Genomic DNA, 49,638 nt, shown 5'->3' with positions numbered 1-49,638 from the left:
AACTCTCATAAAAAGTTTGGAAACGATCAATTGATCGTTAAGCTCATTGAATTGATTTGCTAGCTATTGCTTGCATGTATTTTGCTTCTTGAAAGAAGCGCCCTACACATTTGGTTCGTTTGCTTGCATTGTTCAGTTTTCAAAGGTCTACCGTGCTGTTTCAGCAACTTTTTAATCATATCAGAGTGACAAGTGTTTGTCAACTCTTTTTTGATTTTTTTCGCAAGAGTTAGAAACTCGAGAAGCGAAATATTTCAAAGTTGTTTGTCAGCGACTTGATTAGTTTATCAAGTTTATTGTTATTTGTCAACTACTTTTTAAAAGAAATTTTCTTGCTGTATCAGCATTTTGTTTCTCTCGTAATTTGACGACTTCGTTATAGTAACATCTGTTTCGCGATTCGTCAACTGCTTTTTTCAACTTTTTTCTGAAAAATTGAAAATCGATAAATCATCGGAACAACGTGTTTTAATATACCACCCTTATGAAGCAGCGTCAACAGTTTTTTTCTTTTTCTGATAAGCTGTATTTAGATAAATGAATGATTTCATGTCATCTTGCTTTGGAAAATAAAAAAGAAACTGAAATCTCATCGAAAAGCACTAACAGCAATGAACTCCGCTGCTGCATGTTACAAGTGAAATCCCACGAGGAACTCCCTTGCACTCAGATGCTTTATTAGAAGATGACTTTCTCAGTTTCTTTTTCTGTGATCTGCCGCTTATTTATCTCTAGTTAAAAAGCGGATCAAATTTTCTTCATCCCGATAGATGATCGTTTCTTCCTTTAGGTATTCAAACTTCAATTCTTTCAAATCAGGTTGAATGATCATTTTTTCGTAACCGTTGAAAATGTCACGAATATAATTTTTGTATGCTTGTTTCTTTTTTAGCCGTTTATTCATTTTGCACCGTCCTTATCATTGCCATCTTATCAAGAGTCGCCTTCAGAAACAAGCCTTTTGTGGTTATCAGGTCGATAAAAATAAACAAAAAAAGTTTCCGATCCGGCTCCTAAGCAGCAGATCAGAAACTTTTCATTCATTTTATTTTGGTGCGATATAAGTAACATTATTGGAGCGGGCAATACTGTTTGGAATCACGCGGTAAGAAACGGTTGTTGGTCCTACAACATTTCCTTCTGATACCAAGATACCATCAGGACCCACAGCTTCGACAAACGCTACGTGTCCATAAATTGGACTTGATCCTGCGACTCCCGGATGGAAACTAATTGCGTAACCTTTTCTAGGCTGTCTGCTTGTACGATAACCTAAACGCGCACCTCTTTGACCCCATTCTCCGCCATTACCCATAAAATCATCTACAAATCCGCCAAGCTGACGAATACGGTTATACACATACCATGTACATTGACCGACAGGATATGATCCGGACGTGTTGTAGTTGCGTCCATTATAAACTGGGAAAGTCATCTTATTTCGATAGTATGCTGGAATCTCTGATCTTGATTGGATGATCATACCAGTCGCTTCCGATGTTGGTTCATCAAAACGGGTAAGGTTATACACCGCAATGAGTGAGTTCAGCTTATTATTGTAAGATGTATCGGTAGCGTATTTTCCAGTCAATTCTTGTGTCGCCTGCAAATAGTTCTTAGCTTCCGAACGCCAAACACCTTTATAGAAGTTAGGATTTCCGCTAATACCGCCGCGAATCAGACGAACATAGTCAGTCAGTGATTCTTTATAGTTTGGATAATTTCGGAAAGCTGCGTTGATTTGATACAACTCGCCATTTCCTCTATCTTCAAATGTTGGCATCGTCACAAATCCGCCTCGGAAAGAGCCTTTGATCCCAAAGAGATTGAAATGCGGCATCATCGATAACGTACTTTGACCAGAGCCGCTTTCCAAAATAGCTTGAGCAATCATGACCGACGCAAAGACATCGTATTTAAGCCCTAATTCTTGAGCGTCTTTTGCGATTTTTTCAATAAAACGTTCTGTGACCTTATTCACACGAAAATCCATACTTGCAGCATAAGTATCGATCAGTTCTTTCCCATATTCGGTCAAATCCCAATCTTTCATAACATGGACTGCATACTCTGGATTCTTTCTTTCTTCAGAAAGAGAAAATTCTTCCGTATCTTCTTCTGAAATTTCTCCGGTTTCTAAATCATAACCTTGCAATGAGAAGATTCGAACACCAGGAATTTCTTCCTTTTCCTCATCTTCTATTGTTTGTTGGACTTCTTCTAAGGCCGATTCATCTGCCAGCAGATATTTTCCAGCGCCTAGATAGACAGCAACTTCATCGGCTTTGCCGTCCTTCTCCCAGAAAAGGAGATCGCCAGGTTCGGCTTCTTCAAGCGTTCTCTTCTCACCGGCTTTTGCCATTTCCTCATAAGTATCGCCGAGTTCGTGACCGAAAACTTTTTGATAAATATAGTTTGGCAAATGCAGATTATCAAATGCTTCTGGCCCTTTTGCTCCTTCTTCATAAGGAAGGCTCAACTGCTTCAATGACTCAGAAACAATGGCAGCTTGCCGTTTGTCACTATAAGAAGACAATAATGGCAGTTCAAATCCGTTCAAATCCGAATCAGTTAAACTATCAGTTACTAAATTATCATCTAACGGTGTGGATTCATCAGAAACTGGACCTTGCACTACCGGTCGTGAAGTTTGTGTACCTGTTGAGTCTGCAGGTTTTTCTTCTTTCGATGCTGCAGGTTTGGATTCGTTTTTCTCTGGTTTTGGTTCACTAGGTTTCGGCTTTTCTGTTTCTGGCTTGCTTGTTTCTGGTTTTGGATCAGGTTTTTGTTCCGGCTGCTCAGGTTTTGGTTGCTCCGCCTTTTTTAACTGATTGATCGCGTTTTGCAATTCAGCGACACTTTGTGCAACCTCTTCAACAGAAGCATTAGGATTTTCGCTGACAGTTCGAGCTTTCGTCAAACTGTTTTGCAAAACAGCAAAAGATTTTTTTGTATAATCTTGTGCTTGGTAAGACGCAGCTTTTGTGATCCATTGCTGTAACTGAGACTTGTCTGCACGTAAAACTAATCCAGCCAATGCATTATTGATAGCAGCAACAGCTCCTGATACTTGTTCATTGGTGGCCGCTGCATCATTTAATACAGCTTCAGCTGTTACTTGTGCTGACCTTACTGCTTCAAACGAAGCGGGCGTGTAGGTCTGCTCGTTAGCTATAGCTTGGCTTAATTTTTGGTATAATTGCGTCAATTCACTTTTGTCTACAGTAACCTCAACAACTTCCGAACTACTGGATTCCTCTTCTGCAGGCGCACTTTCAGAAACGCTTTCACTTGTTTCTTGTGTTGTCACTTGTTCTTGAGCTGTCTCTGATTCAGCAGCTTCCGCCACTCCAGCATAAGCCGGTACACCTTGAGAAAGCATCATCGCAGCAACGCTTAAGAGCGTCAAAGCTCGTCTAAAACACAAAATATTTCTCCTTTTCATGTAACCCCCCCTAAATAAGCTTGTATTTAATCAACCACTTATTAATTTATTCTACCATAAATAGATACTATCTATTAAGCAATAACCCTTGGTTTAAGAAAACAACGACTATAAAAAAAATCTACTTTCAAAAAAACAAAACAATAAATATTGTTTTGTTTTTTCTACTAATAGATACGTTTTTTATGGCATAATTATTTGATAGGCTTTTCTTTTTCCGTCCGGAATCGGAAATTCTACCATTCCGCGATAGGTAAAACCAGCGCCGAGAATCGCTTTTTGCATCTTTATGTTTTCCGGATGAGTATCGACTCGAATATCGTTATACCCTGATTTCTGTGCACTTTCCGCTAATAAATGCAAGAAACGTTTTGCGTAACCTTTGCCTGTGGCTTTAGCGGCAAGAGCAAAACGATGGATCGAGCGATACTCACCGTCACTTTCACTCCAGTGACCATCTTTGATTGCAGTATAAACATCATCCACTCCGCTTACTAAGGCGGCTGTCCCGTAAATCTCGCCATCCACCATCAATAAATAACTTTCCCGTTTATCTATGTCAGTCAATAATTGATTTTCTTGAGGGCCATAGCCGTTTTGCCATTGAGGCAATCCTTGTTTTTTTAACGAAATGATTCCATCTTCAACGATTGATAGGATCACTGGAAGATCATTTTTATCTGCTTTTTTCAATTCGAGCATTTCTTCACCTGCTTTGCTTGTATCCCGAGTTTCTATTTTTTGTTTTATACGTTGATCGTCTTTAACTTTCCGCGAAACTCATCGATTGAAGTATAGCCTTTTTCATCCATGATCGCTGTCAATTCAGCAGTCAACCGTTCAAAAATCGCCGGACCTTCTTTATGAAGCTCGGTTCCTACTTGCAGCATCGTCGCGCCGCACAACAGGTGTTCAAAAGCATCTTGTCCCGAACGAATCCCGCCGGTACCAATGATTTTTATTGATGGATTCAAACGAGTATAAAACGCACGGACATTCGCTAACGCTGTTGGTTTGACATATTCGCCGCCGATTCCGCCAAAGCCGTCTTTTGGTTTGATCACTACTGACTCTGTCATTGGATCGATATACAAACCGTTACCGATACTATTAATGGAATTTACATAGGTCAACGGAAACTGATTCAATATTTCTGCCATCTCATCAAAATGAGCCATATCAAAATAAGGAGGCAGTTTCACGCCTAATGGTTTTGTGAAAAATTGGAAAACTTCTGTCAGAATCGTTTTAGTTAACGGAAAATCATAAGCGACTTGTGGTTTTCCGGGCACGTTCGGACACGAAAGATTTAGTTCTGTGATGCCGTTAAAATTGCTCTTTTGAATCACCCAAAGCATCTCCAGGTTTTCTTCTACGCTCATACCGGCAACTGAAAAAAAGAGGGGTCTTGTCTGTTTTTCTTGATAAGACAAAGCGTAATCCAAATAATAATCGAGACCTTTGTTAGGCAGTCCCATAGAATTGATGCTTCCTAATGGCACATCAAAATAACGCGGTTCGGGATTTCCGGCGCGGGATTCCAGTGTTGCGCTTTTCGTAATAAAAGCACCGGCTTTTGAAGCCGCCAGCTCGTCAAGTTCTTCGTGTGTCATGCAATGGACACCAGAAGCGTTCATAAAAGGATTTTCAAATGTATGGTCAAAAAAAGATGTTGTCAGCATGGATAATCTCCTTAGTTTTTTTCTAGAATACTGTTTTTTTGCCAATAAATCAACCAGAGAACGAACAATAATTCAGAATAAAATTATTTTGTTAGCAAATAACCGTGTTTTCTTGTAGAGGCATCGACAAACTGATCTTTTAACAAAAAATAAAAAGTTGATAGAAAACAGTAATCGCTTTCGTATAATGAAATAAAGGAGTGAATGATTTGGATGAAAGAGTGTTGATCCGCCAACTAAAGGATAAAGATTTCCAAGGGTTGGAGTCTCTGATCGAATTCTACGGCGCAAGCATCCTGCGAACCGTCCACGGTATCTTGAATCAGGGAACTGAAAAAAATCACTGGCCGGATCTGGAAAATGAGATCTTTTACGAAATCTGGCAGAAGATCCATCAATACGATGAGAAGAAAAGCAGTTTTGCAACGTGGGTATTGATGATCGCCCGCAGCCGCTGTATCGATAAAAAAAGACAGCTGAAAAAGGAACAAACACAACAGCCTTTGGAGATGATCAATCAAACGCTCATAGAAGATCCGTTAGCCAAAGAGGACTTTCTCTATTTGATCGATGTATTGAACGAAACGGATCAAAAGATATTCGTATTGCATTATTTTTACCAGCTGACACCGCAAGAGATCGCCTCGTCTGTCGGTTTAGAAACCAGTGCAATCTACAATCACTTGTCACGAGGTCGAACAAAATTGAAAAAGGTATTGCAGGAAAGGATGATGGGACGTGAGATTTAAAGATATCATTTACCGAGAAAACGAAAAATACCACTATGAGCTTTCTCCTGAAGAAAAAACCGAATTATTTGAACGCAGCAAATTTTACATTTTCTTTCAAGATCTGCTACAGGATGTCAAAAAAGAGCTTGCTGAAGATGAAGAAATCCACGGCTTTTTGCCAATGAATATCGCAGAAAACCTCGCAGCTACTAATCAAGGAATCAATGGAATTGGACACGCACGGACTGAAAAAGCGAAAAAGTACGTCAAAGATTTCAGCGACACTCGAGGCAATCGTTTACTCATATTCACCGATCGGCGGATGATTTATCTGATCATTCTTGATTATCTTGAGGAAGGAAACTACTATAGCTATCCTTATAAGGATATCCACTCCATCTATTTAGAACGTGGACAAGTGTCTTATCGAGATCCAAAAGGCTTTAAAAAACTGGAAGAAACTTGGTACGCGGTTGATTTTCAATCGGGTATCCATGTCTTCGCGGAAATGTTCACTGAAAAAGATGCTGAAGTGTTCAAGGAAAATTGGCGAGCAATCCCTGAATTCAACAAGATCCCTCAATCGAAGCGGATCTATCGCAGCAAACTCTTCGATCGGATCGTCAATAATTGGAAATTAGCAGGAAAGTTTATGTATTTCATGAGCGCTTGTATGGTTCTTATTGCACTTTTGCTTATACTAGGTGTAATGTTCGGAATCGGACCATTGAAGGGCTTTTATTACAAGCCGCTTATGACTGGTCAAATCCTCTGCTCTCTAAATGAATTTTGGAGGCACTGAATCAACCAAGGCTCTCGTTTCCCTGATTTTTCACGGTTGCGAGAGCCTTGATCGATTGCCGAAAGCTTCATCGTTAAAAATGGGTCAGCTTTTCCTGCCTTTACTTTGATCTACAGGATATTTGATGGCGTTCTTTTTTAGTTTTTCTTCTATGATCTGGTCGATATCAAAGCCGAGGTTGTCGGCCATCATATAGGAATAGATCAGCACATCCGCCAATTCTTCCTTTAGGCGCTCAGGCTCTTCCTTTGCTTCTGTCGAAGTTCGCCATTGAAACAGCTCTAAAAGCTCATTTGCTTCTAAAGATATAGAGATGGCCAGATCCTTTTCGTCGTGGAATTGCCGCCAATCCCGCTCATCTCTGAAATGATTGATTTTATCCATACTATTCATTGATACTCATCTCTTTTCTAAATAATTGCAGCCTCCCCGTAAAAACAGCACTTGCGGGTGTCCAACTGGTATTATCCCATGTTTTGCTCTATTTGTCTTATCCACGAGCAAAATAGCGCTGCCGCTTTCAGATATGTTTTAACTGAATCATATCTACACCAATATACATAGAAATACCGTCTTTTTTATCCATAGTACGATATTCGTCCTTGTTCTCGCTTTCGAAAAAAGTATGTATAATATAGAAAACAAGAACATCCAGCTTCGCTTCTATATTGACAAAAGATATTGAAAAATAAAGGGGGTACTATCAATGAAAAAGACTGCAGTTGTCCTATCTCTCGCCGGGGTGATCATTCTCACACTCACCGGATGGTCTGTCTACAATTTTCTAGGCAAAGGAATCGATAATAGTAGTCGATTTGGAAAAGATATTTACCAAGTTGGGAAAACAGAGGGGTTCAATGATCTTAAGGAAGTCGAAAATGCTGCTGATGAGATCGTAATTGCTGAAAAAACTTATGAGAACGCTTCAACTGTCCTTTATACTAAATATGGAGGAGAAGAACGGATAGCTATCGCTTATACTTTATCCGATTTTAAAGTTGATAAAGTTATTCACGGCGATCACCTGAAAACAGGCGAAACATTCACGATCCTTGAAAACGAGGCTTATAACAAGAAGCAAAAAGTCACCTACCATATCGCCGGTTACAACATGATGCGGCAAGGGACCAAGTATCTCTTGTTTTTAGAGCAATCAGAAACAGATCCTTATTATCTTGTCGTAGGTGTCAATTTCGGTAAAGTTGATTTAGAAAGAAGCGAAACTGATCCCCCTAAAGGTTTGCAAGAATCAACGAAGGGATCTGCCCAAGTCATCTTGGAAGCCCACGAACAACACGAAAAGATTCGTGAATCCGCAAAGAAAAAATATGCGGAATTTATCGAATAAAAGTGATCCTAACACCTAGAAATACAAATGGATTTTCACCGTTTTGTGTTAGATCGTATTTGATAAAAAAGTGTCAAATATGGTAGGCTTATACATTTTATTGCTAGGTATCTGTTTAGTTTTCATGTAAAGCCTCTTTGCCACACCTTTCAATTAAGAAGCTCCCTAGTACCATACACCAGTAAACAAAAAACACGAGAAAGACATATATCTCTTATATATCTTTCTCGAGGCTGTTTTTTATTCTGCTTGCGACTATTTATTAAAAATCTTAGGACCTTTACGCATGTTTTTCCGATCGTTTTTTGGCGTGGCCATTTGTTTTGCTTTTCCGCCGCCTTGTTTCTTTTTGATAAGTTCTTTCATCTTTTCTTTTTGATCCATGTTGGGTTTGCCTCCTTTTTTCGCTGATGCCTTTGATTCACTAGGTAACGATAACTAAGGTCGATATATTAGATTAGCGGTTTAACAAGCAGAGCATAGAGAACTCTTTTCTCAAAAAATACTAAAATCTATAATGTGATCCAATATCTTTGCTTTACTATACCGTTTACCAGCACTTCATTTTCCAAGATTCCGCCATTGTTTATGATACTCTTCGCTGAACCGACATTCTCTTTATCGCATACCACGAGGACTTTGTCTATACCAAGTTTTCTGTATTCCTCTAACGCCATACAGAACATCTCTGTCGTAAAGCCTTTTCTGCGCTCAGACGGACGAACACCATCCATCATGTCGATGAGCTGTTCATTATATTTTTCTTTCAATTTTATCAACGTCAACATTTCGCATCTCTACTAAACAGCTTTATTCTGTTTGTATATGATCAAAATATCCCTCTTTGATCAGCAGCTCCAATACTTTTGCTTCACGTTCGATCATATAGAAATTTTTGGGTCCGTGCTCTTTATTGCGATTTGCGGCGATCGCCTGCTCAGGAGCAATAAATTCTAATGTGAAGCTTTCGTCAGCTTCGTAGTCATCCAATTTTTGCGAGAGGATTTGATCCTCTGCTTGGCATAGATAATAATAATTATCTTGAATGAATATGCCCTCTAATTCACCCTTGTGGATACGATGGACATAACCGTATTCCTTGATCGAAGAAGGGATGACACGAAGTCCTGATTCTTCCGCTGTTTCTCTGATCAGCGTATCGATCTGGGTTTCATCCGCTTCGATACCGCCGCCGGGAAATTTATAATAATCATATTTAAGACTATGGATCATCGCGACTTTGTTATCACGGATAATGATACTCCTTACCGACGGACGGATAAACGCTTTATCGTTTGGATCATAATCTTTTGGGTCTATGTTGAACAGCAACCTCATATATTCTACCTCCTACCTTGTTGCTCCAATATGTTTAGGATCAACCAAATTCAAGGATATCAATAGGATAACCTTAGCAATCAAGCATTCAAATATTTTAAAACGAAAATCTGTTGAACTCGTCCGTTGTCTTTTGATTTCAACTACACGCTTACTGATGAATCCATTTATTCAGATCATTTTGCCAGCTTGCATCCACTTCTATCCACGATATCACTACTGATTAGTTAACTCTTCCAAATTTTTCAAATCAATATAGTCTGATTCTCTCAATTCATATCCACTATGAAAATTTAATTGGGCACTCACTGAAAGACAAGGGATCACGCGGTCTTCGAATTGATGGGTAGTGAACCATTCCGCTTCAAAAAAATAAAAGCCGCCCTCTAAATCCGCTTGCTGTGCACTGCCGTCAGCAGCCAGAATCAGCGGATGGATATCTAAATACCCTAGCTCATCATGCCAAAGTTCCATCCGCGCCGGCATCCAGTCTACTACTTTTTTATAGCCCATTTCATAAAGAGCCGTTAGTAATTTGTCTGTTTCTGCACCGTCAAAATCAATATCGATGTCTCGATGTTCTCTATTTTGTTTTCCTGTCAAAATATCTACGCCCCAACCGCCATCTACCCAGTAACGGATATTTAAGCTGTCTAATTTATCTAGTACCGCAAACATCTTTTCTTTCGAAACAAGTCTTTTCACTTTTTCACCTGCTTATTTTTACTCTGGTCAACTAAGAGTAAAAGATTTTTTCTTGTAAAGCAAGATGGAAAAGCGAAAATGCTGCATAGATTATGTTTTTATCTCTAATGATGTGAGTGTGATTAAATTTTTAGAAAAACAGGACTTTACGCAAAAAAACGCCTTTATCAACTTTTTCTAAAAGTTGATAAAGACGTTCAAAGTTATCTTTCTCATTTTGGATGGGTATCCGAAACCCCAAAAATCGGCTTGAAATACATACCAAACGAGTACAAAACATTGCTAAATCAGCATTGATCTTTATCTAATCCCAAGTGCGATTCTTGCATAACGACTCATTTTATCGGTGGTCCAAGCAGGATACCAATTAGCTACTGTGCTATCCAGTTAATTATATGCTTTAGCAAAGAACTTTCCTTGTGCCATTCTTTTTATGACAGTATACCACTGGAATTACATTGAGTACAGACATATCTGTTATTTTAGCAGACTCCCAGAAGGACAACTGACAAATCAAGCATTAAAGCTGATCCACAATGTTAAGTGCCACCACTCTGGCAATACCTGCTTAAAAAAAGGCTCAGCTGTTTCCTATATGATTATTATTAGTCAGCAGACTGCAGTTTCTTTCTGCTTACTGGCTTGTTTAGCAGGAGTGCATAGACAGCAAGAACAATTATCAGAATGTTTCTGACAGTAGACAGTGAACTGACAGTTGCTACGCTGATCCCTACTGTAAAGAACAGGATAAACAGGAATAATTGGTGTGATTGCTTTCCTGTCATAATGCGCCACCTGCTTTCATTTCAGTGTAATACTGCTTGAAGTCAGCTCTAGCACGTTGCAGACGCTTTCTGATACAACTGTTGCTTAACTTTTCAGCAGGGAATACCTGTTTTAATCTGTCCAGCAGCTCATTGCCGTGTAAATCTTGCATCCAGATACACAGCATTGCTGCACTGGCTTTGGTCTTGTCACTGATCTGACTGTAGGCAATGAGTGCCGCTTCCACAGAGTTAAAGCTATCAGACTCTGGCTGTACTGCATACATTTCTGTAATTACTTCTGATATACTAACAGTAGCGCTGGTTGGCACGTGTTTCTTGCTGTTCAAATGTATGATTGCATTAGTCCTTTTGTGCAGGAGTATTGCAGATACATACGTGTAAAAGGAAGCCCTGCTGTTCTGCTTATAGCTGTTCATTGCTTCTAACAGTGAGTCATCAAATAGAGCGTGTAAGTCTGCTAAAGTAATCTCTTGTGGCGTGTTCTTGCGTAGCCAGTGTATTTTTGCTGCTTTGAAGCTCTTTACCTTCTGCAGTATATTGAACGCTGCAAATTCTACTGCTGCTGTTCTACGTTCACAATACTGTTGATAATCAATTACTAATTGTTCCACTGTTTTCTCTTGTGCTACTGTTTCTGCTGTTGCTGTCATTGTTGCTTTTCCTTCTTCCATAGTTGAGATAGCAGCAAAAGCATGGTATAGTATCGGTATACCGTTAGTAAAACATTACCATGTTTTGCTGTTAGTCAGTGTTTGCGGCACTGACTTTTCTTTTAATTAATCACAGGGTTTTAAAGACCCTATCAATTACATTCAACAGTATAGGGTACGGCAAGCCCCCTGTCAATAGAAAGAAGGTAAAAAAATGCAATTACATGAAAAACTACGCCAATTAAGGAAAGACAGTGGCTATAGTCAAGTTGCGCTGTCTAAACTATTGGAATTAAACTCAAGAACTGTTAGACGGTATGAGTCAGCAGATATTGAACCATCTAAAGCACAACTGCAGGTATTAGCAGACTTCTACAATGTACCTCTAGGCTACCTGTTATCAACTGACAACACAGTGCTGGACTACGCAAAAAGCATTGCAGACAGTTTGACAGAAACTGACAGAATGAAACTGCTAGAATACCTGCAGAAAAAGTAAGAGTCCTTCAACAGTTGCCACAGGATCATTACAGCACTATCAGAAGGCAGTTAGCTTGTTGAACAGATAAACAAAGCACCACAATGCCCCGCTGCTACACAGGTATTGTTGCTCTGGCAATAGGAGCACTGATCTGGACCCTTACCAGAGTCATTCAACTTATTACCTATTCCTGCACACTGTTAATCCAGCACAATCAATTTTAAAGCCCAAAATGCCCATAGCTATGCAGGAAAATAAAGCTATAACTGTTCATAGTATAATTACCTGGTGTACTGGTGTATCTCTGTAAGCTACCTGTAATATGCGCAGAATTAAAAGGGATTGACTCTGGCTTAACTGGAGCAATGCAGACTGCCAGAAAATCAAAAATTTGTTATGTATTTTTTCAGACACCGCTGCTACTTTCAGCAAGGGTCAGTTTGGCAAGTAGGGTTACTACTTTACAGCTACTATTGCCACCTGTAGACTGTGTAGACTGATTGAAACTCCTGCTGTACAGTGCCCTCCCAGAAATTGTAAAATTTACTGTGCATTTTTTTCAATGGTCTGGAGCGGTAAAAAAAGATACCCACTCCCCCTGTGGCGGGTCTGTTATGCAATGCCGTTCTGTTCAAACAGATCAACAGTAAAATCATTGTAAAGATTACTGAATTAAGTGTATAATAAAGCTGAGTTAAAGCAGTTTATAACTATTTAAATAACATTTAAATGCTTTTAGAGCAGTTACAAAGCAAGAAAATTTCACAAAGAACAGCAGATACTAACTGCTGATTTAACAGGGTTTATCATTGGATAACAGTGTAGACCAATTAGTTTGCACAATCTTTTCTGCTGAAACCCTTATGGCGCTTACAAGTTGTGTTAACATACCTTATGTAAACTAGCAGATATTACAGAATAATATAACGTTAAGGCTGTTGCATGGACTCTTGCAGTAGTCTTTTTCTGTATGCCTGCAGTAACTGGATAGCCAGTGGCAGTGAACAGCGCCATACTGGTTAAATGCAGGCTTCCAGTTTTTCAAAAAGGGGATACGCACAGTGAACGCCTGCTTGAGGTTTGCAGACTGTATAACCTGTTTACCTTCCTGTTTGTTCATGTTTACCCTCCTATTTGTCCCTATTTATTCCTGTATATTCCCTGTTAATGAACAGTAGACTACTACTACTATCCCCTACTTTTTTATTTGCCACTCAGTGTAAAATCTGCGCTTCTGAATAGGCTATTCTAGCAGTGACTGCTGTTCTATACAGAAACGCTGTAAAGGCTGGTGTAGCAATGTTTTTAGACTCTGGCAAAAGCTGTAACAGACAGTAGCACGCTGTATGATATATTTTACATTTGCTTTACATTGCACAAAAAAAAGAACCCCACTGTCAAGAAGACAGTGAGGCAAAAGGGAAAGGTATTAATTTAATGAAAGTGCTGCAGTATCTCAGTAGAAAAGAAATAAAAGACCTGAGAAACTACAGCAATGGAATGTATAGAGAAGTTAAACTACACTCCACAGGCAGTCCTACCTATAGAGCATGGTAAGACTGTCTAACAATGCAGTTTATTACAGAAATTTTTCTCTGCGTGATCTTGAACGTGCTTCTCGTTGCTGTCTAGCTGTAATCTCTGGAGTTATCGCCTTTGCAATTTCTCTGTCATTAAGAAATACATGAGTATGAACAATCAAAGACCCTTGATTGTAGTTATTGCTACTACTGTTGCCATCATTATCTCTGTCAATCATGCCAGCCACTGCAGAAGCAAAAGGTTTCATTTTACTTTTGTTAGAAAGTGGCACTACAGCCTCATCGCCTGCTTCGCCCACGCCAATCACAGAAGGACCATTGAAAATACCGCCATTAGCGTGCCATCCAACGTCAAAGCCGCTTGGATAGCTGATACGCTTTCCAAAAAACGTCTTACTGCTCCATTTCAAATCTAAGTGTGGCAACGCCGGCATTTGAATGCTAGGAAACTTCAACTTGATATTAAACATACGTTTTATGCTGTCAATCACGTTGCTAACAATGTCCTTAGCACCATTAATTGCATTGCTGATTGTACTTTTAATGCCATTCCAGACACTGCTAGTAGTGCTCTTAATACCGTTCCATACGCCTGTTACTTTTGATTTCACAGAATTAACAGCATTTGTGACACCACTTTTAATGCCGTTCCAAACATTGCTTACTGTGGACTTGATACCATTCCACACACTGCTGGTTACAGACTTAATGCTGTTCCAAACACTTGACACTACTGATTTTACCGCATTAATTGCAGCTGATATTGCAGACTTGATTGCACTCCATACTGCACTAATCACTGCCTTAATGCCGTTCCATACACTGCTGGACACTGATTTAATGGTATTCCATGTAGCGCTGATTACAGAACTAATTGCACTGACAGCCGTGGAAACTCCAGCTTTAATTGCGTTCCACGCCGTCAAAATAGCACCCTTGATTGCATTCCATGCTGCGCTTGCTGCGTTTTTAATAGCTTGCCAGATTGCAGTTAGGCCTGCGCTAATAGCTCCCCAGTTTTGCCATAGCGCAACTCCAATAGCAATTAATGCACCAACAGCCACTACTACTAAGCCCACTGGACTTGCCATGAACGCAATAGCGGAAGTTACTGAATTTATGATAGTGACCATTGTAATGAGTGCCTTAATTGTCAACACAGCACCAACAAAGCCTGCTATAATTGGTGTTGCTGCTTTCAGCACGTCAAAGAAGGTTTGAAAGCCACTTATAATGTCATCAATAGAGATACTTTTAAGCGTGTCAATGATAGAACTGATAATGTTACTGATTGTGTCAAAAGTAGCAGTATCCTTGAATGAGTCCCACAGTTGCTGGAATGCGTCAATTACTTTGGGAATTGCTTGTGCTACTACGTCAAATGCTTTGGTCACGCCATCAGAAAAGCCATTAATAAGGCTCACTAGATTACCCTTGCCAAAGCTGTCAATAATCTTATTAATACCGTCAACGACATTGGCCTTCAATGCCCCAAAAGCGCCCTCAAACGTTTTTGTACTGGTAGCAGCTTCTTTGGCTACATCTGACATACCTAAGCCCATTAATGCAGTGTTGAACTCATCAGCAGTGATCTGCCCCGCCGCCATTGCGTCCCTGAAGTTACCTGTATATGCTCCAGCCTTCTTCATTGCATCCATTAGTGGACCCGCTGCACCAGGAATTGCATCAGAAAGCTGGTTCCAGTTTTCAGTGGTGAGTTTACCAGCCCCAGCTGTCTGAGTCAGTACCATTGCCACACTTTTGAACGTGTCTGCGTTCCCGCCGGCAACTGCATTTAGATTACCTGCCGCTTGCGTTAACCCTACGTAGTCTTTTACGCCATTACTAGCCAACTGTGCTGTAGTGTTTGCTACGTCATTGAGATTATAAACAGTGTTGTCAGCGTAACTTTTCACTGCCTTTTCTGCTTTTGACAATTCTTTGCCCTGTATTCCAGCAAACTGCATTGTTTGCGCAAACTTGTCCATGCCATCAGAAGCTGCCAGTGCTTCTTGAACTGATCCAGCCACCCCCGACACTGCTGCATTGACAGCTTTTAATGCAAGTCCCACAGTAGTAAACTGTACAACCTTTTTCGCCAATGTGCCAAAACCGCTGGACATTTTAGCCATTGGAGTGTTTAAGCCTTGCAATTTTTGTGCCATTGCACCCAGTGCAGAAGACATTGGTTTTGCCATGCCTTTTGTAGCGCCGCTCACTTCTGCCATTGCCTTTTTGACTCCTGTTATATCAACGTCAACTTTAAAGCTGATTGAACTAACTGCCATTCATTTCACATCCTTTTCCTGTTTTTAATGCATTAAAAACAGCAAGCATTGATTTGCCTGCTGTCATTGTCTTATTCTTATTTCACTAGCATTTCATGTACAGCCTCTGACAGCTCCTCAGTGCTGTAGCATTGCATTTCTGCTGTGACCTCTTCTAGTGTCACGTCTGGGAAAGTGTCAAGCAGTCCAACTGTTACAAACAGCATTGCTTTCTTTCTTTTCCACTGCCACGTGTGACGTATACTTGCAATTTCATGTACTAGATCAATGTCTAACTGCTCTTTAGCTGTTTCTACAGCATTAAAGCTGATACGCATTTTTGCTGGTTCATTACGGAAATACAGCATTACTTTCAATTTCCGCTACTGTAAAATTCACGCATTCTTTTAGCGTGTAGCGCTTCTTCTGTTGCTTCTGCAGCTGCTTGCAGCTGTTTATCTGCAAGGCTTTTGCGTACAGGAATGCTATCTTTGAAGTGAAATGTCACGTGAACAGTTTCACCATTGATCTTGACTGTTTCAGAACTGTCAATACTAATAGACTGCCCATAGCCGTTTTTAACTGTTTTCAGAACAGCCTTAAAGCGTTCTAACAGTGATACCAGATCACCTGTCACAACTGGCAATAAGTCATCAAGCTCACTGGTATTTCCAGCTGTTTCATATTCTTGCTCTAACTGCTCCATTGTTTCTTTAGCGTGTGTTAGTGCTGTTTTCAGCTGCGGATACACTTCCTTTAAGCCAGCGACAGTTGAGGCTGTGTGCCATTCACACAAGTAAGCGGCTTCAAGTTCCAGCTGCTCCACAGTCTTAGCAGATTTTTTGAAAGAAAAAAAGTCAGTCAGCTTTTTAAGAACATCATCAAAGCTGCTGCTACTGTCCGCTGGAGAAATTCCCTGTTCAATTTCAGCTTTCTGCTGGGCAATTTCAGTTAATTTAGTTTGGTACTTACGGTAATTAGTTTCTATTGTGGACAGTTTCTTGTCAATTTCAGCAACTACCTTACTGTCTGGACGCAGCGACTCTAAGTCTAGCTGTTCTGCTAGTGGTTTCTTCTTGAAAAGCGGCATTATTTCACGTCCTTGCTTTCAGGGTTATCAAATTCTGTTGGATCAAGTTGTAATTTAGCTGCCGCTTGTTTAGCAGTTTCTACGGAAAACTGATCCATGCCACCGGCCACACTTTCTGTAAAAGTAGTAACGGTGTTGGGATATTCATATTCTTTTAGCATTTGCAATGCTGTTTCTATATCTGCCAATTCTTTTTCCAATTTTGCATAGTTAGTAGCGGCCGTTTCATGAATTAGATGGTAAGGTTCCACAGTTTTAAATTCTGACCATGCCTCTGAATTGCGGATATGCAACAGCTCTTTCAAACTGTGTAACGTGAAGTATTGATACATTTCATCTTTGCTGCCAACAGCTGGAGCTTTTATCCGCTTTTCTAATGGCAAAGACTGATAAGCTACCCAGCCTGCAGTATTGACATCTGGAGCCGATAAAAAGGTTTGCTCAATGCGTTTAGCTGTTTCTTTCTCTTCAACTTGCTTTTGAGCACGCTCCTTAAAGTATTTTTCTAGTTGCTGTAGTGCATTGCTTTTGTTTACCATATTATTGTTATCTCCTTTTATTCTCTGATTGATTTCTGAATAATTCTATTAATATACGTATCTAAATGTTTTCCGCTAATCCCTATAAAGCAGTTAGCGACTATTTCTTTTTTCAGCTGATCCACGTTCAAATAGCGTGAATAGCTGTCATATTCTGCCTGTGTCTTTGCTGTGGCAGATAGGCTTATTTGAGTATTCCATGCTGTAATGAATCTGTTTATGCGCTTTTCTGTATCTCGCAGAACAGACATAAGATGTCTGACAATCATTTCATTGTCCATATACGGCAGTGTTTTTAATGCTGGTGTTGGTGGCGTAAACCTGTAGCCGTTGCGGCGTGCTTGAAGTCTGGCCTCATGTAGCTCCTCACCTGTTAACGGCCGTTCATATGGAAACAGCTCATTGATTTTAGTAGTGATTTCTGCTAATGCTCCACCAGCAGCAACCTTTGCCATATTGGCTCTGTCATTAAACTTAGTCAAGCTACTATCATTGAAACATTCAAAAATATCAGCAAACATGTCTGTTTCTGTACTCTTAATGATCTCCAGTAGCTGATCTGCCTTTTCCGCGCCTTCTGCTATCAGCTTTTGCTTTGAACTATCATTAACAGTCATTCTGCACGTTTCCTGTTGTTATTAATAATCTGAGTCATTCTGTAAAGATCCAGTTTCTTTGCCTTTGCATACCGCTCAACTGAAACACAGTTGCCCCATCTTTTTTTCCATCTGAAGAACTCCTCGCAGATTTCTTTATCAGATTGCGCTGGGATAATATACGGCTCTACAAAAGTGTTAAAGATTTCCTTGGCTTCATCTGCGCCTGCTTTACGCATTTTACTGATCCTGCCCTTTTTCATTTTCTGGAAATGCCTGCAATGCTGCAGTTACCGTTGTCTTTGCAATGCGCTTTGCCGCCGCATAACGTGTGATAGTGACAAGATTGCCATATTCATGTTTCAGTTTATAGAACTCTGCTGCAATCTCGGCACGTGTCTGCTTAGGAACAATGTGTGGCGCAATGAGATCTGTAAAAATTTGCTCTTTCATATCTGGTACATTTTTCATACTAGTGTTTTCTCCTTTTTGTATAGGTTAATTTACGCAGTTTTACTATCAGATAAAACTGGCCAGTTGCAACTATTTCTTTTTTACGGCTATTAGCTATAAAAATTGGTAAACATACAACGGTTATCATGCATTTTTATACTGTTTTCATGCTTTTTTATATCTGTTAGCACGCTGATAATCAGTACGCCAAAATATTATTTACAAGAAAATTACTCTTGCTGTTCTTTGCTAGTTTATATATTGCAATCACTGCCGCTTTATAAAAGCGCTGTTGATTGAAAGTTATATGGTCGCTAATGCTCCCAACTGTCGCTTACGCTCCAGTGTGTGGAAAATTAAAAGAGTAAATACTTCTAAAACAGTCATACAGCAAGACTGAATTACTGCTATATATATATATACTGTACTGCTGTTTATGCTTTTCAAATTCTGTTTAGTTTTTCATATATTATGCGTTGGCAGCTTGCTGACAGCGCAAGGCGTTAGCCTTTGTTCTTAGCATTATGATTTCTGTTAGTTTCAGTTTTAAAGTAATCTAATAGAATAAAAAGATATTAAGCAAGTTTTAAAAACGCTGTACCCTAACTGCCGCAAGGACTTTCACATTTTGCCCTGTGCAGCAAACTTACCTAAACTGTAGCTTTTTGCAAAAAAAGAACTGTGAAATAAACTGTTTTCCTCTGCATATAGCGGCAAGACTGTTAACGTTGCTTAGAATTTTTAGTGCCAAAATGCCACTGTCTTTCTGATAGACAGTAAAGAAAAAAAGCAGGAGAACTGTTTCCAGTTTTCCCCTGCTCTAAAATCAGTTAAAAGTATATGATCCTTCAACGCTTCTGAACATTTCAGAGTCAGCAAAAGCAGTAACTCCTGCTTGTCTAGTTGCAATATCTGGGTTTAGCTTGTATCTAACTGTCTTACCAGTAATGATTTTAGCTATTGCCCATATGCCGTGATACTTTGCTTTATTGATAATATTAGCGGCTGCTTGCCTGCTTATACCCGCTATCTTTGCAGCGTCCTCTAGTTTCATGTGCTGTAATGCCTCAAAGTTAATATCTCTGTGCTGGTTTACTGCTAAAATGTTAGTTTCCTTATCCAAAAACGGTAGCATTTTTGCGATAAAAGCCAGTGTCGCTGCATTGTTTTCTAAGTATAGCTGTTGAATAACTGAGTTAAAAGCCTTTGTCGTATGATTGTACTTTCCGCCATCTTTGACAAACTGCCCACGGTAGAAATAGGTATCATTCAGTTTGTAACAGGTAAACTGCTTGTCCAGAACTTCCTTTGTTTCAACGGTAATTAAACCAGCAGCTTGCAAGTCTTTCAGTATCTTAGTTGCAGAGCGCTTGCTCAATCCCATAATTTCAGCAATACCTTCTGCATTAGCAGGATACTTATCACGCTCATTGTGATAAATAATGTTGTCGTAGTGCATATACGTTGCCAGATAAAGTGCATGACCTACTAATGCGTTACTTATAGCATTGCTGTTAATGAATTGTTCCCAGTTTTCCATCCTTGTATTGAAAAACGTGCGATCATCTCCTTCCTTTTTCCAAAAAGTACACTTGCTTTCATAAGGTTCCCGCTTTCTTCTGAAATACTGTACATCCTCTGTCAATATCTCTTCCGTTTCTAAGTCAGCTTGAATTACTCTAACTAACTTTTTATCGGGACCCTGTACCAACGTTGCTGCTCCTAATGTTTTTCTTGATGTTCACTTTGTTTCCTCCTGTTTGTAAAGGTGTGACCTATGTGCTGCAAAAATATCTGCAAAGCTGCCATGTGGCTATGTATGTAAACAGGGAAACTGTGTAACGCCTTACACTTACTTATTCAAGTTTTTTTTTCAAAAGGGGACATACTTTTTAAAAGTTTTTTCAGCTAAAACAAAAAAAGACCCTGAAACCTCTGCTTCATTGTTGCAGAAATTTCAAGGCCTTTTGCGTTATATTCAATTTTAGGCTGATTTTTCCTGATAAGTTAGGGAGCTGACAGCCATATATACTGCTTCATAGGCAAACAGACACCAACATAATGAATAGCTGCTTTATTTGCCATACTGCAGGGGGAAAAAACAGGCAATAACGCAACGCTGAACAGTCTAGCCAGAGTCACAGGCACTGCAAGCCACCTGTCAATCATGCTGCAGGATCACTGCCACACTGCCATGCTGTCAATCACACTGCAGGATCACTGTAAGCACAGGTAGACACTCTTGCTACTATCACACTGTTTAGATACCTGTTGAACAGAATGCGTTTATTCCTGTCAGATGCACATAAGTTAGGGTAATAAACGGAAAGTAACTGGAAGGCAAGGTGTTTAACTGCCTAGCAATGTTGCGTCTTTTTCTTACAGTCACACAGGGCAAAATAGAGCTTATACAGCACGTTAATAGTTTGCAGGTAATTTCATGCTAGGACTGTATCTAAAGAGCCTGTGCAGGCATTCTATGGGCATACTGCTCTATCATGGTCTGCCTGTAAGGGCTGTGGCAGACTCTCCCCTAAGAAGTAAAAAAGTTACTTCTATAACGTCAGCAGATACTGAAAAATATCTGCAAGGACTGTGTATAGACATTAAAATATCTATAAACGGCTGTGTATAGACTTACTGCAATTATCCGCTCACCTTACCCTTGCGGAACCAGCCAGATTGAGTTAGTTTGTTCAAACAGTCATTACTGCAGCTGTGTGTTCAGGCTGTCAACTCATGTAATACAGCATATCTGGTCTGGAAGCAGCCCTCCTAAAGGCTTCCTCCACCTGCCTTTTTAACTGGTAGGTAGCAGTCACCTATCACAATCAACAGTAATACCAGTAATTCCAACTGTTGTCAGCAAGTTTTGTGTGGCGGTCATGCTGCAGACCTCTGTTCCTTCACTCACAGCAGAAGAACTTCCTTAAAGAACGCTGACAGAGCGACAAACCACTTGAAATTACAGCAGAAATACTGTACAATATAGGTACTTTGTTAGGGGTTTGATCTCTGTTTATTCAGTTTTCAAATGCTATGGCTACTGTTAGCGCAGTAGTCTTTTTTTATGCTTATTTACGTAGATTAGACAGTGGAGCTGCTTTCAGACCTGCCGCCAGTACTTGCTTGTTTTCCATACTGTTCAAGTATGTTTCAGTGGTCTTAATACTTGCGTGTCCTAAAAGCCGCTGGACTGTGTACACATCTGTATTTTCTATAAGCTTCTGCGTGAAGTAGTGTCTAAACGTGTGTGGACTAGCTCTAAGCTGCTCATTCACGCCTGCAGCTTTAGCAATCTGTTTAACAAAGCGTTGGGCAATGTCAGTAGATAGTTTTTCACCTGCCTTTGTCAGAAATACAAAGTCTTGCTGTGTAATGTCTTTTCTAGTAGCAAAGTAACGTGCTTTAGCTCTGTCATATTTCAGTTTTTGCTTATATATCAATGGTGAACAATAAAGTACACGTGATTTCTTTCCTTTACCGTTGATGACTAGAATACTGTCCTTTTGAAATGTGTTATCTGTTAAATTCTCTAGCTCACTGATCCGCAAACCAGTATCAGCAAGAGTCATCACCATTAATCTGTTGCGTTCTGCTACAAATAGGGAACACAGTCCTCTGTGATTATTAGCCTTCCTGCGCTTTTCTGTTGCTTGCTTCTGCGTATACTGCAACATTTTCTTAATATCACTATCAGACCATGCACGTATGACTGGCTTGCTTTCACGCATCCACTGCACACGCAAGCAAGGGTTCTCAGAAGGCTGTATATACTCTTCATTCTCACAGAAAGTAAACAGTGCCCTAATTGCCCGCAAATAGCTGTTTACATAGCTTTCACGTACACCAGCGTTATATTTAAACACCATAAATTTTCTGATATGTGCTGTTTTAACGCCAGCAAGAGTGGTAACGCTGTGTTCCCTGTCAAGCCATGCAAAAAACACTGACAATAGCTTTTTGTTCTTGGACACTGACTTAACTGTAAGCCCTCTGGCTTCATCTGTTACTATCATTTCTTCTAATAAGTCTTGCAGTTTTATATCTTCAAACAACGCAAAAAGCCCTCCCTCATGCCATTTCTGACACAAGGAAGGACTCTTGTTTACTTTGCATATTTCTGTGGACAAGCCAGAATAAAACCGCTCTGGACTCCGTTATAAATGTAACTCACAGTTGCTCCAGTTGGATAAGGACCTGTACAAATCACTGTAAAACACTGATGTGACAGAATTACCGTATACCCAATGCTATTCTGGCGTATCTGGACATCTTATCTGTCGTCCAAGCAGGATACCAAACTAATTTTACTTCGATATTTTTTACTTCTGGCACTTCTGCCAACGCTTGATGGATTTGGTCAGTGAGGATATCTGCTAACGGACAGCCCATTGTCGTTAGGGTCATTTTGACGATCGTATCACCAGTTTCTCCATCAAATTCGATTTCATATATTAATCCAAGGTTGACGATATCGATACCTAATTCAGGGTCGATCACAGTTTCTAAAGCTGTCAATACGCGTTCCTTGATGTCAGTGACTTCTTGTTCAGTATATTGTTGACTCATTTGCATAAGCCTCCTTTGGTCATTTCTTTCCAAATAATACCTTGTTTTCCAGTATTTGTAAATGAAGTTTCGCGTCAGATTTTTGATAAAAAATTTTCCTTAAAAAAATCTGGTTAAAAACAATCTCTTTCAATCAATTTGTCGTTAAAAATACTCAACGGCTTTTTTTCTGGATCTTCATTTCAGGAAATTTCCCAGTCGCTTTAAATGTCCGTTGGTCGTCTTCGCTGGCGAATCGTCCCATGATCGATTGGGTTGGCAAGATATTGACAAAGGCATTTTCATCAGCTTCAATGACAGCTTGTTCCAAATCATATAATTCATAACGAGTGATCACCATCACGATCGTTTTCCCTGGAACACCTGAATAGCCGCCCACAGAAGGAAGCAGCGTCATCCCGCGGAAAACATGCTCAGAAATATTTTTGCCCACTTCGTCTGGTTTGGTAGTGATGATCATTGCCGTGACTTTTTGATGGCTAGTATGGATCATATCCACCACATGACTCATACAATAAATAGAAATGATCGTATACAATGCACTTTCCCAACTAAAAATGAATCCTGCTACCATAATGATGATCCCATTTAGCATAAACATGTATTTACCGACAGTTTTCCCAGTAGTTTTTGACAGCACCAGTGATAAAATATCCATCCCGCCGGTCGTAAAACCCATTTTCAATGAAAAACCGGAACCGATCCCCAGTAAGACGCCACCCATCAGTGAATTCATCAAAATATTATTGGTGACTTCTCCTTGAGGTATGATCATAGTGACCAGAGAAACACAGACGACATTGATAAAACTCCAAAAAGTCGATGATTTACCTAGTTTGATAAATCCCAATATAAAAATCGGTATATTCAACAGCAAGATGAATAGTCCGGTACTCAAATGAATATCAAAATAGCGAAATCCCAGCGCGACAATGATCTGTGCGACCCCGTTCATTCCTGCTGAAAGGACTTTTGCCGGAATCAAAAAAAAGTTCAATGAAACAGCCGAAGTGATCCCCGAGATCAAAACGACACTGATCTTTTTTAAAGTTTCCATTTGTTCATGTTGCGCTCTTATTTTTCCCACGATTTGTTCTCCTTACACCTTTTTTATCTCCTATAGAATAGCAGTTTCCTGTCGAAATTTAAACTTCTTTTTATAAGAGCCGTAAAAAACCGCGAGAGAAAATGCACTCGCGGATTTTTTGGATCTTTAATGCTATTTTTCAGATTTCTATCATCTATATTAAACAACTATTGAGCTTGGGCTTCTTGGTCGACACAAAAGATATGGTCTAATTTTACAACACCATTTTTTCCGCCCTCTATCAGCTCGACAGTCGCACATCTACTTAAAATCGTCATGATTCGGACTTTCTGCAAATGATTACAGCCAACTACTTTAGCAAAATAAACTTGATCTTTTCTCAATTGCGAACGATCCATAAAAAACACCCTTCCCTATAAATTTATCCTAGGGTAGCTCATTATCAGAATTAAGTAAAGCAAGTCAACTTGTTAAAAAAATAACTATCTAGTGGATGAAAAAAGCTGTAATAAACCATTTTTTCAAAAATTCCTAGGTTTTAAAAAAACACGATTCATTTCACCTTCTTTTACTCAGCAGTACTCAGCTTATCACTCGCTGAAACGTCTCGTGACTCCCAAAATTTTTGCAGTTCGTCAGATAGCTGATTCGGTTGATAAACGACTGTTGCTGAGTGCCAATGAAGCGGGAACAGCTTTTTATATCTTGTTGTATTGAAACGCTGGTCCAATAGCAAAACGACACCATGATCATGACTGCCGCGAATCACCCGCCCCGCTGCTTGCAAAACTTTGTTCATTCCCGGCAGCTGGTAGGCATAATCGAACCCTTGATGATTTTTTTCATCATAATAACTGCGGATCAATTCCTGTTCAGGATTGAGTTGCGGTAGTCCGACACCTACGATCGCTGTTCCGATCAGACGCGTTCCTTTCAAGTCGATCCCTTCAGAAAAGATCCCGCCTAAAACGCAGAAAGCAACCAGCGACCGTTCAGGATCTGCTACGAATTTTTCCAAAAACGCTTCTCGTTCCGCTTCATCCATCTTGGTATCTTGAATCAAAACATTGATTTCGGGATATGTCTCTTTAAATAGATCCACTGCTTCATCCAGATAGCGATAAGAGGGGAAGAATACCATATAATTTCCGATTTTCGTTTCCACCATCTGATAGACAGCCGCCACGATTTTCGGCAGACTTTCTTGTCTTTTTTGATAAGTAGTTTGGATATAATTAGTGATCAAAATCTTTTGTTGTTGTTCTTCAAATGGGCTGGGCAGTTTATAACGCAAAGCTTCCGCTTCCCCGCCTAAAACTTCTTGATAATAAGACAACGGACTCAAACTAGCCGAAAAAAGAATACTTGCTTTGCCCTTATTGAGACTATCCTTCAAAAAAGGTGCGGGCTCCATGCAAAACTGTTTGATGATAAGCTCATTTGCACTTCGCTGGATCGTCGTTTCATAATGATCGTCGTAAAATTCACTAATCTTTAAAAAATGCAGCAGATCAAAGTAATAGTCCAATATCAGTTCATGGGCGCTATCTTCCGGAAACGCCGCCAGCCATTCTTTGATTTTTTCTTGCAACGCATAAAGTGTTTTGATCAATTGTTCCGCAGGTGCTTGCTGATGATGGAATGTCCAGCCATCCTCTTTTCCGATCGCGTCGATTTTTTTGAATTCTTTAGTGACTTTATTGAGTGCTCGCCGCAGTTTTTGATGCTCTTTTCCGATTTTTTCATATAGCAGTTCGCCTTTGAGAGATGATAACTGGGCAGAATACATCTCGCGGGAACGACTGACTAGATTGTGAGCTTCATCAATCAAAAAGAAATATTCTTCCTCATTCTCTTCGAAAAAACGCCGCAGATAAACGGTAGGATCGAACAGATAGTTATAATCACCAATGATCACATCACACCAAAGACTGATATCTAACGAAAACTCAAAGGGCGAAAGCATATGTTTGCGGGCATAGTGCTCGATAACTTCCCGCGTGATGAGATTTTCATGGTGCAAGAGATCCCATACACCATCGTTGACTCGATTGTAATAACCTTTCGAATAAGGATTATCTTCGGGGTTTTGGGTATTTTCTTCAGCAAAAGCGATCTTATCTTTTGCCGTCAGAGTGATTACTTTCACTTGGGCGCCGATTTGATCCAATCGTTTCAGCGCTTCTTCAGCCACTTGGCGAGTAATCGTCTTAGCGGTCAGATAAAAGATCCGATCCGCCTCATCTTCTCCTAGCGCCTTTAACGCCGGAAACAATGTCGAGATTGTTTTTCCGGTCCCAGTCGGCGCTTCAACAAATAACTTTTGCTTTGTTTTCAGGGTCTTATAGGCGGCGACTGCTAGTTCCCGCTGTCCTTTACGATATCCTTCATAAGGAAACACCAATGTTTGCAGCGAAGCATTGCGTTTTTCCCGCCATTCTTCTTGGAATAAAAGCCACTTATGATACTCTTGGATCAGATTTTGATAAAAATCTTCCAGTTCAGTAAGTGTATAATGACGTACTTGTCGTGTAATCAATTCTTCTGTTGTCTGGTAATAAGTCAATTGGACATCGATCTCTGTCACTTGTTGTTCCGTGCCATAAATATAAGCGTAAACCATTGCCTGAAAGAAAAAAAGCTCGATTTGATCTTCGGACAGATCTTCAAATGCGACTTCCGAAGTTTTGATTTCATCGATCACCCAGCGGTCATCTTTTTTAAAGATTCCATCTGCTCTGCCTTCTACGATCAGTTGATCTTCCCCTAATTGACTTTCGATTTTCAGAAAAACTTCTTTTTGATACTCATCACCGGCAGCGGCCTGCAACTTGCGGTGGATCCTGGCGCCTTCCAAAGCAGTGTGCCCGCTTCTTCCGCCATTATCTAAATCACCCCGGCGTAAAATGAATTCCACGATTTTTCGAACCGCTATTTTTCCTCGATGCATCCATGGCACCTCCTGACTCAGCCTTTTTATTATAGAAGAAATCTAACAAAGTTCAAAGACAAAAAAAGAGCGCGACTGAAGTCAACGCTGGAAAACGGATTTGAATTGCAGGAGCCGCACCAAAATCAGCACTGGTAAAAGTACAGACAATTCAAATAGCCCAACGTAAAAAACTTCATCGCGATCTTCAAAATATTATCGACGATGTTTTTTCAGCATTTCTACAAAAGCGGTAAATAAATGCGTGTCAATGCCGATTTTCTCGTAATTTTCTAAAATTGACTGGATCTCCAGCAATAAGTAACCAACATAAAAAACGAACAGCATAGCGATTCCGGTTTTCCCCGGCAGCAGCAAAGCCACTGGCAAAAAGAAAACCAACAGTACCATACTTGCCAGTTTCCGCAAAATCCCATTGATCCCGACCTTTGATGAAAGACATTTGTGTTTTCTGGCAGCGTAACAGCCGCTGAAAAAATCAAGGATCATAGCAAGCGCCAAAAGCGACAATACATATAAAATCTTCTGGGCTCTCAGTTCTAAAATCAATTCTTTCCAGTTCATCGGATCCCTCCTTTCATTATATATAACGAAAAAAAGAGTCCAAATGTAAAACGATATCCCTGAAAAAATTCAGGGATACAGGATAAGAATATAGATTTTTGGGATAAACAAACTATAACGAACAAAAATTAGAATGAAATGAAACTATTGGAATTTGCTTGTAAGAATTCAGCAAAAATACCTTTCATTTATCTGATAATTTTGATTATTCTTCATTGTCGAATTTTATTTTATATTCAACATTATTGGCATCTAAAACACGTACAGTACTGCCTACCACGAAATTAAAAATCTTTTTGAAGTCTTTTCCTTTGAGGATCAGTTCTTGACCGTCTAATGAAACGTTGATATTAGGTACTTTCCGTTCATATACTTTAAAAAGATCATCAGAAAGTTCTTGTCCGGCAAAATTCTCATCAAAGTCTTTTTGGATCATATCGATTTTTTCTTGGAATAAATCACTCATCTTTTCAGAATTGATTGTTTCATCATCATCGGGAATATACTGCTTTACAATGGTCAGTGCATTTTCATGAACATCATAAACTCCTTGACTCTGAGGAAAACCATGATTATCTACTTGCATAATAATCATTTCATCACTTTCCAACTCGAGCTTCGGCTTTTGGATTTGTTCTTCTCTACTGACACTACTGTCATCAGGCGGCGGCGTTTCTTTTGGAGTGCAAGATACCAAGAATAAAAGGACTAGACTCAGAATACCAGTGAACATTGTTTTTTTCTTCATATCGATTCCCCACCTCCCGTAATGTATGGGTTAAGTATATCAGAGGGTATTTTTCATAGCTGTTAAATAAATGTTTTTTTATTCAATTTTTTCTTTGTTACCATTTTTTCTCATGATATTTTTTTAAATCATTAACAGCAGACCACATTTGTCCTATCAGATATATTTGAAGTATATATCCGTTAGGTGATTTGATGTATTTTTAATCATAAATGGTTCGTTGACTCCTTGCAGGAAATTATTTTTGATTTCAGAATAAAAGGATCTCAATTTCTTTGTTGGATCACTTTCTTTGCGCTATACTTAAAGGAGATTTATTAAGGAGGTTCTTTATGGAAATCTTACGGTTAAAAACAGGCTTGATTGAAGAAAATTGTTACCTCATTTATAACAAGGACAATCTGCTGATCGTTGATCCAGGCGCAGAATCAGAAAAAATCATCCAACAGATTCAGCAGCTTCAACGCAAACCAGCAGCTATATTGTTGACACATACTCACTGGGATCATATCGGCGCAGTCGATGCACTACGGGAACAATATCAAATCCCCCTTTATGTCAGTCCATTAGAAAGTGACTGGCTGCAAGATCCTGTGAAAAATCTATCTGGATTAGGTCGTCATGATGATATCCCGGACATCATCGTCAAACCTGCTGATCACTTGTTTGAATTAAAAGATTATACTCTTGGCGATATGACTTTTACAGTAGTAGCGACACCGGGACATTCCATCGGCAGTGTCAGCTTTATTTTTGATGATTTTGTGGTGTCTGGTGATGCGTTGTTCCGCGGAAGCATTGGCCGAACTGATTTGCCAACTGGAAATTCGGAACAATTATTAGACAGCATCCGGACTCAACTATTTACATTGCCGCAACAAATGCCGGTCTATCCTGGACACGGCGACGCAACCACCATCGAACGGGAAAAGAACACTAACCCTTTTTTCACTAAAAATTAGGAGGAGTAAATATGGCAAAGACAGAGCTTTATATCATTCGACATGGTAAAACAATGTTCAACACGGTTCAACGTGTCCAAGGCTGGTGTGATACACCCCTGACAAAACGAGGTCGTGAAGACATCCATTATCTAGGTTTAGGTTTGCGGGATATCGATTTTGCCGATGCGGTTTCTAGTGACAGCGGCCGTGCCATTGAAACCATGCGGATCGTTTTAGGCGAGCACGTGAATGGGCCTAAGATCCCTTATTCTATCGACAACCGGATACGCGAATGGTGTTTTGGTTCACTAGAAGGCGGCTATGATGCTGAAATGTGGGGCGTCATTCCTCGTGTACTTGATTTCAAAGGAGACAATGAAACATTCATGACGCATACCACCTTCAAAGAGATCGCTAATGCGGTTTATGAAGCGGATACTGCAAATTGGGCAGAGACCTATGATCAACTTCGCGAGCGGGTCTATTCCGGTTTTGAGGATATTGCTCATCGCATGGAGAAAAAAGGCGGCGGCAAGGTAGTAATCGTCTCTCATGGTTTGACGATCTCATTCTTGCTGAACTTGATCGACGCATCACAACCTGTCCGAGCAAATCTTTTGAATGGCAGTGTTACACATCTGGTCTATGAAGACGGCAAATTTTCTATCATTGAAGTCGGCAGTATCGACTATCTGGAAAAAGGTAAAAAACTTTCGCAAGATCTCTTAGAGTAAGAACATTTGCAACCACCTATTTGTACGAATAGATTCATCAGAGAACTACCTTGCAGTCAATAGATCCGTTGACTGCAAGGTAGTTTTTGTATATCCGACAGGTGCCTATTGGAGCAAAAAACAATTGGTTTTCTTTCTTCAGCAATGTATACTAGAGACTGTATTTGTAAAAGAAAGGAATGACAAAATGATTTTTGCGAATTTCATCAAAGCAGTTCTGCTAGGGATCATCGAAGGTATCACTGAATGGCTGCCCATCAGCAGTACCGGCCACCTGATCTTAGCGAATGAATTTATCAAGTTACAGGAATCGGCAGAGTTCATGACTATGTTCAATGTCGTTATCCAATTAGGCGCGATTCTTGCGGTGGTCTATCTTTATTTTCATAAATTGAATCCTTTTTCTCCGAAAAAAAATGAATTGGAAAAGAAAAACACTTGGATCCTTTGGTCAAAAGTTATAGTTGCTTGTTTACCGGCTGCGATCATTGGTATTCCGCTAGATGATTGGCTGGATGCTCATTTTCATAAATTCTTGCCAGTAGCGATCATGCTGATCGTTTACGGGATCGCATTTATCGTCGTAGAAAGACGCAACAAGAATGTGACACCTAAATGCACTGATCTTAATTTATTCACTTATAAAGCTGCGGCTGTCGTCGGCTTTTTCCAAGTTTTGTCGTTGATTCCAGGGACTTCCCGTTCCGGCGCGACGATTTTAGGTGCTATCTTGATCGGTTCTTCCCGATTCGTAGCCACAGAATTCTCTTTCTTTTTAGGGATTCCAGTTATGTTTGGGGCCAGCTTGCTGAAAATAGTCAAATTTATCAGTGACGGCAATACCTTTACATTCCAAGCAACCTTTATTTTGTTGACTGGGACGATCGTTTCCTTTATCGTTTCCATCTTAGCAATCAAATTCTTAATGAACTACCTCAAGAAAAACGACTTTACTGTATTTGGTTGGTATCGAATCGTTTTAGGTGTTATCCTGATCGGTTATTGGCTGATCAGTATGTAAGAAAGACAGGCTGTTAATAGCCTGTCTTTTTTATGCCTTTTATGAGGTAAATCTAAAAAGGATAACTGATAATTACTATCGTTCTCAGTTAATGGATCTTAGTTCCTCTTTTCAAACAGACTATGCTATGCTGAAAATGAAAGGAGGAATCAGGATGAGTAAAACAGAAAAGCAAGCTTTCTTCTCCACTGTTTTTTGTTTGATTTTTATGATCAGCGGACTGATCGTCGGCTCTTTTTCAGAAATTATCGCTATTTTCTTATTCCTTTTCGCCATCTTTTTTGGCGGTTGGAAACAAACTTCGGAGGGGCTTCAAGAACTGTTTACGAAAAAGCGTGTCAATGTCGATCTTCTGATGGCGTTGGCCGCGATCGGTGCCTGCATCATCGGCGATTGGTTTGAAGGCGCGATGTTGACCTTTATTTTTTGCCTAAGCGGTTTTCTGGAAGAATACACTACTAACAAAAGCCGTAAAGAGATCACTTCATTGATGAATCTGCAGCCGGCCACCGCGCAAAAGTATCTCGCCGACGGAACACTGGCAGAAATACCTGTTTCCGAATTGGCAGTCGCTGATCGTGTACTTGTCCCTAAAGGAGCCACGATCCCTATCGACGGAACGATTCAACAAGGAAGCTCAGCGATCAACGAAGCCGCAGTCAACGGTGAATCAATGCCTGTTGAAAAACAAGTCGGTGATGAAGTATACGGCGGTACACTCAATTTAGGAAACTCTCTGGTGATCGAAGTGACCAAAGTAAGCAGTGAAACTGTGATGGCTAAGATCGTGAAACTTGTTGAGGAAGCTCAGGCACGACCAACTCAAACTGCAAGCTTCATCGAAAAAATCGAAAATATCTATGTCAAGATCGTCTTGATCATTGTTCCGTTGATGATCCTGCTTCCTCATTACCTGATTGGCTGGAGTTGGGAAGAAAGTTTTTATCGCGGGATGGTACTTTTAGTGGTAGCTTCTCCTTGCGCATTGGTCGCCTCAGCCACCCCCGCTACATTGGCTGCTATCTCCAGCAGTGCTCGAAACGGGATCTTACTGAAAGGCGGCGCGGCGTTGGAACGTTTTGCCAACCTTAAAGCTATCGCCTTTGATAAGACAGGCACACTGACAGAAGGCAAACCCGTCGTAACGGATGCGGTCTTTTTGCAAGATACGCCGCTTATTCGGCAAATGATCGTTGCTATGGAAACGAAAACTACCCATCCACTAGCTGATGCCATCGTTAATTACTTTGACCTATCTCTTGATGAAAAACTGCAAAATCTAGAAATCGAAGAGATCACTGGCTTTGGCTTGCAAGCTGTTTATCAAAACGCTGTCTGGAAAGTCGGCAAACACGCCTATGATCCAAATTATCAGCAGTTAGGCAGCAAACATCAAAAGCTGATCCAACAATTTTCTAACAGCGGAAAAACCATTATTTATTATGCTCGTGATCATGAGCTGTTAGCATTCTTCGCTTTACAGGATATTGCCAAAGCAGATGCGCATCAGGTCATTCATTATTTCAAAGAAAAAAATATCCAAACAGTGATGCTGACCGGCGATCATGAAGGTACCGCCAAAGTAATCGCTAAAAAATTGAATCTGGATGAATATCATGCCAATTGCCTACCAGATGATAAATCTCGAATCATCGCTGATTTAAAGGAATCTTACGGTGACAATGCCATGGTGGGCGACGGTATCAATGACGCTCCTGCTCTAGCCAGTGCATCTATCGGTGTCGCTATGGGAGAAGGAACCGATCTGGCTGTCGATGTAGCAGAGATGGTATTGATGAAAAATGAATTGGTGAAATTACAGCAGATCCATCTCCACTCCCTGAAATTGAAACGGATCATCACTCAAAATATCATTTTTTCCGTCTCGGTCATCGGTATCTTGATCTTATCCAACTTTTTCCAAATCATCAGTTTACCGCTGGGAGTGGTGGGACACGAAGGCAGTACGATCTTAGTCATCCTCAACGGTTTACGGATGTTGCGGATGCCGAAAGTCCTCCATCAAAATCCTGACTGTCTGGATTGCGAAGCGTATAAATTGCGAAATCTTGGTGCCGCAACGCCAGACAACAATCTCCAGTAACTCTAAATCAAGCTAAAAACAAAAAAACACCCGATAATTAGTCGACCTCTCTCTGCGGTTTGCAGGATTGATTTTCTAATTCTTGGGTGTTTTTTAACAGCACTTTCATATGCCGTTTTCTTATGTGTTTTTGATTACCATACCGTCAATGATATCAACAGCTGATTCGCTGTCATTGATGATTTCTTCAAAACGGTCGTAGATATCTTTCCATTTGATGATCTCAACGACATTTTCTTCTTCAGTGAACAAACCCTTCTTCAACTTTGAGTAAAGTCGATCGGCATCTGATTCAGTATGATTGACCTCATCGATCATTTTGCGAAGTGTTTTCGAGTTTTTGAATTTAGGAAATTCTTTTGTCGCTGTGTGTACGCCTTTCGCGGCTTTCGCTACCATTTCCGCAAAGACATCTGTTTCTTCACGCATTTCAGTGATTACAAGATTTTCGAAAAGATAAGTCATCCCGTTGATCCCATCTAAAATATCATCGAGGCGTTCTGAAATAACCAAGATATCTTCCCGATCGATCGGTGTGATGAAGGCGTCATACAACTCATTCGTCAATTCAGTAACGATGTGGTCTGCTTCTCGTTCTAAATCGTGAATTTTTTCCGACTCCGACACCAGTTTTTCTGGGGAATAGTTTCTTACCAAATCAAGTAAGATCTCCGCGGCAGTATGCGCATTTTCTGCTAAATGTTCCATTGCCACAAAAAAGTCGTATTGTTTTCTCCGTGCCATTGATTTCTCTCCTTAAAAAATTGCTACAAATAATTTCGCCATTACAAAAGCGATAACACCACAGCCTGGGAAAGTCATCACCCAAGCAAAGATCATTTCTTTAACGATCCGCCAATCGACACTGGATAAACGTCGAGAAGCGCCCACACCCATGATCGCTGTTGTTTTCGTATGGGTGGTAGAAACCGGAATCCCAAACATAGAAGCCAAAAACAGACAGATTGCTGCACTGACATCCGCTGAAAATCCTTGATATTTTTCGATCTTCACCATGTCCATTCCGACAGATTTAATGATTTTCATACCGCCGACAGAAGTCCCAAAGCCCATTGTCAATGAACAAAGCGCCATGACCCATAGCGGAATGACAAATCCGTTGCCGGATTTCTCTACTAGGTTGTTATAGTAAAGGCCTAGCATGAAAACCCCCATAAATTTTTGACCATCTTGCGCGCCATGCAAAAAGGCATTCGCCGCAGCTGCGATCGCTTGACCAATGGTAAAAAATTTATTTGCCGCGCGTCGCTGAACATTTCGAAAAATGACAACGATCACTTTGGTAATCAAGTAACCACCGCCAAATCCCATGACAGTCGAAACAACTAACCCAATCAGAACTTTGATCCATTCTTGTCCGTTGACCGCGCCTAAACCGCCTAATGCCATCGCTGAACCTGTCAATCCGGCGATCAACGCGTGGGATTCACTGGTCGGGATACCAAAATACCAAGCGGCAACTGACCAGACTACGATGGAAAACAGCGAAGCTGCCAACGCGATCTGAGAAGCTGCGAGATTTCCTTGCGCATCAAAGCTGACGATGTTGCTGATTGTCTCTGCTACCTGCGCGTTAAACGCTGTCATCACAAGCGCCCCTAAGAAATTCATGGCGACTGCGATCCAGATTGCTACATTCGGTTTCAGCACACGCGTAGAGACTGCTGTCGCGATCGCGTTCGGCGCATCTGTCCAACCGTTTACAAAAATTACACCCATAACGAGTGTGACTGTTATTACCAATGCAATACTCAAATAATACACCACCAAAAAATTTTTCCGTTGTTATCATAGCACATATCCAGAAATGTTGCTCAGTTTTTTTTTGAATGTATCCCCTTCTATGCCTAATTGTACTGAATTTCTCAGGAGCATAACCGATAACATAAGGGATTTGACGCTAACAGATTTTTTTCATGAAAAATAAATAAGAATTATTCTGTTAAGTAAATTTTCTTTACAACTTTTATTGCAATAAATTCCAGCATTAGGTATAATGACTAGTGTTGATTTATACGATTTCTCGTATAAGAACTTTTTATTCGGAGGTGAAATACATGCCAAACATTGAATCTGCAATCAAACGCGTTCGTACAAGCGAAGCCGCTAATGCTAAGAATTCATCTCAAGTAAGCTCTATGCGTTCAGCTGTCAAAAAATTTGAACAAGCTGTTGAAGCTGGTGCTGATAACGTAGATGCGTTATATAAAGATGCTGCTAAAGCAATCGACATGGCTGAGTCAAAAGGATTGATCCACAAAAACAAAGCAAGTCGCGACAAATCTCGTTTAAGCAAAAAAATCGCTAAATAATCTATTCGTTTAGAATTTCAGCGTTTATTAAAAAGCTTGGAACAACTGTTCCAAGCTTTTTTTGTGGTTAAAATCATTCTCCTGCTCTTAGTAAAGATCTAGGAGACTCGTTGACCAGTCTTTAAAACAAATAATTGAAAAGCGAATTCTTTATCGATCTTACCGGTTTTTACCAGATAATCGTTTTCCACTAATGCGTCGTAAAGATCGATCAATACCTTTTCTTGGTAATTCCGCACCTGCTGCATCGCAAGTTTTACTCGATAAGGATGGATTTTGAGTGTTTCCGCGATTTTTGCTTGCTGATATCCCAATTTCATCAAGATACGTGTCTGCAATAATAAACGCAATTGACCGATCAAAATTGCATTGATCTTGATAGTTTCTTCTCCTTGCAAAAGCAGATCCTGATAGATCCTTAACGCATCCTCAACTTTGCCTGTCAAAACATAACTTGTTAGATCAAAAATATTATGTTCCAATGTTTTCGGGATCAACTGCAGCAGTTCTTGCTTGCTGATAGTATGAGCATCACCGGCATAGATCGTCAGCTTTTCCAATTCATGCATCGTTTTGCTCAAATTCAGATCCGTAAGCTGTAAGAATAGATCAATCGTTTGACGATCCATCTTCAGTCCGGCATTTTCCATGGTCTGCTGAACATAGCGGCGGACATCTGCTTCTTTCAAAGGCTGGACATCGATCAATTCACTATTTTTTTTAAGCTGTTTGGTGATTTTTTTCCGTTCATCTAATTTTTCATAATCTGCAAAAAATACCAAAACGGACGTCTCGTTAGGTTCTTTCAGATAAGCAAGCAGCGCATCCAAATCATGTTCCGGCGCATTTGCTTTTTTTTCTGCGGTCAAAAAGAACGGACGCTCCACAATGATCAGCCGCTGATCGCCAAAAAACGGCGCGGATTCCGCTTCCGCGATGACTGCGTCGATGGGATCACGCTCCATATCGAATTGCGCGAAATTCAGATCATCCTCCTCGACTGCCAACCGTTTGAAAAATGCGTCTCTGATCTGATCTTGTAAATATTTTTCGGTGCCGGCTACCAGATAGACCGGCTCTAATTTTTTTGAACGAATCGCCTGCAGCGCTGTCTGAGTATTCATCTTTCTCCTCACCTTCAATCTTCATCCTACCATGCCAACAAAACAAATTCTAGTTTTCTTTCATTTTTATGACCTCTGGCAGATCCTGCCATGGATACCAGCGATAGGTGATCATTCCTTGCTGATCGGTTCGCAGGATCTCAATATTTTTCTCTTGCAACACTGATAAGACCTCCTGATGAGGATGACCGAAACGATTGTTTGCGCCGCAAGAAACGATTGCCTGCCGCGGCTGGACCGTTTCGATAAATTTGCTGTCTGTCGAAGTCCGACTGCCATGATGACCTAATTTCAAAACATCTGCTGTCAGGTTCGGATAGCGAGACAATAATTGTTTTTCCCCTTCTTTTCCCAAATCTCCCATAAATAAAAAGCGGGATTTTTTAGCTTGCATCGCCAAGACCAAAGAATCTTCATTTTCCCCGCGCCCTTCCTGAAAAGGAAAGAGGACTTTTAGAGGAAAATAATCAGAGAATATCGTATCTGCTTGAACTTCTCTGATTTTTGTATCAGCAGGCAGCTTGGGCAGAACTTTTTGTATATTTGGGTGATACTGACTGCCTTTGACTAAATAAATCGTATCGATCGCGATCTTTTCAGCAATCGTCAAAAGATCCCCCATATGATCCGTGTCGCCGTGCGTTAGAAACAACTTATCGATCCGCTGAATCCCTTGTCCTTTAAGAAACGGCAACAAAGTGAATTCCGCGTTCGCGCGTTTCTTTTTTTCAAAAGAAGAATCAACAGGAAATTCCAATCGTCCACCTGTGTCGATCAAAATGACTTCTTTTTTCAATGGTGCTTTCAATAAGATGGCATCCCCCTGCCCCACATCAACAAATGTCACAGACATCTCTAAAGAAATCACTTGCGGCATTGACGGTAAAACCAAGCAGCAGAATAATGCCAGAATCGGCTTCTTTTTTTGATAGAAGCACACGCCTAAAATCAATCCTGAAAGTGCAATAAACAATGGCGGCTGTCCGGCTTGCCACGTCCACGAAAACAATCCGAGAAGCGATTCGACACCCCGTAAAATATCCTCAAATATCCCTAAAAACGGAATCGTTGTAAAAAAGGAAAAAATCAGAAGAATAAGCGCGACCGGCAAGAGAAAAAAGCAGAAAAACGGAACGAGAACAAACGTTAAAATTCCGCCAAAAAGCGGCCATTCAAAAAATAGATAAAGTATACATGGTGCTGCCAAAATAGAAAGCCATTGTGATTGTTTGATGTTTTCTATCAAAGAGCGGGGTTGCGGCTGACAAAGAAGCAGCCAGGCCATCAATAATGAGAGCTGTCCTGCTGTTTTCCCGCTGATCAGGGGATCAAAACACAATAAAGCCATCAAGACGATCGCAAAACGATCCATTGCCGAGAGTTTGAAGCGAAATAGTCCAGTCAGTTCTTTTAATAAATACAACAGGCTTGCACGCCACATACTCGGCGACCCGCCTAATAATACACTGGAAAATACTATCAGCAGACAAAAAGGAAGGAACCGTTCCGACTGTGTCCAGCGCAATTTTTTAAAAAGTGTTTGGAAAAGTCCCAAAAAGAAATACATATGCATTCCTGAGATACTGAACAAATGCAAAACTCCGCTGGGGGCAAAGACTTCAGAGATCTCATCAAATCGCCGATCCTTATAGCCTGCTAAAAGTGATAAGAGATAAAGCCCGCTTTTTTCCGGAAACTGCTTTTCGATATGAGTGATCAGCCTTGTCCGTAAACGTTGCAGTGAAAATCCTTTGATCATTTGTTTTTGCTTGATATGGGAAATAGATAAAATACCCGAATAGCCATTGAGAGACAAATAACGTTGATAATCAAAAGCGTGTTGATTCCTTTGCTCGTCACCTTGTTTGATCTCTCCTTGAACCAATAAACGTGCTAACCAATCCTCTCGTTGCTGCCAACTGATTATCTCATCGGTTGTTTTTAACGTATAAGTACAACGCAACAAAGCATTTTGTTGATTGACAGCATCAAAAGAAATCTGATTGCCATTTCTTTCAATAGTATCTGCGGCAACGGTGATCACTTGTTGTACTTTTCCAGTTGGCAAAGGTTTAGGCTTCATAAGATTGGCTCGATATAAAACAAAAAGGCTGCAAAATACTCCTAGTAGTAATAAACCTAGTTGTCTTTTGCAGCAAATAGTCACAGAAAAATATATAAAGGTGAAAACAAACCAGGGCGCAGCCAATAGATACGCGCCGCTAGACCCTAAAACCATCAAACTCGGGAAAATAAGATGGTTGCGTATCTGCCAATCAATGGAGCGGTTTTTCACTCAATTCTCCAAAGGAAAGCTTCGCAAAATATTTCGGATCAAGTTGAACTTGATGAACCTCAGCCCCCACTTGTCGGATCAAATCCAACGCGTATTCGTTGTTCCGATAATCATGCAAATAATGGATCGTTTTAACACCGGCTTGAAGGATCGCTTTCGTACAAGGCAAACACGGAAAATGTGTCACATAAATTTCGGAATCTTCGGTAGAGATCCCTAATTTTGAGCATTGCAGTAATGCGTTCATTTCCGCATGGATCGTGCGGATACAATGACCGTCCACTACATAACAGCCTTCATCGATACAGTGGACATCGCCGCCAACAGATCCATTATATCCACCGGCGATGATCCGCCGATCTTTGACCAGGGTCGCTCCCACTTCTAAACGCGTACACGTACTGCGTAATGCTAATAATACTGCTTGTGCCATGAAATACTGGTCCCATGGAATTCGTTCGTCTGTCATAGTTTTTCTCCAATTTCTTAGGTTACTTATATTGTAATAGATGGTTTCAATTTTTCAACCGTCTTTTCGCCGATGCCTGAAACTTCGGTCAGATCCTCTACCGAAGCAAATGGACCATTTTCTTCCCGATAGTCAATGATCGCTTGGGCTTTCTTCTCGCCGATACCTGATAGTTGCTGTAATTCTGTGACTGTTGCTGTATTGATATTGATCGTATCATCTGTATTTGCTGTATTCTCATTAGTCAGGTTTTGGATAGGTAAAGTCTCCGCCGCCTCTTCTTTATTAGGAACATAGATCATCTGCTGATCCGTCAGCTTAGCCGCCAGATTCAACGACTTCTCTTCCGCTTTTTCCGTCAATCCTCCTGCCAAAAAAATCGCTTCTTGGAGTCGGGCATTTTCTGACAATGTATAGACACCCGGCTTTTTCACTTCACCTTTGATATCGATCAGGATCTCTTTTTTGTCAGTGGATTGAATTTGTTCCATACTCCTGCTGGTGGTAGCAAATGTTTCCCATTCCGTTTCCGGCGTGGTTTGGCGGAAATAAAAGTAAATGCTGCCGCTCATGATAATCAAAATAAGCGCCCCAAAAACGAAAAACATACGGTATTTACGCCAGATATCAAAAATTCTTTCCATATTATCCTCCTTTCATTAAATAGATTCGTAAAAAAGAGGCATTTCCTCGAAAAAAAAGCGCTGAATGAAGAAAAATCATTCAGCACTTTTTTTGGTATTCCATTAACTTTGAGAAAGAATTACTTGATCATAAGACGTATATTTCTGTTCCAATCTGGCTAAAGTTTCCGCTAATACCGAGAAATTTTGCGTCACTTTCAACATCAAAATACTACCCTGAAGTTGGGAAATGATCGCACGGGCTTCTTCTTTTGCACTTTCATTATCCAATTTCAACGAAGGTATTTCTACTAACTTGGCTGACAAAGCATTGATCCATTCAGTCATGAAAGCATCTAAAACCGTTCGGAAGTCTTCATCCTCCATTGACAGTTCAAAGATCAAATTGCCCATCGGACATCCATAATACTTCGTCTGTTCGTGATGAAACGAGTAAAACCACTTCAACATATCACGAAAGTCTTTTTCCGGATCGCTGCTGGAGATCAAGATCCCTTCAAACAGTTCTTCCCGCCATTCAGCGATATTTTCCTGAATGACCGCTAATCCGATACTTTTTTTTGAATCAAAATAATAATAAAGCTGCCCTTTGCCAGCATCTGCTGCTAATAAAATATCTCGGATAGATGTATTGTTATAGCCGTTTTTATAAATCAGCTCGCGGGCGCTTTGGATGATTTTCTCTTTTGTGCTCATTAGCTATCCCTTTTCTCTTACACAAATTTCTGCTATACGTCTAATTTAAAACATTTGCTTTACGTTGTTTCCGCTATTTTTCAAAAGGTCTACTGTAAAAGAATGATCTGTTGACTAACAGATCATCTTTTACTTAGCCTTTTTTTAATTATTTGTTTAATTGGTCGATTACTTCTTCTGTTGTCATCACTTGATTTGCGATAAATCCGAAATTCGTCATCGCTGCTTGATAAGCATCTTTACCTGGAGCACCGATGGCATCGGTAGCCACGATCACTTTGAATCCATTTTCAATCAGCTCGCGCATATGAGAATCCACACATAGGTTTGCGTTCATCCCAGCTAAAACAACTGTATCGATACCATTTTTGCGCAGTTGCAATGCCAAATCATTGCTTTCTGGGCCGAAAATTTTATGTGGGGAAGTAATGATCGTATCGTCATCTAACATTGGTTTTAATTCCTCAATGATGTCAGCTCCTGAACCTTCGACAACAGGGCTGTACTGATCATTGCGTGCAAACATATTTTGTTCCAACATCATCGTTTCTCCGGCACCGCCAAATTGCCATTTATGATCATGTGGGTAGAAATAATGGGGAGAAATGAATACTTTAAAGTCGCGTTCTTTTGCTGTTTTTAATAATGCGGCAAGATTATCGATCGTATTGACTTCTTCTAAAATATCTTTTGTAAGTCCATAACCTGCACCAACTGGTTTCAAAAACTCTACTTGTGGATCTGTGACAACGATAGCTGTATTTTTATTTTCAAACATTTTTTTATTTCCCCTCTTATTCTGTATTTTTATATAATTAGATTTTTACAAATCAGTGGCGTTCAACAGGTACATCGCCGGCGATCAAACCGCTATCGCCAGATAATTTTAAGCTGTAATAAGCTGGATCAAATGTCAATTTGATATTGTTTTCCAAATACTTTTCACCGCTTTTGCTGATCCAGACAGTTCCTAAGCTGGTTTCTAGCGGAATATTGTAAGCAGAGGTATCGTAATCAGTCGAGTCTTTTCCTAAAAGGATCATCTTGAACATATAGTCCATACCACAACTATATCCTTTGGTAGTAAATACGCTGTCGCCGTTCTCATAGTCTAAAAATAATTTGTCGCCGTCAGCCAATTTCTTTTCGATCATTTGTTTGGCATCTTCTGTGATTTCAAATTTCATATTTCTCCGTCCTTTCTGTACCGTTCGGTAGGTAAAGAATAACGCAGGTTTTCAAAAAAGTAAAAGATTCTGCTCACTCTGAAGAACTCTTTTGAAAAAACGCAAAAAAAGCCCGTAATATACGACATTTGGCTGACAGATATCTCTAGATATGTCTAAATCAGCTGTTTCGTATATTACGAGCTTTATAAATCAATCGATCGACAAGATCTCTTCCATCGAATGGATCGTGTAATCAGCTGGTACATTTTCTAAAAAATGGTCGATGTCATAAAAACAAGTTTTGACACCGGCATTTTTGCCAGCTTCAATATCCAGTACGCGATCTCCCACCATTACTGTCCGTTTGGGATCCATTTGATATTTCTCTACCAAATAATTCAGAGAACTTGGATCAGGCTTACGAGGAAACTGAGATTCAGGTCCCACGATTTCTTCAAAAAATTCTAACATTCCTTCTTTTACTAACAATTCGCGAGTCGAAACGATCGTACGATGAGTCAAGATATAATGTTTAGATCCTTGTTGTTTCAGTTGCGCCAATGTGTCATACACATGATCAAATGTGACTGGTTGGCGAGTATCAAGCGTTTCGTATTGATGGAAATCATCTGAGAATTCTTGGAAGTCCAGATGATATTTTTCAGTCAATGCTTTTGAAGATTTCTCTTTCAATAATCGATAAACAGCTTTTGGATCAGCAACTACTTGCCGATCTTCTAAAGCTTTCATCATGCTGTCAAGCATGATCGGATACGTATCGAATAACGTCCCGTCAAAATCCCATATATATGAATCAAACATTATTTTCTCACTATCTTCCTAATTTTTAAATGAATGGATCGGCGCCGGGATCCGCCCGCCTCGTTGGATAAAGTCCGTCGATTTCGCCGAATTCGTCCGCATGACTGGAGCAGTCCCCAGCAAACCGCCGAATTCGACAGAATCGCCGACTTTTTTATCTTTAGCGGGGATGATCCGCACCGCCGTTGTTTTATGATTGATGACACCGATCGCAGCTTCATCAGCGATCATCGCCGCAATCGTCTCCGCTGGTGTATCTCCTGGGATCGCGATCATGTCCAGACCCACTGAACAAATGGCGGTCATCGCTTCTAATTTTTCCAGATTCAGGTAGCCTTCTTCTACAGCTTTGATCATACCTGCATCTTCAGAAACCGGAATGAATGCGCCTGATAAGCCTCCCACATGGTTGCAAGCCATCACGCCGCCTTTTTTTACAGCATCGTTCAATAAAGCCAGCGCCGCTGTTGTACCGTGTGTGCCGACAGATTCCAAGCCCATTTCTTCCAAGATCAACGCGACACTATCGCCAACTGCCGGCGTAGGAGCTAATGACAGATCCACGATACCAAAAGGCACGTGCAATCGCTCAGAAGCGATTTGACCGACTAATTGTCCCATCCGCGTGATTTTAAATGCCGTCTTCTTAACTGTTTCAGCAACCACATCAAAAGATTCGCCTTTGACCTTTTCCAGAGCGCGTTTTACTACGCCCGGTCCGCTGACACCGACATTGATCTCGCAATCTGCTTCACCGACTCCGTGGAATGCTCCCGCCATGAATGGGTTGTCTTCCACCGCATTCGCAAAGACTACCAACTTCGCGCAGCCCATATCTGAAGCTTCGGCGGTTTGTTTGATGGTTTCTCCCATCAATTTGACAGCATCCATATTAATCCCTGCCCGTGTCGAACCGATATTGACAGAAGAACAGACAAATTCTGTTTCCGCCAAGGCTTCCGGAATCGATTGGATCAAGGACAGGTCCGCTCCTTGATAGCCTTTTTCGACTAATGCGCTATACCCGCCGATAAAATTGATCCCCACCGCTTTTGCGGCTTTGTCCAAAACTTTTGCAAAAGCAACACAGTCTTGCCCACCACTTGCGGAAGCAACGATGGCAATCGGTGTCACTGAGATCCGCTTGTTGATGATGGGGATCCCAAATTCACTGGCGATCTCGTCACCGACTTTTACAAGATTTTTCGCTTTGCTGGTGATTTTATTATAGATATTTTGACAAGTCTTTTCTGTGCTGGCATCGATACAGTCCAACAATGAAATACCCATTGTGATCGTCCGGATATCAAGATTTTCTTCTTCTACCATCCGGATCGTTTCAAGAATTTGTTTTGTTTCCATCATTTCCCTCCGAATTATAGTTTATGCATCGCATTGAAGATCTCTTCATTTTGAATGCTGATTTTGACGCCCAATGTGTTTTCAACTTGACTCAATGCTTGCTTGATCGCTTCTAAATCAGCCTCTGGTTGCATTTGCAACATCATCATCATGGTAAAATAATCTTCCATGATCGTTTGAGATACATCTAGAATATTGATATTCAATTCTGCCAACTTCTGGCTGACACCGGCAATGATCCCAACCTTGTCCTTCCCGACAACCGTTAAAATAGCTTTCATTATTCTTATTCCTCCAATTTTTTCAATAGTATACCATAATTTATGATAGTTTTATGAAAAATTCTGAAACAAACAGCTATTTCCTTCAGCCAATATTCGTCTTTAGAGGATCGATTTATTGATGATCTGCAAGTTCTTATCAAAGCGGTAATGGATCGGCTGAGCATTGGGGATATCAATGGTATCCATTTGGTCTTCTGGTACGTCCTCCAAATATTTCACCAGCGCCCGCAGACTGTTGCCATGTCCGGTAATCAAAACATTCTTACCCGAACGCAACAGCGGCGCGATCTCGTCTTGCCATAATGGCGCGACCCGCTGAACCGTCATTTGCAGATTTTCTCCATGAGGAATGTCTTGATCTGCCAGTTGTGCGTAACGGCGGTCAAAATGGTTTTCTTCTACTAATGGAGGCATTTCATAATAATCTCGACGCCAGCGTTTGACTTGATCCGCCCCGAATTCTCGTGCCATTTCATCCTTATTTTTCCCTACTAAAGCGCCATAATGCCGCTCGTTCAGACGCCAGGTTTTAAATGTCGGTATCCATAACTGATCGCTTTCTTCTAAGATGATCTGGCAAGTCAATGATGCCCGCTTCAATACTGACGTAAATGCAGCGTCAAATTCGATCTGCGCGTTTTTGATTTTTTCCCCTGCCTTACGAGCCTGTTCCTGCCCTTTTTCTGTCAGAGAAACATCCAGCCATCCCGTCCAATAATTTTCAAAATTTGCTTCACTTTCCCCGTGCCGCACCAGTACTACATCCATATGTCTTCCACCTCTCTTCCTTTATTATCCCAGTTTCTTTTAGAAATGTCATTTGCAGTTGACATCTTTTTTCATCTTTTTCATAAAATTTTCTTAAAGCTGTACCAATTGATTTTAAAAAATCTAAAGAACTGAGTTTATGCTATCAAGCATCTTTTTTGTAAGCATTAACAAATTGCTCTTTTTTTGCTGTATTTTTTGTATAAATCAGCTATTTGTGGTTCTATTAAACTATGGTAATATGTAATTTGCAAATATTCTGAAAAAAATTGAGGAGTTATCATGAGAGACCTAACTACAGGCACCCCAGCAAAGTTGATTTTTTTATTTACCATTCCATTACTCGTGGGAAATATTTTCCAACAGTTCTATAATATGGTAGATATGATCATTGTTGGGCAAACGATCGGTAAAGAGGCATTGGCAGCAGTCGGCGCGACAGGAAGTATCACGTTTTTGATTATTGGTTTTGCTCAAGGTTTGACCGCCGGGTTATCTATCATCACGGCGCAACGTTTCGGCGCTCAGGATTTTCGCGGTGTAAAGAAAAGTTTTGCTGTTGCTATTATAATTAGTTTCACAGTAACTGCTATTTTGACTGTTTTGAGTTTAGTATTTTTACGTCCGTTATTATTGCTGATGCAGACACCGCCGGATATTATCCAACAGGCACAGGAATTTATCTCCGTGATTTTAGGCGGTATGTTTGCCTCAATGGCGTTCAATCTTCTTTCAAATATGATTCGAGCGTTGGGAGATAGCCGAACACCTTTGTTCTTTTTGATTTTCGCTGTGATCATCAATGTGATTTTGGATTTGGTGTTTATTATCAATTTCCACATGGGGATCGCTGGGGCTGGGTATGCGACAGTTATCGCGCAAATTTCCGCAAGTTTGATGTGTGTCATCTATATCAAACGGAAAATCCCGTTACTGCAAGTCTCTAAAAGTGATTTCAAAATAGATAAAGACACGATTTTCACCCATTTGAATGCGGGCTTGCCAATGGCTTTCCAATCATCCATCATCGCTATTGGAGCGGTGGTATTGCAATCTGCTCTAAATAGTTTGGGAACAGATGTCGTAGCGGCTCAAGCCGCAGCCGGAAGGATCGACCAATTTGCCACTCAGCCAATGATGTCTTTTGGCGTAACTATGGCGACATTCACCGCTCAAAACTTCGGCGCTAAAAAATATGGTCGGATCCTGACGGGTGTCAAACAATGTTTGATGATGAGTTGTGCATTCAGTGTCGTAGCCGGGATCGTCGTAATCTTTTTCGGTGACCGGTTTGTTGGTTTATTTGTCAATGCAGGAGAAACAGAAGTCTTCCGTTTAGCTCAGATCTACTTTAATATCAACGCCAGTTTGTATTGGATCTTAGCAGTCCTATTCATTTTGCGCTACACCTTGCAAGGTCTGGGACAAACCAAGATCCCTACAATTGCCGGTGTGATGGAGTTATTGATGCGCTCATTTGCCGCGATCGTTTTGACCCACCTTTTCCAATATCCCGGTGCGGCAGCGGCTTCCCCGTTGGCTTGGTTAGGCTCCGTAGCCGTCCTATTCTATTCTTATATGAAAGCTATCAAAGAACTGCATCGTTTAGACGACGAGCAGTTGGCGTTGCACGAAAAAACCAGTGCTTAAATAGAAAAATCCGAACACCAGTGAGAAATGCTGCTGATTGCAGCACTCATGATGTTCGGATTTTTTATTTGTTTGTCATTATTATATCAACTTGCAGTTACTTTTTATCATCGTCTAACAGACGTTCCATATCTACAACTTGTCGATATGAATTGATCTCTGTGATCCCGATGACTTTGCTGATATCGATACTAAAACAAATACCATTACCGGGCTTATCGATATGAATACCGTTGCCGATCGCGTTCATGACTTCATTGGTCAATGTATCCGGCACTAAGGTCAACACGATATCTTTTTCAGGCTCAATCTCTAATCCAAAAAATTTAGCACTATCATGGACCCCAGACCCTTTCCCATGAAGGATCGTTCCACCATTTGCTCCTGCTTTTTTGGAATATTGAATGACATCTGAGCCAACACCTTTATCAACGATCGTAACAATCATCTCTAGATTCAATGCAACGGGTTTATTCATCTTCTTTCCTCCGATTCTTGTAATGCTTGTTTTTCTTTTAAGTAACGTTCTTCTTTTCGTTTATAGATGTAGCCTAATGCTAGTGTAGACAATATCGGTGTCAATGCGATCAAAGCCACCACACCAAAACCATCGATCAAGGGACTGCGCCCTTCGATCTGGGAAGCGATAGAAACGGCCATCGACAAAATAAAGGTTGAACACATCGGCCCTGTCGCTACGCCGCCATTATCAAATGCCATGGCCAAAAACATTTTATCGACTCTTCTGCCCAGTATAAAGACTAAGATGTAGCCGGGAATCAGGAAATAATAAAGACTGAAGCCCGCTAACAAACGCCACATAGAAAGTGCCACTGCAACACCGATCCCGATCGATACAACTGAAAGCAAGACTTTCGAACGGATCGTACCCCCGCTTTCTTCTTCCACTTGCTTGACCATCACGTGGATCGCCGGTTCGGCAAATCCAACCAGAAAACCCATCAACAAGCCTAACGGAATCAGAATGTAGTTGTTTTCCATGGAAGCCAACGCTGAGCCCAAATGCTGCCCAACTGGAACATAAGCGATTTCAACACCGTGTAAAAATAAAATCAGCCCGAAAGTCGTCAATAAGAAACCTTTCATGATCGCCCAAAACTTTTGTTTCGTCATTTTAAAACTGATAAAATTCATTAACACAAAAATCAATACAATGGGGAAAATCGCCATCAAAACATCTCTGACGATCAGTTCAAAACCGCCGAATATTTGAGTAATAAGACTCATTGGAAGATCACCCCCAGCAACATTACTGCTAAGATCGGTCCAAGTGATGAGATTCCTACCATCCCAAAGCTGTCATCTTCGCCTTTGCCTTTATGGATCATGCTCGTCAATCCGCTAGCCAATGCCAAAATAAATGGAACAGTGACTGGTCCAGTAGTTACACCACCTGCATCAAACGCAACAGGCATAAATTCTGCCGGAGTAAAAAATGAGGCTACTAAAACGGCTAGATATCCTACCATCATCAGCTTGTAATAAGAGACTTTAAAGACCACCCGCAATAATGCAAAGGCTAAGAAGATCCCCGTTCCTACACTCACGACTCCGATCAAAAGAAACTTTGTGATAGCGCCATCAGAAATGTCTCTGACTTGCTGTGCCAATACTTGAACAGATGGTTCCGCTATAGTGATCCCGATCCCGATAGCAAAACCAAGGCTGAGCATGATCGCTAGATTTCGTCGTTTGATCATGTACTCCCCTACCAGTTCGCCAACTCTCAGCATCGAGTATTCTGCTCCAAATAAAAAGAATGCCATCCCGATCATCATGATTCCTGCTCCAACAAGAAACGTGATCATATCATTGGTCTCCAATGGTGCAAAAACGAGCGTCAAAATGACGATCAATACAGTCATTGGTAAAATCGATACTATTACTTCTTGAAAACTTTTCCGCATCTCTCTCCTCCTCTGTATATTTCCTAATTCTAGTGTAACCTAAAAATAACATTAAGGACAACCTATTTAGAGATTTTTTCTAAATAATCTAAAAAAACTTTTTAAAAACTATATTTTTTCACTATAATTTTGCGATATTTTGAGTATTTTCTGTTATATAGTGGAAAATATTGTTTTTCTGCTTTATTGATTCCAAACAATAAAAAACAACGTTCCAATATAAGCAAAACAAAAGATGATTTATAGTGTGGATTTAGGTGGCACGATTTGGTGGGAGATTTTTAGATGATTCCGTGGAAACAGCATCTATCCGAATATCAATTTATACATTTCAAATGCTAAAAATCTATTGAAATAAACAGCTAGCATCAAGGAAAACTTCCTTTTGCTGGCTGTTCATTAATTTATTTAGGCTATTAGTGTAAGAGTGATTGGAATCTAATATTTTTCATTTTATACAATTCAATTTTTATAAAACCTGATCCTCTCGTCCCTCGAAGGAATTTGGCCGTGCACCGTTTTCCACTGGCCGTTTTGATAGACTTCATATTCTTCAAAACAGCAAGGAAGTCCTCGAGAATTTTTGATATCAGCACTATCCATCACTTGAAAATGGAGATGGGGAGACGTTGAATTTCCTGAATGGCCTACTCGCCCTAGCAAAGTTCCCTGTTTGATTTTTTCATTTAAAGAAACTGTGATCGAACCAGTTTTCAAATGGACAAATGCCATATAAATCTCATCGGAACACTTCATCACCAGATAATTCCCGGCGATCAAGCTGTATTCATCATTATTCTCGTCAAATGTCAAAGCATTTTTTACCGCACGAAACGATTCTCTCACCCAATGTACAGTTTTCCTTTCAGCAATCCCATCTACTAGTTCCACGATCTCTCCATCACAGGGCGCATAGATCTTTTCACCATAGCAATAAAACTTCTCAAGCGGC

53 protein-coding genes and 1 pseudogene (1 of these 54 running past the window's edge) are annotated in these 49,638 nt (G+C 40.4%); 10 read left to right on the top strand and 44 right to left on the bottom strand.

What is annotated here, in order from left to right:
• Positions 1-721: 721 nt before the first annotated feature.
• The 4 genes from EFB00_RS11875 to EFB00_RS11860 all read right to left on the bottom strand — a co-directional run bounded on the left by EFB00_RS11875 (position 722) and on the right by EFB00_RS11860 (position 5,127).
• The gene (locus tag EFB00_RS11875; RefSeq protein ID WP_122646996.1) at positions 722-904 is read right to left on the bottom strand and encodes a hypothetical protein; all 183 of its coding nucleotides are present in this window, start codon (positions 902-904) and stop codon (positions 722-724) included.
• A gap of 141 nt (positions 905-1,045) precedes the next feature.
• Positions 1,046-3,427 (bottom strand): glucosaminidase domain-containing protein, encoded by a 2,382-nt coding sequence (locus EFB00_RS11870; protein ID WP_241153438.1) that lies wholly within the window; start codon positions 3,425-3,427, stop codon positions 1,046-1,048.
• A 201-nt stretch (positions 3,428-3,628) separates the two neighbouring features.
• On the bottom strand, positions 3,629-4,147 hold the full coding sequence (locus tag EFB00_RS11865) for a GNAT family N-acetyltransferase (RefSeq protein WP_122646994.1): 519 nt from the start codon (positions 4,145-4,147) through the stop codon (positions 3,629-3,631).
• A gap of 44 nt (positions 4,148-4,191) precedes the next feature.
• A complete protein-coding gene (locus EFB00_RS11860) occupies positions 4,192-5,127 on the bottom strand; it encodes a dihydroorotate oxidase (RefSeq protein WP_122646993.1) in 936 nt (311 codons plus the stop codon).
• A gap of 209 nt (positions 5,128-5,336) precedes the next feature.
• Here EFB00_RS11860 and EFB00_RS11855 point away from each other — a divergent pair, with 209 nt between their 5' ends.
• Together EFB00_RS11855 and EFB00_RS11850 are read left to right on the top strand one after the other, a co-directional pair.
• Positions 5,337-5,876 (top strand): sigma-70 family RNA polymerase sigma factor, encoded by a 540-nt coding sequence (locus EFB00_RS11855; protein WP_122646992.1) that lies wholly within the window; start codon positions 5,337-5,339, stop codon positions 5,874-5,876.
• Positions 5,866-6,660 carry a hypothetical protein gene (locus EFB00_RS11850; protein WP_122646991.1) on the top strand — a complete coding sequence of 265 codons (795 nt, stop codon included), beginning with the start codon at positions 5,866-5,868 and terminating at the stop codon, positions 6,658-6,660. Before EFB00_RS11855 ends, EFB00_RS11850 begins: the two co-directional genes overlap by 11 nt.
• An 84-nt stretch (positions 6,661-6,744) precedes the next feature.
• Here the strand turns inward: EFB00_RS11850 and EFB00_RS11845 are convergent, their stop codons facing one another.
• The gene (locus tag EFB00_RS11845) at positions 6,745-7,053 is read right to left on the bottom strand and encodes a nucleotide pyrophosphohydrolase (RefSeq protein ID WP_122646990.1); all 309 of its coding nucleotides are present in this window, start codon (positions 7,051-7,053) and stop codon (positions 6,745-6,747) included.
• Positions 7,054-7,366: 313 nt separating this feature from the next.
• Between EFB00_RS11845 and EFB00_RS11840 the strand changes: the two genes are divergently transcribed.
• Entirely contained in the window at positions 7,367-8,008 is a 642-nt protein-coding gene (locus EFB00_RS11840) for a hypothetical protein (protein ID WP_122646989.1), read from the top strand.
• 255 nt (positions 8,009-8,263) lie between these two features.
• Here EFB00_RS11840 and EFB00_RS13755 read toward each other — a convergent pair whose 3' ends face one another.
• The 7 genes and pseudogenes from EFB00_RS13755 to EFB00_RS11815 form a co-directional block, all read right to left on the bottom strand.
• Complete coding sequence (locus EFB00_RS13755; RefSeq protein WP_277424031.1) at positions 8,264-8,392, bottom strand: hypothetical protein; 129 nt, start codon at positions 8,390-8,392, stop codon at positions 8,264-8,266.
• Positions 8,393-8,520: 128 nt separating this feature from the next.
• The gene (locus tag EFB00_RS11835) at positions 8,521-8,796 is read right to left on the bottom strand and encodes a GNAT family N-acetyltransferase (protein WP_206423479.1); all 276 of its coding nucleotides are present in this window, start codon (positions 8,794-8,796) and stop codon (positions 8,521-8,523) included.
• A gap of 22 nt (positions 8,797-8,818) precedes the next feature.
• A complete protein-coding gene (locus EFB00_RS11830; protein WP_122646988.1) occupies positions 8,819-9,346 on the bottom strand; it encodes an NUDIX hydrolase in 528 nt (175 codons plus the stop codon).
• A gap of 216 nt (positions 9,347-9,562) precedes the next feature.
• The gene (locus tag EFB00_RS11825) at positions 9,563-10,024 is read right to left on the bottom strand and encodes a nucleotidyltransferase domain-containing protein (RefSeq protein WP_122647104.1); all 462 of its coding nucleotides are present in this window, start codon (positions 10,022-10,024) and stop codon (positions 9,563-9,565) included.
• Between the two features lie 327 nt (positions 10,025-10,351).
• Positions 10,352-10,417 (bottom strand): annotated as a pseudogene (locus EFB00_RS13845) (metal-sulfur cluster assembly factor); the annotation flags it as partial.
• 239 nt (positions 10,418-10,656) lie between these two features.
• Positions 10,657-10,836, bottom strand: coding sequence for a hypothetical protein (locus tag EFB00_RS11820; RefSeq protein ID WP_122646987.1), 180 nt, complete (start codon positions 10,834-10,836; stop codon positions 10,657-10,659).
• Positions 10,833-11,489 (bottom strand): hypothetical protein, encoded by a 657-nt coding sequence (locus EFB00_RS11815; protein ID WP_122646986.1) that lies wholly within the window; start codon positions 11,487-11,489, stop codon positions 10,833-10,835. The genes EFB00_RS11820 and EFB00_RS11815 overlap by 4 nt, the downstream gene beginning before the upstream one ends.
• A 214-nt stretch (positions 11,490-11,703) precedes the next feature.
• On the opposite strand from EFB00_RS11815, the gene EFB00_RS11810 reads away from it, so the two are divergent.
• The gene (locus EFB00_RS11810; RefSeq protein WP_122646985.1) at positions 11,704-11,988 is read left to right on the top strand and encodes a helix-turn-helix domain-containing protein; all 285 of its coding nucleotides are present in this window, start codon (positions 11,704-11,706) and stop codon (positions 11,986-11,988) included.
• 1,561 nt (positions 11,989-13,549) lie between these two features.
• On the opposite strand, the gene EFB00_RS11800 is transcribed toward EFB00_RS11810, so the two are convergent.
• The 15 genes from EFB00_RS11800 to EFB00_RS11730 all read right to left on the bottom strand — a co-directional run bounded on the left by EFB00_RS11800 (position 13,550) and on the right by EFB00_RS11730 (position 28,338).
• Complete coding sequence (locus EFB00_RS11800) at positions 13,550-15,799, bottom strand: tape measure protein (RefSeq protein ID WP_122646983.1); 2,250 nt, start codon at positions 15,797-15,799, stop codon at positions 13,550-13,552.
• Between the two features lie 77 nt (positions 15,800-15,876).
• Complete coding sequence (locus tag EFB00_RS11795; RefSeq protein ID WP_164709477.1) at positions 15,877-16,155, bottom strand: hypothetical protein; 279 nt, start codon at positions 16,153-16,155, stop codon at positions 15,877-15,879.
• Positions 16,152-16,868 (bottom strand): hypothetical protein, encoded by a 717-nt coding sequence (locus EFB00_RS11790; protein ID WP_122646981.1) that lies wholly within the window; start codon positions 16,866-16,868, stop codon positions 16,152-16,154. Before EFB00_RS11790 ends, EFB00_RS11795 begins: the two co-directional genes overlap by 4 nt.
• Positions 16,868-17,407, bottom strand: coding sequence for a hypothetical protein (locus tag EFB00_RS11785; RefSeq protein ID WP_122646980.1), 540 nt, complete (start codon positions 17,405-17,407; stop codon positions 16,868-16,870). The genes EFB00_RS11790 and EFB00_RS11785 overlap by 1 nt, the downstream gene beginning before the upstream one ends.
• A gap of 17 nt (positions 17,408-17,424) precedes the next feature.
• A complete protein-coding gene (locus EFB00_RS11780; RefSeq protein WP_122646979.1) occupies positions 17,425-18,024 on the bottom strand; it encodes a hypothetical protein in 600 nt (199 codons plus the stop codon).
• Complete coding sequence (locus tag EFB00_RS11775; RefSeq protein ID WP_122646978.1) at positions 18,021-18,242, bottom strand: hypothetical protein; 222 nt, start codon at positions 18,240-18,242, stop codon at positions 18,021-18,023. Before EFB00_RS11775 ends, EFB00_RS11780 begins: the two co-directional genes overlap by 4 nt.
• 1 nt (position 18,243) lies before the next feature.
• A complete protein-coding gene (locus EFB00_RS11770) occupies positions 18,244-18,474 on the bottom strand; it encodes a hypothetical protein (RefSeq protein ID WP_122646977.1) in 231 nt (76 codons plus the stop codon).
• A gap of 808 nt (positions 18,475-19,282) precedes the next feature.
• The gene (locus EFB00_RS11765) at positions 19,283-20,167 is read right to left on the bottom strand and encodes a helix-turn-helix domain-containing protein (protein ID WP_122646976.1); all 885 of its coding nucleotides are present in this window, start codon (positions 20,165-20,167) and stop codon (positions 19,283-19,285) included.
• A gap of 1,363 nt (positions 20,168-21,530) precedes the next feature.
• Positions 21,531-22,514 (bottom strand): tyrosine-type recombinase/integrase, encoded by a 984-nt coding sequence (locus EFB00_RS11760; RefSeq protein ID WP_164709476.1) that lies wholly within the window; start codon positions 22,512-22,514, stop codon positions 21,531-21,533.
• 178 nt (positions 22,515-22,692) lie between these two features.
• A complete protein-coding gene (locus EFB00_RS11755; protein WP_122646974.1) occupies positions 22,693-23,028 on the bottom strand; it encodes a metal-sulfur cluster assembly factor in 336 nt (111 codons plus the stop codon).
• A gap of 154 nt (positions 23,029-23,182) precedes the next feature.
• Complete coding sequence (locus EFB00_RS11750; RefSeq protein ID WP_420889764.1) at positions 23,183-24,085, bottom strand: YitT family protein; 903 nt, start codon at positions 24,083-24,085, stop codon at positions 23,183-23,185.
• A gap of 197 nt (positions 24,086-24,282) precedes the next feature.
• Positions 24,283-24,474 (bottom strand): hypothetical protein, encoded by a 192-nt coding sequence (locus EFB00_RS11745; RefSeq protein ID WP_122646972.1) that lies wholly within the window; start codon positions 24,472-24,474, stop codon positions 24,283-24,285.
• 170 nt (positions 24,475-24,644) lie between these two features.
• Positions 24,645-27,026, bottom strand: coding sequence for an ATP-dependent DNA helicase (locus EFB00_RS11740; RefSeq protein ID WP_122646971.1), 2,382 nt, complete (start codon positions 27,024-27,026; stop codon positions 24,645-24,647).
• A 195-nt stretch (positions 27,027-27,221) separates the two neighbouring features.
• Positions 27,222-27,590 (bottom strand): phage holin family protein, encoded by a 369-nt coding sequence (locus EFB00_RS11735; RefSeq protein ID WP_122646970.1) that lies wholly within the window; start codon positions 27,588-27,590, stop codon positions 27,222-27,224.
• A gap of 205 nt (positions 27,591-27,795) precedes the next feature.
• A complete protein-coding gene (locus EFB00_RS11730) occupies positions 27,796-28,338 on the bottom strand; it encodes a hypothetical protein (protein ID WP_122646969.1) in 543 nt (180 codons plus the stop codon).
• Between the two features lie 332 nt (positions 28,339-28,670).
• Between EFB00_RS11730 and EFB00_RS11725 the strand changes: the two genes are divergently transcribed.
• From EFB00_RS11725 to EFB00_RS11710, 4 genes are all read left to right on the top strand, one after another.
• Positions 28,671-29,300 (top strand): MBL fold metallo-hydrolase, encoded by a 630-nt coding sequence (locus EFB00_RS11725; protein WP_122646968.1) that lies wholly within the window; start codon positions 28,671-28,673, stop codon positions 29,298-29,300.
• Positions 29,301-29,311: 11 nt separating this feature from the next.
• A complete protein-coding gene (locus EFB00_RS11720; protein ID WP_122646967.1) occupies positions 29,312-30,016 on the top strand; it encodes a histidine phosphatase family protein in 705 nt (234 codons plus the stop codon).
• A gap of 187 nt (positions 30,017-30,203) precedes the next feature.
• Entirely contained in the window at positions 30,204-31,037 is an 834-nt protein-coding gene (locus EFB00_RS11715; protein WP_122646966.1) for an undecaprenyl-diphosphate phosphatase, read from the top strand.
• Between the two features lie 154 nt (positions 31,038-31,191).
• Entirely contained in the window at positions 31,192-33,141 is a 1,950-nt protein-coding gene (locus EFB00_RS11710; RefSeq protein ID WP_122646965.1) for a heavy metal translocating P-type ATPase, read from the top strand.
• Between the two features lie 120 nt (positions 33,142-33,261).
• Here the strand turns inward: EFB00_RS11710 and EFB00_RS11705 are convergent, their stop codons facing one another.
• Positions 33,262-33,885 (bottom strand): DUF47 domain-containing protein, encoded by a 624-nt coding sequence (locus EFB00_RS11705; RefSeq protein ID WP_122646964.1) that lies wholly within the window; start codon positions 33,883-33,885, stop codon positions 33,262-33,264.
• Positions 33,886-33,897: 12 nt separating this feature from the next.
• On the bottom strand, positions 33,898-34,881 hold the full coding sequence (locus tag EFB00_RS11700) for an inorganic phosphate transporter (RefSeq protein WP_122647103.1): 984 nt from the start codon (positions 34,879-34,881) through the stop codon (positions 33,898-33,900).
• A gap of 338 nt (positions 34,882-35,219) precedes the next feature.
• Between EFB00_RS11700 and rpsT the strand changes: the two genes are divergently transcribed.
• Complete coding sequence (gene rpsT / locus EFB00_RS11695) at positions 35,220-35,474, top strand: 30S ribosomal protein S20 (RefSeq protein WP_122646963.1); 255 nt, start codon at positions 35,220-35,222, stop codon at positions 35,472-35,474.
• Between the two features lie 98 nt (positions 35,475-35,572).
• On the opposite strand, the gene holA is transcribed toward rpsT, so the two are convergent.
• The 11 genes from holA to EFB00_RS11640 all read right to left on the bottom strand — a co-directional run bounded on the left by holA (position 35,573) and on the right by EFB00_RS11640 (position 45,108).
• Entirely contained in the window at positions 35,573-36,598 is a 1,026-nt protein-coding gene (gene holA, locus EFB00_RS11690) for a DNA polymerase III subunit delta (RefSeq protein WP_122646962.1), read from the bottom strand.
• 49 nt (positions 36,599-36,647) lie between these two features.
• Entirely contained in the window at positions 36,648-38,837 is a 2,190-nt protein-coding gene (locus tag EFB00_RS11685; protein ID WP_241153455.1) for a DNA internalization-related competence protein ComEC/Rec2, read from the bottom strand.
• Positions 38,838-38,874: 37 nt separating this feature from the next.
• Entirely contained in the window at positions 38,875-39,363 is a 489-nt protein-coding gene (locus tag EFB00_RS11680; protein ID WP_122646960.1) for a ComE operon protein 2, read from the bottom strand.
• Between the two features lie 26 nt (positions 39,364-39,389).
• A complete protein-coding gene (locus EFB00_RS11675) occupies positions 39,390-40,007 on the bottom strand; it encodes a helix-hairpin-helix domain-containing protein (protein WP_241153437.1) in 618 nt (205 codons plus the stop codon).
• Between the two features lie 102 nt (positions 40,008-40,109).
• Positions 40,110-40,703, bottom strand: a complete 594-nt coding sequence (locus EFB00_RS11670; protein ID WP_122646959.1) for a TetR/AcrR family transcriptional regulator — start codon at positions 40,701-40,703, stop codon at positions 40,110-40,112.
• 148 nt (positions 40,704-40,851) lie between these two features.
• Positions 40,852-41,481: a cysteine hydrolase family protein gene (locus EFB00_RS11665; RefSeq protein ID WP_122646958.1), complete on the bottom strand. Its 630-nt coding sequence runs from the start codon at positions 41,479-41,481 to the stop codon at positions 40,852-40,854.
• Positions 41,482-41,533: 52 nt separating this feature from the next.
• On the bottom strand, positions 41,534-41,890 hold the full coding sequence (locus EFB00_RS11660; RefSeq protein ID WP_122646957.1) for an iron-sulfur cluster biosynthesis family protein: 357 nt from the start codon (positions 41,888-41,890) through the stop codon (positions 41,534-41,536).
• 192 nt (positions 41,891-42,082) lie between these two features.
• On the bottom strand, positions 42,083-42,694 hold the full coding sequence (locus tag EFB00_RS11655; protein WP_122646956.1) for an HAD-IA family hydrolase: 612 nt from the start codon (positions 42,692-42,694) through the stop codon (positions 42,083-42,085).
• Positions 42,695-42,712: 18 nt separating this feature from the next.
• Positions 42,713-44,056 (bottom strand): PFL family protein, encoded by a 1,344-nt coding sequence (locus tag EFB00_RS11650; RefSeq protein ID WP_122646955.1) that lies wholly within the window; start codon positions 44,054-44,056, stop codon positions 42,713-42,715.
• 14 nt (positions 44,057-44,070) lie between these two features.
• The gene (locus tag EFB00_RS11645; protein ID WP_002290085.1) at positions 44,071-44,337 is read right to left on the bottom strand and encodes an ACT domain-containing protein; all 267 of its coding nucleotides are present in this window, start codon (positions 44,335-44,337) and stop codon (positions 44,071-44,073) included.
• 102 nt (positions 44,338-44,439) lie between these two features.
• The gene (locus tag EFB00_RS11640) at positions 44,440-45,108 is read right to left on the bottom strand and encodes a 2,3-bisphosphoglycerate-dependent phosphoglycerate mutase (protein ID WP_122646954.1); all 669 of its coding nucleotides are present in this window, start codon (positions 45,106-45,108) and stop codon (positions 44,440-44,442) included.
• 282 nt (positions 45,109-45,390) lie between these two features.
• Between EFB00_RS11640 and EFB00_RS11635 the strand changes: the two genes are divergently transcribed.
• Positions 45,391-46,758: an MATE family efflux transporter gene (locus tag EFB00_RS11635; RefSeq protein ID WP_122646953.1), complete on the top strand. Its 1,368-nt coding sequence runs from the start codon at positions 45,391-45,393 to the stop codon at positions 46,756-46,758.
• A gap of 97 nt (positions 46,759-46,855) precedes the next feature.
• Here EFB00_RS11635 and EFB00_RS11630 read toward each other — a convergent pair whose 3' ends face one another.
• The 4 genes from EFB00_RS11630 to EFB00_RS11615 form a co-directional block, all read right to left on the bottom strand.
• Positions 46,856-47,236 carry a P-II family nitrogen regulator gene (locus EFB00_RS11630; protein ID WP_122646952.1) on the bottom strand — a complete coding sequence of 127 codons (381 nt, stop codon included), beginning with the start codon at positions 47,234-47,236 and terminating at the stop codon, positions 46,856-46,858.
• Positions 47,233-48,006, bottom strand: coding sequence for a DUF1538 domain-containing protein (locus EFB00_RS11625; RefSeq protein WP_122646951.1), 774 nt, complete (start codon positions 48,004-48,006; stop codon positions 47,233-47,235). Before EFB00_RS11625 ends, EFB00_RS11630 begins: the two co-directional genes overlap by 4 nt.
• Entirely contained in the window at positions 48,003-48,686 is a 684-nt protein-coding gene (locus tag EFB00_RS11620) for a DUF1538 domain-containing protein (protein WP_122646950.1), read from the bottom strand. Before EFB00_RS11620 ends, EFB00_RS11625 begins: the two co-directional genes overlap by 4 nt.
• A gap of 462 nt (positions 48,687-49,148) precedes the next feature.
• A protein-coding gene (locus EFB00_RS11615; protein WP_122646949.1) for a M23 family metallopeptidase crosses the window boundary here: on the bottom strand, positions 49,149-49,638 show its 3' portion. It continues 212 nt past the right edge of the window; 490 of the gene's 702 nt are visible here — the last part of the coding sequence; its start codon lies off the right edge, out of view; the stop codon is at positions 49,149-49,151.

The sequence above is a fragment of the Enterococcus mediterraneensis genome, assembly GCF_900604485.1.
Lineage (GTDB): Bacteria > Bacillota > Bacilli > Lactobacillales > Enterococcaceae > Enterococcus_C > Enterococcus_C mediterraneensis.
This window is presented reverse-complemented; position numbering and strand designations above follow the sequence as displayed.

Coding starts and splice junctions, on each gene's coding strand:
- EFB00_RS11725 (WP_122646968.1), top strand. CDS start 28,671: ATGGAAATCTTACGGTTAAAAACAGGCTTGATTGAAGAAAATTGTTAC.
- EFB00_RS11865 (WP_122646994.1), bottom strand. CDS start 4,147: ATGCTCGAATTGAAAAAAGCAGATAAAAATGATCTTCCAGTGATCCTA.
- EFB00_RS13755 (WP_277424031.1), bottom strand. CDS start 8,392: ATGGATCAAAAAGAAAAGATGAAAGAACTTATCAAAAAGAAACAAGGC.
- EFB00_RS11635 (WP_122646953.1), top strand. CDS start 45,391: ATGAGAGACCTAACTACAGGCACCCCAGCAAAGTTGATTTTTTTATTT.
- EFB00_RS11640 (WP_122646954.1), bottom strand. CDS start 45,108: ATGGATGTAGTACTGGTGCGGCACGGGGAAAGTGAAGCAAATTTTGAA.
- EFB00_RS11875 (WP_122646996.1), bottom strand. CDS start 904: ATGAATAAACGGCTAAAAAAGAAACAAGCATACAAAAATTATATTCGT.
- EFB00_RS11670 (WP_122646959.1), bottom strand. CDS start 40,703: ATGAGCACAAAAGAGAAAATCATCCAAAGCGCCCGCGAGCTGATTTAT.
- EFB00_RS11625 (WP_122646951.1), bottom strand. CDS start 48,006: ATGAGTCTTATTACTCAAATATTCGGCGGTTTTGAACTGATCGTCAGA.
- EFB00_RS11730 (WP_122646969.1), bottom strand. CDS start 28,338: ATGAAGAAAAAAACAATGTTCACTGGTATTCTGAGTCTAGTCCTTTTA.
- EFB00_RS11665 (WP_122646958.1), bottom strand. CDS start 41,481: ATGTTTGAAAATAAAAATACAGCTATCGTTGTCACAGATCCACAAGTA.
- holA (WP_122646962.1), bottom strand. CDS start 36,598: ATGAATACTCAGACAGCGCTGCAGGCGATTCGTTCAAAAAAATTAGAG.
- EFB00_RS11810 (WP_122646985.1), top strand. CDS start 11,704: ATGCAATTACATGAAAAACTACGCCAATTAAGGAAAGACAGTGGCTAT.
- EFB00_RS11820 (WP_122646987.1), bottom strand. CDS start 10,836: ATGACAGGAAAGCAATCACACCAATTATTCCTGTTTATCCTGTTCTTT.
- EFB00_RS11645 (WP_002290085.1), bottom strand. CDS start 44,337: ATGAAAGCTATTTTAACGGTTGTCGGGAAGGACAAGGTTGGGATCATT.
- EFB00_RS11845 (WP_122646990.1), bottom strand. CDS start 7,053: ATGAATAGTATGGATAAAATCAATCATTTCAGAGATGAGCGGGATTGG.
- EFB00_RS11735 (WP_122646970.1), bottom strand. CDS start 27,590: ATGAACTGGAAAGAATTGATTTTAGAACTGAGAGCCCAGAAGATTTTA.
- EFB00_RS11790 (WP_122646981.1), bottom strand. CDS start 16,868: ATGCCGCTTTTCAAGAAGAAACCACTAGCAGAACAGCTAGACTTAGAG.
- EFB00_RS11785 (WP_122646980.1), bottom strand. CDS start 17,407: ATGGTAAACAAAAGCAATGCACTACAGCAACTAGAAAAATACTTTAAG.
- EFB00_RS11620 (WP_122646950.1), bottom strand. CDS start 48,686: ATGCGGAAAAGTTTTCAAGAAGTAATAGTATCGATTTTACCAATGACT.
- EFB00_RS11680 (WP_122646960.1), bottom strand. CDS start 39,363: ATGACAGACGAACGAATTCCATGGGACCAGTATTTCATGGCACAAGCA.
- EFB00_RS11650 (WP_122646955.1), bottom strand. CDS start 44,056: ATGGAAACAAAACAAATTCTTGAAACGATCCGGATGGTAGAAGAAGAA.
- EFB00_RS11755 (WP_122646974.1), bottom strand. CDS start 23,028: ATGAGTCAACAATATACTGAACAAGAAGTCACTGACATCAAGGAACGC.
- EFB00_RS11800 (WP_122646983.1), bottom strand. CDS start 15,799: ATGGCAGTTAGTTCAATCAGCTTTAAAGTTGACGTTGATATAACAGGA.
- EFB00_RS11770 (WP_122646977.1), bottom strand. CDS start 18,474: ATGAAAAATGTACCAGATATGAAAGAGCAAATTTTTACAGATCTCATT.
- EFB00_RS11675 (WP_241153437.1), bottom strand. CDS start 40,007: ATGGAAAGAATTTTTGATATCTGGCGTAAATACCGTATGTTTTTCGTT.
- EFB00_RS11630 (WP_122646952.1), bottom strand. CDS start 47,236: ATGAATAAACCCGTTGCATTGAATCTAGAGATGATTGTTACGATCGTT.
- EFB00_RS11660 (WP_122646957.1), bottom strand. CDS start 41,890: ATGAAATTTGAAATCACAGAAGATGCCAAACAAATGATCGAAAAGAAA.
- EFB00_RS11840 (WP_122646989.1), top strand. CDS start 7,367: ATGAAAAAGACTGCAGTTGTCCTATCTCTCGCCGGGGTGATCATTCTC.
- EFB00_RS11740 (WP_122646971.1), bottom strand. CDS start 27,026: ATGCATCGAGGAAAAATAGCGGTTCGAAAAATCGTGGAATTCATTTTA.
- EFB00_RS11715 (WP_122646966.1), top strand. CDS start 30,204: ATGATTTTTGCGAATTTCATCAAAGCAGTTCTGCTAGGGATCATCGAA.
- EFB00_RS11815 (WP_122646986.1), bottom strand. CDS start 11,489: ATGACAGCAACAGCAGAAACAGTAGCACAAGAGAAAACAGTGGAACAA.
- EFB00_RS11720 (WP_122646967.1), top strand. CDS start 29,312: ATGGCAAAGACAGAGCTTTATATCATTCGACATGGTAAAACAATGTTC.
- EFB00_RS11775 (WP_122646978.1), bottom strand. CDS start 18,242: ATGCGTAAAGCAGGCGCAGATGAAGCCAAGGAAATCTTTAACACTTTT.
- EFB00_RS11750 (WP_420889764.1), bottom strand. CDS start 24,085: ATGGAAACTTTAAAAAAGATCAGTGTCGTTTTGATCTCGGGGATCACT.
- EFB00_RS11710 (WP_122646965.1), top strand. CDS start 31,192: ATGAGTAAAACAGAAAAGCAAGCTTTCTTCTCCACTGTTTTTTGTTTG.
- EFB00_RS11825 (WP_122647104.1), bottom strand. CDS start 10,024: ATGTTTGCGGTACTAGATAAATTAGACAGCTTAAATATCCGTTACTGG.
- EFB00_RS11835 (WP_206423479.1), bottom strand. CDS start 8,796: ATGTTGACGTTGATAAAATTGAAAGAAAAATATAATGAACAGCTCATC.
- EFB00_RS11860 (WP_122646993.1), bottom strand. CDS start 5,127: ATGCTGACAACATCTTTTTTTGACCATACATTTGAAAATCCTTTTATG.
- EFB00_RS11685 (WP_241153455.1), bottom strand. CDS start 38,837: ATGGTTTTAGGGTCTAGCGGCGCGTATCTATTGGCTGCGCCCTGGTTT.
- EFB00_RS11745 (WP_122646972.1), bottom strand. CDS start 24,474: ATGGATCGTTCGCAATTGAGAAAAGATCAAGTTTATTTTGCTAAAGTA.
- EFB00_RS11700 (WP_122647103.1), bottom strand. CDS start 34,881: ATGGGTGTAATTTTTGTAAACGGTTGGACAGATGCGCCGAACGCGATC.
- EFB00_RS11830 (WP_122646988.1), bottom strand. CDS start 9,346: ATGAGGTTGCTGTTCAACATAGACCCAAAAGATTATGATCCAAACGAT.
- EFB00_RS11705 (WP_122646964.1), bottom strand. CDS start 33,885: ATGGCACGGAGAAAACAATACGACTTTTTTGTGGCAATGGAACATTTA.
- EFB00_RS11780 (WP_122646979.1), bottom strand. CDS start 18,024: ATGACTGTTAATGATAGTTCAAAGCAAAAGCTGATAGCAGAAGGCGCG.
- rpsT (WP_122646963.1), top strand. CDS start 35,220: ATGCCAAACATTGAATCTGCAATCAAACGCGTTCGTACAAGCGAAGCC.
- EFB00_RS11655 (WP_122646956.1), bottom strand. CDS start 42,694: ATGTTTGATTCATATATATGGGATTTTGACGGGACGTTATTCGATACG.